A 41,963-nucleotide genomic window follows, 5' to 3' on the forward strand; every position below is an offset into this window, starting at 1 on the left:
CCTCGGCGCTGGCGGGGATCCCCACCGGACGCGGGCTGCAGGATGACTCGCCGACGGCCGAGACCGAGACCGACGACCTCCCGGGGATCTCGGGACTCGGCGGAGACAACGCGGGGCTGCCCCCGTCGGCGAACTACCGGCTCCCGGCGGTGAGCGCCCTCGCCGCCGGCACGCCGCCGAAGGAGCGGTCAGCAGCCAACGATGCCGTCGTGCGCGCGATCGAGAGCGTCATGGAGCAGTTCAAGGTCGACGCTCGCGTCACCGGGTTCTCGCGCGGCCCGACGGTGACCCAGTACGAGATCGAGGTCGGTCCCGGTGTCAAGGTCGAGCGCATCACCGCGCTCACCAACAACATCGCGTACGCGGTCGCCTCCAACGAAGTGCGCATCCTCGCGCCGATCCCCGGCAAGAGTGCGATCGGCGTCGAAATTCCCAACGCCGACCGTGAGATCGTCACCCTCGGCGACATCCTGCGATCGGATGCCGCGGCGGCCTCGACGCACCCCATGACGATCGGCGTCGGAAAAGACGTGGGTGGTGGCTTCGTCGTCGCCAACCTCGCCAAGATGCCGCACCTCCTCGTGGCCGGTTCCACCGGCTCGGGCAAGTCGAGCTTCGTGAACTCGATGATCACGAGCCTCTTGATGCGCGCGAAGCCGTCCGAGGTGCGGATGGTGCTCATCGACCCCAAGCGCGTCGAGCTGACCTCCTACGCCGGTGTTCCTCACCTCATCACGCCCATCATCACGAACCCGAAGAAGGCCGCCGAGGCGCTCCAGTGGGTCGTGAAAGAGATGGACATGCGGTACGACGACCTGGCGTCGTTCGGCTTCCGTCACATCGACGACTTCAACAAGGCCGTCGTGGCGGGCGAGATCCAGCTCCCGGCGGGAAGCGAGCGCGTCCTCAAGCCGTACCCCTACCTGCTGGTGGTCGTCGACGAGCTCGCCGACCTCATGATGGTCGCGCCGCGCGACGTCGAGGACTCGATCGTCCGCATCACGCAGCTCGCCCGCGCGAGCGGTATCCACCTCGTGCTCGCGACGCAGCGCCCTTCGGTCGACGTCGTCACGGGTCTCATCAAGGCCAACGTGCCGTCCCGCCTCGCGTTCGCCGTCACGAGCGTCACGGACTCGCGGGTCATCCTCGACCAGCCCGGCGCCGATCGCCTCATCGGTCAGGGCGACGGTCTGTTCCTGCCGATGGGTGCCTCCAAGGCCCTGCGTGTGCAGGGCGCGTGGGTCAGTGAGCAGGAGATCGAGCGCGTCGTCGCCCACGTCACGCAGCAGGCGCGTCCGGAGTACCGTTCCGACGTCCAGGCCGCGGCCGAGAAGAAAGAGATCGACGCCGACATCGGTGACGACCTCGAACTGCTGCTGGCGGCAGCCGAGCTCGTCGTCTCGACGCAGTTCGGATCGACCTCGATGCTGCAGCGCAAGCTCCGGGTCGGCTTCGCCAAGGCGGGGCGCCTCATGGACCTCCTCGAGTCGCGCGAGATCGTCGGCCCGTCCGAGGGCTCGAAAGCCCGTGACGTCCTCGTGACGAACGAACAATTGCCGAGTGTCCTGGCGCGCCTGCGCGGCGAGGAACCGCCCGTGGCGGCCGACGACGACCGCTACGGCCCCGATGCCGTGGAGTCCCAGTACGACGGCATCCCGGTGGCCGAGGACGACGAAGGCTCGGAAGACGCCTGGCAACTGACGGGACGTGACTGATGAGAGTGCATCCGCAGGTGCCCAACGCGATCACGATCGCCCGCATCCTGTGCGCCCCGGTCTTCCTGTGGATGCTCCTCGCCGACGGAGGCGCCGGGGGAGGGCTGCGGTGGGCTGCGGCCGTCGTCTTCATCGTCGCGATCGCGACCGATGGCATCGACGGGTACATCGCCCGCCGCTACGAGATCGTCAGCGACCTCGGCAAGCTCCTCGACCCGATCGCCGACAAGGCGCTCACGGGAGTGGCCTTCGTCGGGTTGTCGATCCTCGGCGAGCTGGACTGGTGGGTGACGATCCTCGTGCTGGTCCGCGAGATCGGCATCACGATCTACCGATTCCTGGTCGTGAGCGACCACGTCCTGGCGGCCGCCTGGATGGGCAAGCTGAAGACGGTGGCGCAGGCCGTGGCGCTGTCGATCGCCCTGCTGCCGTTGGCCTCGCTCTCCGAGGCCGCGGTGTGGCAGTCGACGGTGTGGTGGGCCGGGGTGGTGACCATGACGATCGCCGTGGTCCTCACCATCGCCTCGGGGATCGACTACGTCATCTCGGAGGTGCGAGGAGCCCGCGCGAAGCGGAGCGCCCGATGATCGACGGCGTCCCCGACGATCTCGACGAGACGCTCGTCCGTGATCCGCGTGAGAGCGCCGCGGTGCTCCTCGACCGGCTCGCCGAGCTCGGGTGGACGATCGCGGTCGCGGAGTCGCTCACCGGCGGCATGATCGTGTCCTCTCTCGTCGACGTTCCGGGAGCCTCGCGTGTGGTCCGGGGAGGCGTGGTGGCCTACGCCACCGACGTCAAGAACAGCGTCCTCGGCGTCGATCCCGCCCTGCTCGAGGCGCACGGTGCCGTCCACCCGCGCGTCGCCCGGCAGATGGCGCGGGGCGTTCGCGAGGTCCTGGGACGCGACGGGACGCCGGCCGACGTCGGAATCGCCACGACCGGGGTCGCCGGCCCGGATGAGCAGGACGGGCAGCCGGTCGGCACCGTGCACATCGCCGTCTCCACTCCACTCGGGACGCGCGTGGATTCCCTCGTGATCTCGGGCGACCGGGATCGCATCCGGCGTGAGGCGAGCCACATCGCCATCCGCCGTGCTCTCGCCGCCCTCTGACCATCCGTTCTCGACACGCCCGGCGGAGGGAACAAACGGCGTCACACGCCGGTTGTTTGAGAGCGATTCCCATCCAGTGCCCAGCGCGCGGCATTAGGGTGACCTGGAACGGTGTTGTACCGTTGTCCACCCGGACAGCGGGGGAATCTGCAGTGAGGAGGGGTTCACATGATCCTGGTCCGTCAAGAGATCGGCGAAGTCCTGCGTGAGCTCCGCCAGCAGAAGGGCCGCACCCTTCGTCAGGTCGCCAGCCGCGCGAGTGTCGCGCTGGGGTACCTCAGCGAGGTCGAACGCGGTCAGAAGGAGGCGTCGAGCGAGATCCTCGCGTCCGTCGCCGAGGCCCTCGATGTCCCCATCTCGACGATCATGCGCGAGGTCGGCGACCGACTGTCGGTCCTCGAAGGTTTGCAGACCTTCCCCGATGTCGTCCCCGACGATCTGGTCGCGGCGGTCGAGCCCGAGCTCTCCCTGCACTGACGTCTCTGCATGCGTCGAAGTGAGTTCGATCGTGCCGTCGCCGACGAGTTCGGACCTCGGGGCGGTTCTTTGATGACCGATCTCGTGCTGTCCGCCGTGGGCGGGCGCACGAGTGCCGATGCCCTCGCCGCGGGCGTCGATCCGCGTGAGGTGTGGCTCGCGCTCTGCGAAGAGACCGACGTTCCGCGGGATCGCCGCTACGGCGTCGGACGTCTCGACCCGCGGCAACGCTGATCCCCTCGGGCCCGCTTGCGGCGCGCCCGCGGATGCCGTGGGCTCGTGGCCCGCCCGCATTGTCCCCTGCGCGGATGACGGGCGCAGCTGGACGCCCGGGGCACGGGTGGATGCGGGACGAGTTCGGTAGTCGACTCGCCGGAACCGGCGTGTCATCGAATCTTCGTTCGATATCCGCGTAGGCTCCTGCACATCGGAGTTTCGAGCGGGTTCGTCCCCAGAAGGTCGGGTTTCCTCCGCCGATGTCGGAGGCCCTCCCTAACGTGGGCGAAGTCGAACGACACTCTGAACGCCTTGTCGGGAATCTCCACCGTCGGTGGAGAACGCGACAGCCTATAGGCGACGGAACGCGAGCAGAAAGAAGACGTCATGCCCTCACCCGCAGAACGCGAGAAGGCCCTCGAGTCGGCCCTCGCCCAGATCGACCGTCAGTTCGGAAAGGGCTCGGTCATGCGCCTGGGCAGCGACGAGCGCGCCCCGATCGAGACCATCCCGACGGGTTCCATCGCCCTCGACGCCGCTCTGGGGATCGGCGGGCTTCCCCGCGGCCGCATCATCGAGATCTACGGTCCGGAGTCGTCGGGTAAGACGACGCTCACCCTGCATGCGATCGCCAACGCGCAGCGCGCCGGGGGTATCGCCGCCTTCATCGACGCCGAGCACGCGCTCGACCCCGAGTACGCCAAGAAGCTCGGCGTCGACATCGATGCGCTTCTGGTGTCGCAGCCCGATACCGGTGAGCAGGCGCTCGAGATCGCCGACATGCTGATCCGTTCCGGCGCCATCGACCTCGTCGTCATCGACTCCGTCGCCGCCCTCGTTCCCGAGGCCGAGATCAAGGGCGAGATGGGTGACTCCCACGTCGGTCTCCAGGCCCGTCTGATGTCGCAGGCACTCCGCAAGCTCACGGGTGGGCTGAACACCACCAAGACGACGGCGATCTTCATCAACCAGTTGCGCGAGAAGATCGGTGTGTTCTTCGGGTCCCCCGAGACCACCGCCGGTGGAAAGGCGTTGAAGTTCTACGCTTCGGTCCGTCTCGACATCCGTCGAATCGAGACCCTGAAAGACGGCACCGAGGCGGTCGGTAACCGCACTCGCGTGAAGGTCGTCAAGAACAAGATGGCGCCGCCCTTCAAGCAGGCCGAGTTCGACATCATCTACGGCGTGGGTATTTCCCGCGAGGGAAGCCTCATCGACTTCGGTGTCGAGCACGGCATCGTGAAGAAGTCCGGTGCCTGGTACACCTACGACGGCGAGCAGCTGGGCCAGGGCAAAGAGAACGCCCGCGGGTTCCTCATCAAGAACCCCGACGTCGCGGCTGAGATCGAGTCGAAGATCAAGACCAAGCTCGGCATCGGTGTCGCCCCCGCGGCGGCGCCGACCACCGACGAGCTGGCCGCCCGCCGCCCCGCCTGATGATCGACGACGCAGGCCGCCCGGGCCGTGGATCCGAGACACTCTCGGGCCGCGGCGCGGGCGGCGGCGCGGTCGAGGACGCTCTCGCCCCCGTGATCCCTCTGTTCGGTGCGCGGGAACGCGAGGCGAAACCGCCGCATGACGGCGCGTCTGGCGAGACGCGACCAGGTGCGGGTCGCGCACGCGCACGGTGGACGCTTCCGGGCGACAGTACGGGCGAGATCAATGACGCGGGCGTCGCTGTCGACTCGCCGGATGAGATCCGCGACCGGGCGGAAGCGCTGCTCCTGCGGAGGCTCCGCGGACGCTCGCTTTCTCTGGTCGAGGCGGGCGCGGTCGTCCGCGAGGTCGAGGGTGCGGATGAGGCGATCGTCGACGAGGTCGTGGCGAAGTTCGTCGACCTCGGTTACCTGAACGACGAGGCCTTCGCCGAGCAACTGGCCATGACCGCCATCGAACGACGTGGCCAGGGCCGTCGGGCAGTCGTCCAGACGCTCCGCAAGCGGGGGATCCCACGCGAGGTGGCCGACGCCGCCGTCGCCGAGCTCCCCGACGACGATGCCGAGCGGGCTCTGGAGTTCGCGCGATCCAAGATCCGCGGTGTGAGCGGCAAGGACTACGACGCCAGCCTGCGGCGCCTCGCGGGCCAGCTGGCCCGTCGCGGCTACTCCTCTTCGGTATCGCTCGACGCAGCGCGTCAGGCACTGGCGGAAGCCGGTGTGCGTCGTGCGCCCTTCACTCGTCCCGCCCCCTCGGGTGTGCGCTTCACCCCCGACGACTGAGCCGTCTCCGCGCCGGCGGAGCGCACGCCGGCAATGACACGGTCGTGCCGTCCGAATCCGCACGGCCCTCCGCCGCCCGGCGTGGGGTGGACTCCGACGCGGGCTCGGGGCGTACGCCGGCACGGGCTCGGGTGCACGGACCCCGGCACCGGCGCGAGCGGCGCTTAGAATGGCACGCATCATGACGACCCCCGTATCCACGCCGACGCTGATCGCGCCGTCCGCCGCTGCTGTCGCAGCCGACGGTCGTGCCCGCACCTACGAGGTGCGCACGTTCGGCTGTCAGATGAACGTCCACGACTCCGAGCGCCTGTCGGGCTCGCTCGAAAGCGCCGGGTACGTGCGCGCCGACGCCGGCGCCGACGCCGACGTCGTCGTGATCAACACGTGTGCCGTGCGTGACAACGCCGCGGGCAAGCTGTACGGCACGCTTGGCCACTTGAAGTCGCGCAAGGACGCTCACGGCGGCATGCAGATCGCCGTCGGCGGGTGCCTCGCCCAGATGGACAAGGACGCCGTCCAGCAGAAGGCGCCGTGGGTCGATGTCGTCTTCGGAACGCACAACATGGGGTCGCTGCCCGGAATGCTGGAGCGGGCGCGCCACAACGGCGAGGCCGAGCTCGAGATCCTCGAGTCCCTCGAGATCTTCCCGTCCACCCTGCCCACCAAGCGCGACTCGGTGCACAGCGGCTGGGTGTCCATCTCGGTCGGCTGCAACAACACGTGCACCTTCTGCATCGTGCCGAGCCTGCGCGGCAAAGAGAAGGACCGTCGTCCCGGCGACATCCTGAACGAGATCCGGCTGCTCGTCGACGACGGAGCGATCGAGGTCACGCTGCTGGGCCAGAACGTCAACTCCTACGGGGTCGAGTTCGGTGACCGTCTTGCGTTCGGCAAGCTGCTGCGCGCGGCGGGCGAGATCGAGGGCCTGGAGCGGATCCGCTTCACGAGCCCTCACCCGGCGGCGTTCACCGACGACGTCATCGCCGCGATGGCCGAGACGCCGGCGGTCATGCCGCAGCTGCACATGCCTCTGCAGTCCGGTTCGGACCGCATCCTCAAGGCGATGCGCCGGTCGTACCGCAGCGAGCGTTTCCTCGGTATCCTGGACCGCGTCCGCGAGCGCATCCCGCACGCGGCGATTACAACCGACATCATCGTGGGCTTCCCGGGCGAGACGGATGCCGACTTCGACGAGACGATGCGTGTCGTCGAGGCCTCGCGCTTCGCCAGCGCGTTCACCTTCCAGTACTCGATCCGTGAGGGCACACCGGCCGCCACGATGGAGGACCAGGTGCCCAAGGCCGTCGTGCAAGAGCGCTACGAACGACTCGTGGCTCTGCAGGAGCGCATCTCGCTCGAAGAGAACCAGAAGCAGCTCGGGCGTGCGCTCGAGGTGCTGGTCTCCGCGGGCGAGGGCAAGAAGGATGCCGCGACCCGCCGCCTCACCGGTCGCGCCGAAGACAATCGTCTCGTGCACTTCGAGGTGCCCGACGGGTCCGTGCTGCCGCGCCCCGGTGACGTCGTCTCGGTCGTGGTCACCCACGCCGGACCCTTCCACCTGCTCGCGGACGCTCCCGCGGGCGAGCCGCTGCGGATCCGCCGGACACGCGCCGGCGACGCCTGGGACCGTTCGCAGGCGGAGTCGTGCGGCGTGCCCGCCTCGACCGCCGACGAGGGCACCGTTCGCGCCGTCTCGCTGGGCCTGCCGACGCTGCGCATCGGCGGGTGACCGCGGACGAGGTCGCCGCACCGCGACTGTGGGCGATCGTCGGAGCGACCGGGACGGGGAAGACCGGGCTCTCGCTCGACTTCGCCGAGGCACTCGGACGTCGCGGTCGCCCCGCCGAGATCGTCAACGCGGATGCCATGCAGCTGTACCGCGGGATGGACATCGGTACCGCCAAGCTCCCGGTCGCCGAGCGGCGTGGCATCCCGCACCACCTCTTCGACGCGCTCGAGGTGACGGACGAGGCCGCGGTCGCGTGGTACCAGGTGGCGGCGCGCGAGGCGATCTCGGCGATTCACGGGCGCGGCGCCGACGCGATCCTCGTCGGAGGCTCCGGTCTCTATGTCTCGGGCGTCCTCTGGGATTTCCGCTTTCCACCCCGCGACGCGTCCGTGCGGGCGGAACTCGAGGCGTTGCTCGACCGACTCGGTCCCGGTGCTCTGTTCGAGCGGCTCCGTGCGGCGGATCCCACCGCAGCCGAGCGCATCGACCCGCGCAACGGACGCCGCGTCGTGCGCGCCCTCGAAGTGCTCGCGCAAGGCGCGGACACGCACGGCGGTGCCCTTCCCGAGGCGCCGGCCTTCTGGCATCCGTCGACGTCGATCCTCGGCACCGCCTTCGAGCGCGACCAGCTCGTCGGTCTGCTGGACGCGCGAGTGGAGCGCATGTGGGCGGATGGGCTGCTCGACGAGGTTGCCGCGCTCCGGCGCGACGGTCTCGAGCGCGGGGCCACCGCCGCCCGGGCGATCGGGTACGCGCAGGCTCTCGCCGAGCTGCGCGGCGAGGTCACTCGCGACGAGGCGATCGCCCAGACGCAGGCGCTCACGCGTCGCTACGCCCGCCGACAGGTGTCCTGGTTCCGGCGCTATGCCGACGCGCGGTGGGTCGATGCCCGGACGGCCGACGCCGACGCCCTCGCAGCCGAGGTCGAGGGCTGACCGCACGGATCCGGGCGTGCGACCGCGAACAGGGGCTCGGTCGCGCGGCGATCGCCGAGGCCGAACGGCGACGGGCGGCCCTCGGACGCCGTTGCCTAGACTGGGCGCATGGCGACTCTCGCGTTCACCAAGGGCCACGGCACCGGCAACGACTTCGTGGTCGTGTCCGACCCGGACGGCGAGCTCGACCTCTCGGATGACCAGGTCGCGATCCTCTGCGATCGCCACTTCGGCATCGGCGCCGACGGGCTGCTGCGCGTCGTGCGCTCGGCGGCCATCGCCGAGGGGGCGGATGTCGCCGCCTCCGGCGCCGAGTGGTTCATGGACTACCGCAACGCCGACGGATCGAAGGCGGAGATGTGCGGCAACGGCACGCGCGTGTTCGCCCGCTACCTTACGGACACGGGTCTCGCCGACATCACCGGGGGGCTGCGCATCGGCACGCGTGCCGGGGTGAAGACGCTCACGCGCAGCGACCGCGGCTTCGAAGTCGACCTGGGGGAGTTCCGCATCGAGCCGGGCGACGTGCTCGTGCGGGCCAAGGGGCTCCCGGTGGCCCGCCCCGGTGTGGGCGTCGACGTCGGCAATCCTCACGTCGTCGTCGCTCTGTCGTCGGACAGCGAGCTCGACGGCCTCGAGCTCGCTTACCAGCCGGTTCTCGACCCCGCACCGGCCCGCGGCGCGAACGTCGAGTTCGTGGTGCCCGCCGATCCGCTCGTCCACGAGGGTGTCGGCGCGATCAGCATGCGGGTGTTCGAACGCGGTGTCGGCGAGACGCTCAGCTGTGGAACGGGTGTCGCCGCCGCTGCTCTCGCCGTCCGGCACTGGGCGGGTTCGGCCGCGCCGGACTCCTGGGTCGTCGACACTCGCGGTGGCACTCTGGGGGTGCGCATCGCCGACGGCCGCGTGTACCTCTCGGGCCCGGCATCCCTCGTCTTCACCGGCGAGGTCGCCCTCGCCTGAACGCCGTCGTGGCGCGCGTCGTCTGCCCGCCACGGGCCCGTTCGCGGACGAACGGGGGCGTCAGGAGATGACGGCGATGGGTTCGCTCGGCGGGGAGCCGTGACGGCGCACGCGCAGCACGCGGTAGCTGCGGGCGGTCGCCGCGCGGTGCACCGAGAACCCTGTCGGGAAGGTCGCCGAGAGCCACCGCTGCAGGGAGTCGGAGCCGAGGTTGCGCTGCACGACGAACCAGCCGTCGGAGCGGTCCTCGAGCCGGGGGATCCACTGCTCGAGCATCCCGTGCAGCTCGTTCTTGCCGACGCGGATGGGCGGGTTGGAGCGGATGGTGCGGAAGGAGATGTCCGTGGGAACATCTTCGGGCCGCACGGCGTTGATGTTGTCGAGGCCGAGCAGTTGCGCGTTCTGCCTCACGAGGTCGAGTGCGCGTTCGTTGACGTCGACGGCCCAGACGGTCGCGTGCGGAGCGTCCAGGGCGAGGCTCAGCGTGATCGGACCCCACCCGCTCCCCAGGTCGAGGAAGTTCCCGCCGGACGGCGGGGCGGGGGTGTTCGCCAGCAGCACCGATGTCCCGGCATCCAGACGGTCGGGGCTGAAGACTCCACCCGCGGTGACCACCTCGAGCTCACGCCCGGCGAGGCTCACTCGGAGGCGGCGGAACTGCTCGGGACTCGATGGCGACGCGCTGAAATAGTGCTCGCTGCCCATGCCGGAAGCGTAGCGGAACGGAGCCCCGGACGTGGGGGCGACTAAAGTGCGAGGATGCCGCGGCATCGACCGCGGACGAAAGGAACACATGACCGAACAGACCACACCCCCGAGCACCGACGAGTCGCCGGTGGATCCGGTCGACCGGGTGCTCTCGCGCGCCGAAGCGCACCGAGGGGTCCGGGTCTTCGGTGCGGCGCAGGCCCTCCAGGACGCCGCCACCGCGTACGGCGGATCGACCGACGGCGATCAGTGGGATCGCGAGGAACGCGCAGCGCTGCGCCGTGTTCCGGGGCTCTCCACCGAGCTCGAGGACGTCACCGAGGTCGAGTACCGCCAGTTGCGACTCGAGAACGTCGTGCTCGTCGGCGTGCACCCGCAGGGCGAGCAGGCGGATGCCGAGAACTCGCTGCGCGAGCTGTCTGCGCTGGCCGAGACCGCCGGCGCCGTCGTGCTCGACGGCGTGCTGCAGCGGCGTCCGCACCCGGACCCGGCGACGTACGTCGGACGGGGCAAGGCGGCGGAGCTGCGCGACATCGTCGCGGCGGTCGGCGCTGACACCGTGATCGCCGACACCGAGCTGGCCCCCAGTCAGCGGCGCGCGCTGGAGGATGTCGTGAAGGTCAAGGTCATCGATCGGACGACCGTGATCCTCGATATCTTCAGCCAGCACGCGAAGAGCCGCGAAGGCAAGGCTCAGGTCGAGCTCGCGCAGCTCGAGTACCTGCTCCCGCGTCTGCGCGGGTGGGGTGACTCGATGTCGCGCCAGGCCGGTGGACAGGTCGGCGCGGGCGGCGCGGGTATGGGGTCGCGCGGTCCGGGTGAGACCAAGATCGAGCTCGACCGCCGCCGGATCCGCACGAAGATGGCGCTGCTGCGCAAGCAGCTGCGCGACTTCGCCCCGGCCCGCGAGGCGAAGCGCGCGGAGCGCAAACGGAACACGATCCCCTCGGTCGCGATCGCGGGGTACACCAACGCCGGGAAGTCGAGTCTGCTCAACCGCCTCACCAGCGCCGGTGTGCTGGTCGAGAACGCCCTGTTCGCGACCCTGGATGCCACCGTCCGCCGCTCCGAGACGACCGACGGGCGCGTCTACACCTTCACCGACACGGTGGGCTTCGTGCGGAACCTGCCGCATCAGCTCGTCGAGGCCTTCCGCTCCACGCTGGAAGAGGTGGGCGACGCCGACGTCATCCTGCACGTCGTCGACGCGTCGCATCCCGATCCGGCGGCGCAGCTGTCGACGGTGCGCGACGTGATGGGCGACGTGCACGCCGATTTCGGCCACGAGATCGTGGTGTTCAACAAGGCCGACCTCCTCGGCCCCGATGATCGTCTGGTGCTCCGGGGCCTCGCTCCCGCGGCGCTGTTCGTGTCGTCGCGCACGGGCGAGGGCATCGACGAGCTGCGCGCCGCGATCGAGGAGGCCCTGCCGCTGCCGGCGGTCGAGGTGCAGGCGGTCGTGCCCTACGACCGCGGCGATCTGGTCTCGGCGGTGCACGAGACCGGCCTCATCCTCGCGCAGGAGCATCGTGAGCAGGGCACGTTCCTTCACGCGCACGTCGGTGCGCGACTCGCGGCCGAACTCGCGCCGTTCTCCGGCTGACACCCCCCGCGCAGAAGACCCCCGCCGACGTCTCGGCGGTGGTCGTCTGCGCGGGCGCGATGCCCCGATGAGCGCGTCAGTCGAGGGCGAGCGTCGGGATTCCGGGCGTCTCGAAACCGAACACCGCGCCGAGGAAGCCCAACTCGCGTTGCAGGGAGTCCACGACGGTCTCGGCCCGACGGAAGCCGTGGCCCTCGCCCTCGTACAGGACGTAGGCGTGCGCGACGCCGTGTTCGACGAGCGCGTCGCGGATGGCTTCGGCTTGCGAGGGGGGAACGACACGGTCTTCGGTGCCCTGCAGGATCAGCAGCGGAACCCGGAACCGCTCGGGATGCGACAGCGGTGATCGCTCGATGTAGACCGCCTCGGCCTCGGGGAGCGCTCCGATGAGGCCGTCGAGGTAGCGCGCCTCGAAGTCGTGGGTGTCTTCGGCCAGCGCGCGGGCATCCCCGACGCCATAGCGCGAGATGCCGGCCGAGAACACCTCGGTGTTCGTGACGGCGGCCAGCACCGTCCACCCGCCCGCCGACCCGCCCGCGATCGCGAGGCGCGCGGGGTCGGCGAGACCCGCGTCGGCGAGGGCGGATGCCGCGGCGGCGACGTCGTCGACATCGACGACGCCCCACTGGCCGCGCAACCGCTCGCGATACGCGCGACCGTAGCCGGTGGACCCGCCGTAGTTGACGTCGAGCACCCCGATGCCGCGGCTGGTGAAGAACGCGGTCTTCACCGACGGCGATGGGCCCACGTGCGAGGTGGGACCGCCGTGCACGAGGACGACGTAGGGAGGACGCTCGTCGGCGGGGCCGACGTGGTCGGGGCTGGTCGGGGCGTACGCGAACGCGTGCACCGGACCGTGCGGCCCCTCCGCCGTCAGAGCACGGGCGACCGGCATCCATTCGATCCCCGGGTGGTCGCCGCCGGTGACGAGCTCGGCGTCTCCCGAGTCGAGGTCGATCACCCACAGGCCGGCGAGGCCCGTCGCGTCGGAGCCGGAGACGAGGGCGCGCGATCCGCGGACGTCGTCGATCGAGGCACCCGCGCACACGGGCACGTCGAGGGGGCGCACGCCGCTCGGGGCGATCTCGACGACCTCGTCGGCGCCATCGGTGCGGACCGCCACGATGCGGCCGTCCGAAGTCGCCCCGAACCACCGCGTGCCCAGCACCCACACTCCACCCCCGGTGTCGGCGTCGGCCGGGGCCACGGCCTGCGGGTCCTCGCCGATGCGCAGCCGGAAGAGATTCCAGCGCCCGTCGGGGTCGTCGGTGTACAGCAGCTCGTCGTCGGCCATCCACACCGGCTGGAGGGGCGCGCGACGCGCACCGCCCGCGAGCTCGCGCACGGTACCCGTCGCGAGGTCGCGGACACGCACGGTCGTGGCATCCCACGGCATGTCGGGGTGATTCCACGCCGTCCAGGCCAGTCGTCGCCCGTCCGGCGAAAGCGCGGGGTGGACCAGGAAATCGCTGCCCTCGGCGAGGATCTCGGCCTCGGAGCCGTCGAGCGGGATCCGCACGATGGCGCGGGCCGGGACCCGGGCCTCGCCGTGGACCTCGCGTACCGCCAGCAGCGAGCCGTGCTGCCAGGACAGTCCGCCGTGCCGTACGCCGGCGGAGGCCGGGGTCAGGGGTCGTGGCTCGCCGCCGGGAGCGAGCGCGTAGACGCGTTGATCGGTCTTCTCGACGTAGTAGAGCTCGCCGTCGTCGGAGGCCGTCCAGGCGCCGCCGCCGTACTCGTGCACCGAGGAGCGCGCATTCGCGGGCGCCGGCAGCACGGTCTCGACCGCGCCGTCGGCGCGTCGACGGCGAACGGCGACGCGGCCGCCTTCGCTCGGAACGGATTCGCCCCACCAGATCTCGTCCCCGACGATCCGCGCCCCGTCGATGCGGGGCGACGACTGCGCGACGCGCTCGGGGGAGAGGGGAGAGGGCCAGGAACCGTAGGGGAGCGTCGAGGGCATGGCATCCACCCTACGGACGGGGGCGGACACGGTCGCGCGGCGGCACGGGCTCAGCCCCCGACGGGTTGCCGCACGATGCCGAGGCCGGCGGCCCAGTCTCGGACGATCTGCCGCTGGCTGTCGTCGCAGGTGTAGCCGTAGCCGACGCTCACCTCCCAGTACGAGAACTCGTCGATGGGGACCTCGTGCTCCAGCGACCACCCGTCGAGGAAGGTGAGCGCGTAGCAGTCCGCCATCGTCTCGACATCACCGGCGAACGCGGGGAGGGCGCTCTGGGTGGCTTCGGGGTTCGTGAACTGCAGGACGTGGGCGAACTCGTGGTACGCGATGCCGGTGCGGATCCAGTCCGTCATCGTCTCGTCCGTCCGCGTCGCGCCGTTGACGCGCACGGTGAAGGGGTCGGTGCTCGAGACGCACGCCAGGGCGTCGGCGCCGCACGGCGTGCCCCCCTCGTCGACGGCCATCGACACCCAGCCGCGACCGAGCGAGTCGAGGGTCGACTCCCAGGGCGTTCCGGACGCGTTGGCCGCGCCCTGGACACGCGCCGCGTCGGCGCGCGATGCCAGATCGGTCGCGAATGCCTCGACCTCGGCCACGTCCCTGCTCAGGGCGTCGGCGTTGCTCCGATGGATCCACGCGTGGTCTGCGAACTCCTCGACGCGAGCCCAGGGGACGAGCGTCGCGAAGGGAAGCCCGACAAGCGGCTCGACCGTCTCGTACAGGCCGGCCATGGCCGCACCGAACTGCTCCTTGCGGTCGATCAGCTCGCGTTGCTCCTCGATCTGTCGCTGCTGGTCGGTGATCTGCTGTCGCTGGTCGGTGATCTGCGAACGTGCGCCGTCGAGCTGCATCGCCAGCCACAGGATGCCGAGCCCAGCGGCGACGGCGACGAGCGCGAGCAGGCACGAGAGCACGACGATGCCCGTACGGGGCCGGCGCCCGGTCGGAGGGAGGGGCGGTGGGGACGCGGAGGCGATGTCGGGGAGGACCTCGACGGAGTGCTCGGGCGACGGCTGTCCGGTGGGGGAGGTGGAGGTCACGACGCTCGCTCTCTCGATGTGTCCTGTCATGGTAGGGGCCCCGGTGCTCCGGCTGCGGCGCCTGTGCATAACCGGCGGTGGGCGCGTGCGCGGCGACCCGTCGGCGGGGTCGACGAACGACGAAGGCCGGATGCCACTTCGCGTGGCATCCGGCCTTCCGGTATCGGTCGGCGGCGTCAGACCGTCCGCAGCACCGCGACGACGCGCCCGAGCACGACGGCCTCGTCGCCGAGAATCGGCTCGAAGGCGGAGTTGCGGGGGAGGAGCCACGTGTGGCCGTCGCGGCGGCGGAACGTCTTCACCGTGGCCTCGCCGTCGAGCATCGCGGCGACGATCTCACCGTTCTCGGCCGTGGCTTGCGTGCGGACGACGACCCAGTCGCCGTCGCAGATGGCCGCGTCGATCATGGAATCGCCCGAGACCTTGAGCATGAACAGCTCGCCCTTGCCGACGAGCTGACGGGGGAGGGGGAAGATCTCCTCGACCTGCTGATCGGCGGTGATGGGGACGCCCGCGGCGATGCGGCCGACCAGGGGGACGAGGGCGGCGTCGCCCACGGCGGGTGCGGTGTCGGCGGGGTTCTCTGCGGCGGTGCCGGGCAGGTCGATCAGCACCTCCATCGCGCGGGTCTTTCCGGGGTCGCGGCGCAGGTATCCGCTCAGCTCCAGCTGGTTGAGCTGATGCGTGACGCTCGAGAGCGACTTCAGCCCCACGGCGTCGCCGATCTCGCGCATGCTCGGCGGATACCCGTGCCGCGCGATCGAGCGCTGGATGACTTCGAGGATCGCCAGCTGCTTGTCGCTGAGGCTCTTCCGTCGCCGCGTCTGCGGTCTTTCGCGGCCGCCCGCGGTCGTCGCGTCGGTCATGTGTGCTCCCCTCGCACCGCGCTGTCGAAGCGGCGGAAATTCGAATGTCGGAGGTCCGTGGTGGGGTCTCCTCGTCGAAACCGTATCCGGTGGACGACCCGATCGATGCGGAGCGCTCCGCGTGTCGCGTTCGATCGGTCTCCGATAGCCCTGGTCTTGACAGTCCCGCAGTATCGAATATAGATTCGGAATACAGATTCGCACAGCCACCCTCCCGGCCGAGGGTGGCGTGCGAATCTCTCCCCACCGAGGAGCACATCATGAGCAGCATCGCCATCACCCCCACGACCCGCCTGCGGTTGACCGCGCGCGGACGTCGTGTGTTCGCTTTCCTCGCCGCTCTGCCGGTCGTTGTCGCGCTATCCGTCGCCGTCGTCGGCGGCGGAGCCGCGCTCGCGTCGAACGACAGCGGTGCCTCGGCGGGGGCGTTCGCTGAGATCACGGTCATGAGCGGCGAAACCCTCTGGTCGATCGCCGAAGACGTCGCTCCGGGTGCCGACCCCCGCGACGTGGTGGCAGAGATCACGCGGTTGAACGCTCTCGAAGACGCATCGGTCGCGGCCGGCCAGCGCATCGCGATCCCGGCCGCCTACGTCGCCGGGAGGTGAGCCCCGGCGTCGTCGCCGCCTACGATGGGTGAGGTGACCGTGCGCCTCGATGACCTGCCTCTTCGCGACGACTTGCGGGGCATGACCCCGTACGGAGCCCCGCAAGCCGCACTCCCTGTCGCCCTCAACGTGAACGAGAACACGCATCCCGTTCCCTCCGAGGTCGCCGACGACATTCTGGATGCCATCGCCCGCGCACTGCGCGACGTCAACCGCTATCCCGACCGTGAGTTCACCGGTCTCCGCGAGGCGTTCGCCGACTACCTGGGGCACGGGCTCGTCCGCGAGCAGATCTGGGCGGCCAACGGGTCGAACGAGGTCCTGCAGCACATCCTCCAGGCCTTCGGTGGTCCAGGGCGTCGGGCCATGGGTTTCGCTCCCACCTACTCGATGTATCCGATCCTGACGCGGGCGACCGGTGCCGAATGGATCGCGGGGGAGCGCGAGCACGACTTCACGCTCAGCCCGGCCTCCGCCGCCGAGCAGGTCGTGCGCGAGAACCCCGACGTCGTCTTCCTGTGTGCGCCGAACAACCCGACGGGCACGCCCCTCGGTCTCGACGTGATCGAGGCGGTCTACGCCGTGACCGACGGCATCGTCATCGTCGACGAGGCGTACCAGGAGTTCGCCCCGCACGACCAGCCCTCCGCGGTGACGCTCCTCCCCGGACGCCCGCGCCTGGTGGTGTCCCGCACGATGAGTAAGGCGTTCGCATTCGCCGGCGCGCGGGTGGGATATCTCGCCGCCGACCCGGCGGTCATCGACGCCTTGCGTCTGGTCCGCCTGCCGTACCACCTCAGCGCGCTGACGCAGGCGGCGGCGACGGCCGCGCTCGGGCACGCGGACACGATGCTGTCGATGGTCGACGAGATCGTCGCTCAGCGCGACCGGATCTCGGCCACGGTGGCGGCACTGGGCTACACGGCACACGAGTCGTGGACGAACTTCGTGCTCTTCGGCGCGGTCGACGACCCCGCGGCCACGTGGAAAGCGCTGTACGACCGCGGGGTGCTCATCCGCGACGTGGGCATCGCTCACCACTTGCGCGTCACGGCGGGTACCGCCGACGAGACGACCGCGTTCCTGGATGCACTGGCCTCGGTAGGATCGCGAGCATGACCGGCCCCGCCACGCCCCGCACCGCATCGATCGTCCGCGAGACGAGCGAGTCGCGCGTCGAGCTGTCCCTCGACCTCGATGGGACCGGCGCGAGCGAGATCTCCACGAGCGTGCCGTTCTTCGATCACATGCTCACGGCGTTCGCGAAGCACTCGCTGACCGACCTGCGCGTCACCTCCGTAGGCGACACGCACATCGACGCGCACCACACCGTCGAGGACACCTCGATCGTGCTCGGTCAGGCGATCCGCCAGGCGCTCGGTGACAAGTCCGGCATCGCCCGGTACGGCGATGCCCTCGTTCCGCTGGACGAAGCGCTCGCGCAGGCCGTCGTCGACATCAGCGGACGTCCGTATCTCGTGCACACCGGAGAGCCCGCGGGCTTCGAGCACCACTTGATCGGCGGGCACTTCACCGGCTCGCTCGTGCGCCACTCGTTCGAGGCCATCTCGATCCACGCGGGACTGACGGTGCACGTACGCGTCCTGGGCGGGCGCGACCCGCACCACATCGCCGAGGCCGAGTACAAGGCCCTCGCCCGTGCGTTCCGCCAGGCCAAGGCCCTGGATCCCTTCGTCGACGGCATCCCGAGCACCAAGGGCGCCCTGTGAGCAAGCCCGTCGTCGCTGTCCTCGACTACGGCTCGGGCAACGTCCACTCGGCCGTCAAGGCGCTCATCGAGGCGGGGGCCGATGCGCGCTTGACTTCCGATCGCTCCCTTCTCCTCGACGCCGACGGGCTGCTCGTCCCCGGAGTCGGGGCCTTCAGCGCCGTGATGGACGCGCTCAACGCCAGCCGCGGCGGCGAGATCATCGATCGTCGACTCGCCGGAGGTCGCCCGGTGCTCGGCATCTGCGTGGGGATGCAGGTGATGTTCGGGCGTGGCATCGAACGCGGGACCGACACGGAAGGGCTGGGCGAGTGGCCCGGCACCGTGTCCGAACTCGCGGCGCCGGTGCTTCCGCACATGGGGTGGAACACGGTTTCGGCCGGCGAGGGCTCTCGCCTGTTCGACGGCATCGGCGACGAGCGGTTCTACTTCGTCCACTCCTACGCCGCGCAAGAATGGCAGCTCGAGGTCACGCCGCCGTTCCCCGAGCCGGTGTTGACGTGGTGCACGTACGGCGCGCCGTTCCTCGCCGCGGTCGAGAACGGTCCGTTGGCGGCGACCCAGTTCCACCCCGAGAAGTCGGGGGAAGCCGGCATCCGTCTGCTGGCGAATTGGATCGACGGGCTGCGCGCGACTACTGTGTGACCTCGTGCCCGGGGCTGGCGAGAGGCGCCTGCCGGCACGAGGAGCCATGAACGATTTCGCGTCCACGCCCGAGCTTGTCCTTCTGCCCGCGGTTGATGTCGCCGACGGCAAGGCCGTCCGACTGACCCAGGGAGAGGCGGGCACCGAGACCAGCTACGGCGACCCGGTGGATGCCGCGCTGGACTTCGCGCGCCAGGGTGCGGCGTGGATCCACCTCGTCGACCTCGACGCCGCTTTCGGCCGCGGCAACAACACCGCGGTGATGCGCAAGGTCATCAAGCAGGTCAAGGGCGTGCAGGTCGAGCTCTCCGGCGGCATCCGTGACGACCGGTCCCTCGAGGCGGCTCTGGAGAGCGGCGCCAGTCGCATCAACCTGGGTACCGCCGCCCTGGAGAACCCCGAGTGGGCCGCGGACGTCATCAACCGCTACGGCGAGGCGATCGCGGTCGGGCTCGACGTGCGCGGCACGACCCTGGCCGCCCGCGGATGGACGCGCGACGGCGGCGACCTGTGGACGGTGCTCGAGCGTCTCGAGGACGCCGGCTGCAGCCGGTACGTCGTGACCGATGTCACCAAGGACGGCACGCTCCGCGGCCCCAACCTCGAGCTTCTGCGCGAGCTGACGCAGCGCACGCCGAAGCCCATCGTGGCCTCCGGCGGAGTGTCGAGCCTCGACGACATCGTGGCGCTGCGCGAGCTGGTGCCGCTCGGCGTCGAAGGGGCGATCGTGGGCAAGGCCCTCTACGCGGGCCAGTTCACCCTCGCCGAGGCGCTGGATGTCGCCGGGCACTGACGACCATCGCGCCGACTCGGCGGGCGTCCCCTGGGAGGGGCGTCGTTTCGAATCGAACCCGCACTCCGGTGACGACGGTTCTGCCGACCCCGCCCTCTTGATCGCCCTGCAGGCCGTCTCGACGGGGGAGGGCGACGCCCGTGCCGTCGTCGAGGCCTACCGCACCGCTCGCCTGCTGATCCCGCTCGTCGCCGAGAAGGGCGACCACGGCGTCGGCCCGCACGGGCTGGAGGTCGACAAGACGCAAGAGCTGTCGATCGTGACGGTGGCCGCCCCCGACGGCCGCAAGGTGTTGCCGGTGTTCAGCTCGGTCGAGGCGATGCAGCGCTGGGATGCCACGGCGCGCCCCGTCCCCGCGGACGGCCGCCGCACCGCTCTGGCGGCAGCGTCGGAAGACACGGAGCTGATCGTCATCGATCCGACTTCCGAGACCGAATTCGTGTTGCGCCGCCCCGCGGTGTGGGCGATCGCTCAGGGGGAGGCGTGGGAGCCCGCGCACGTGTCCCCGGCCGTGTTCACGGGCCTGCAGGAGAGCATCTCCGGTGAGCTGGCGGTGCTCGACCTCGCCGTGCAGCCGGGGGACCCGTTCGGGCGGTTGCGCGGCCCCGAGCTGGTCGTGCACCTGCGGCTCATGGCCGGCCTCGCGCAGGACGAGCTCGACGCGGTCCTCGCGCGCCTCGCGCGTCGGTGGGCGGCGGACGACCGGGTCGCCGTGCTCGTGGACTCCCTGACGGTGAAGCTGCACCGCCCCACCGACATCTGACCGCCTCCACGTCGTCGCGAGAACAGGCTTCGCGTCGAGAACAGTCTGTTTCGCGCGCCCGCCGAATCGCCCTGTTCCCGCGGCATCGGGAGGCCGGTACCGAGGTTCCCGCGACCTACGTGACGGGACCCGTCCACTTCTCGCCCGGACCCTTGCCGATCGGGTCGGGGATGACCGAGGCCTCGCGGAACGCGAGCTGCAGCGATCGCAGACCGTCGCGGAGCGATCGGGCGTGCATGTCGCTGATCTCGGGCGCCCCGGCGGTGATGAGGCCGGCGAGGGCGTTGATGAGCTTGCGGGCCTCGTCGAGGTCGAGCTGCTGCTGCGGGTCGTCGGCGAGTCCGACCTTGATCGCCGCGGCGCTCATGAGGTGGACGGCGGTCGTGGTGATGACCTCGACGGCGGGGACGTCGGCGATGTCGCGGGAGGCGGAGGCGGAGACGCGCTCCTGCTCCTCCCACCTCGCAAGACGCTCGGCGTCCTGGGCGGCGCGGCTGTCGTCGGGGGGAATCGTGTCCACGTGTTTCTCTCTGCTAGACTATGGCGGGCTTCGGAGTGTTCTGCTCCGTACGAAAGAGGATGACATCCCACCCGCGCTTGCCGCTCCAGGCTACCGGGTTCCCGCACTCCGCTCCGTTCCGTACAGAGCTGTCAGGGTGCAGAAGCCGGTGCTCTGAGCACCGTGCCGGGTGGCATGTTCTCCTCTTCGCCCGCGATTCCCATGGATCGCGGCGGCCGCCATCCGCATGAAAGAGGAGTTCCGCATCAGCGATCCCCGCACCAACGAGCGCATCCGAGTCCCGGAGGTCCGTCTCGTCGGACCCAACGGCGAGCAGGTCGGCATCGTCCGAATCGAAGCTGCGCTGCGCCTGGCCCAGGAAGCGGACCTCGACCTGGTCGAGGTTGCGCCGAGCTCGAAGCCGCCCGTGGTCAAGATCATGGATTACGGCAAGTTCAAGTACGAGGCCGCTCAGAAGGCCAAGGAAACGCGTCGTAACCAGGCCAACACGGTCCTGAAAGAGGTCCGGTTCCGCCTGAAGATCGAGGCCCACGACTACATCACCAAGCTCAAGCGCGCTGAGGGATTCCTCCAGGCGGGCGACAAGGTGAAGGCCATGATCCTCTTCCGCGGTCGCGAGCAGTCGCGTCCCGAGCAGGGTGTGCGTCTGCTCCGCAAGTTCGCGGAGGACGTCGCCGAGTTCGGCACCGTCGAGTCGAACCCCACGATCGACGGCCGCAACATGGTGATGGTGGTCGCTCCTCACAAGAACAAGTCCGAGGTCAAGACCGAGCAGAACGCGCAGCGCGCGGCGAACCGTGAGGCGGCGCGCAGCGCGGCCCGCGGCGACTCGGCCCCCGACGACCACGCTGCTCCGGCGTCCGCCGAGTAAGCCCCCCGTCTCCCGCAGTGCCGGGATACCCAACGAAGGAAGACAGATGCCGAAGCAGAAGACCCACTCGGGCGCCAAGAAGCGTTTCAAGTTGACCGGTAGCGGCAAGCTCATGAAGCAGCAGGCCGGCATGCGGCACAACCTCGAGGGCAAGGCCTCCAAGCGCACCCGTCGCCTGAACCAGGAGCAGGTCCTGGCCAAGGGCGACTCCAAGGTCGCCAAGAAGCTCCTCGGCCTCTGAGCGCCGACGCACGTTAGGAAAGAACAGAAATGGCTAGAGTCAAGCGGGCTGTCAACGCCCACAAGAAGCGTCGCGTCATCCTCGAGCGCGCGTCCGGTTACCGCGGTCAGCGTTCGCGCCTGTACCGCAAGGCCAAGGAGCAGGTCACTCACTCCCTGGTCTACGCATACCGTGACCGTCGCAAGCGCAAGGGCGACTTCCGTCGTCTGTGGATCCAGCGCATCAACGCCGCGAGCCGCCAGAACGGTCTCACGTACAACCGCTTCATCCAGGGCCTCGGCCTCGCGGGTGTTCAGGTCGACCGCCGCATGCTCGCCGAGCTCGCGGTCAACGAGCCGGCCGTGTTCGCCTCGCTCGTCGCGACGGCCAAGGCCGCGCTGCCCAGCGACGTCAACGCCGCCAAGACCGCGTAATCACCGGTTCCACGAACGGGCGTCCTCCTCGGAGGGCGCCCGTTCGGCGTTTCCCCGCCGTTCTCCGGGATGCATGCCGGTCGCGTCATACACTGGGTGCGTGCTGGAGAACCCTCGTTCGCCGCGGGTGCGCGCCGTGGCCAAGTTGAGCAAGCGCGCGGCCCGGCAGGAGACCGGTCTGTTCCTCCTCGAGGGGCCTCAGGCCGCGCGTGAAGCCCTCGCCTGGGCGCCCGAGACGGTGCTCGAGCTCTACGGCACTCCGACGGCACTCGAGAAGCACACCGACGTCCGCGACGCCGCCGTCGACGCCGACGTCGATGTGCAGTACACGACCGAAGCGGTCCTGGATGCCATGGCCGACACCGTCACGCCGCAGGGCATCGTCGCGGTGGCCCGGCAGTCGCCGACGGCTCTCAAGGACATCCTCGCCACGCAGCCGCGCCTGCTCGCGATCTGCGAGGAAGTGCGTGATCCGGGCAACCTCGGCACGATCATCCGCGCCGCCGATGCGGCGGGCGCGGACGCCGTGATCCTGACGGGTCGCACGGTCGACCTGTACAACCCGAAGGTCGTGCGGTCGACCACGGGGTCGCTGTTCCATCTCCCGGTCGCAGTGGATCTGGAGCTGAGCGACGTCGTCGAGCGCGTGCACGAGGTGGGGTTGCGGGTGGTTGCCGCCGATATCGGGGGTGAGGATTTCCTCACGTCCCGCCGCCTGCTGGCCGAGCCGACGGCGTGGTTGTTCGGGAACGAAGCCCGGGGCCTGGACGATTCCGCGCTCGGGTACGCGGATCTCTCGTTACGGCTTCCCATCTACGGACGAGCGGAGTCGCTGAACCTCGCCACCGCCGCGAGCGTCTGCCTGTACGAGACCGCCTTCGCCCAACGCGCGGGCTGAGTCACCCGCTGTTACAGAACGGTTAAGGCGTCCGCAAGAAGGTGGTCGCATTCCCGGCCGTCTCATAGGGTGGGGAAATGGCATCCGTTCCCCCGGCGGGCTCCGAGCCCCTCGTCGTCCTCTCCGGCGTCCAGAAGCACTATGGACAGTTCCAGGCTCTGAAGGACATCGATCTGACCGTCGACCGCGGCGAAGTCGTCGTCGTCATCGGCCCCTCCGGCTCGGGCAAGTCGACCCTCTGCCGCACCATCAACCGCCTCGAAACGATCACGAGCGGATCGATCACGATCGACGGTGTGGCGCTGCCCGAAGAAGGCAAGGGATTGGCGAAGCTGCGTGCCGATGTGGGCATGGTCTTCCAATCGTTCAACCTCTTCGCCCACTTGACGATCCTCGAGAACGTCACCCTCGGGCCGATCAAGGTCCGCAAGATGAAGAAGGCGGATGCCGAGAAAGAAGCGCGCGCTCTCCTGGACCGCGTGGGCGTGGGCCACCAGTCCGACAAGCTGCCCGCGCAGCTCTCCGGCGGCCAGCAGCAGCGCGTCGCGATCGCCCGCGCCCTCGCGATGAAGCCGAAGGTCATGCTCTTCGACGAGCCGACCTCGGCCCTCGACCCCGAGATGATCAACGAGGTCCTCGACGTGATGGTCGGGCTCGCGAAGGACGGGATGACGATGATCGTCGTCACGCACGAGATGGGCTTCGCCCGCAAGGCCGCCAACCGTGTGGTGTTCATGGCCGACGGGCAGATCGTCGAGCAGGCCACGCCCGAGCAGTTCTTCACGCACCCCGAATCCGATCGTGCGAAGGACTTCCTCTCGAAGCTCATCACGCACTGACTCCGGGGCGGAACGACGACGTTCCGCCTCCCGCACCGCCTCCGGCCGACCCGACGTGCCACCCCCTCGTATCCCCTCCGCACAGCACACGTAACCAAGGAGACATCACATGCGTAAGACACGTTTTCTCGCCGGCGCGAGTATCGTCGCCGCCGGCCTGCTGGCCCTGACGGCCTGCAACAGCGGGACCCCGGGTGCGGCGCCCGGAGCCGACGGCAGCGGCGATTCGACCCAGCTCTGGGACGTGGCCTCCGACGTCTCGCTCGACGGCAGCCCCACCTACGAGCGCATGGCCGCGGCCGACAAGGTCGTCGTCGGTGTCAAGGAGGACCAGCCCGGTCTCGGCTTCAAAGACCCCGTGAGCAACGAGCGCGGCGGCTTCGACGTCGAGATCGCCCAGTGGATCGCCGCGTCGCTCGGGTTCGACGCCGACAAGATCGAGTACAAGACGATCCCGTCGGCCAACCGCGAGCAGGAGCTCGTCAACGGCAACATCGACTACTACGTCGGTACGTACTCCATCACCGACAAGCGCAAGCAGCAGATCGACTTCGCCGGTCCGTACCTGATCACCGGCCAGGGTCTGCTGGTCGCGGCGGACAACGACTCGATCAACGGTCCCGATGACCTCGCCGGCAAGATCGTCTGCTCCGTGACGGGCTCGACGCCTCTGCAGCGCATCCGTGACGAGTACGCGCCCGGCGACACCGTCGAGTACGACACCTACACCCAGTGCCTCGAGCAGCTGCGGGCCGGCTCCGTGGACGCCGTGACCACCGACCAGGCGATCCTCGCCGGTTACGTGGCGCAGGAGCCCGACGCGTTCAAGATCGCGGGCGACACCTTCAGCGAAGAGCGCTACGGCGTCGGTCTGCCCAAGGGCGACACCGTCCTGAAGGGCCACATCAACACCCTCTTCAACGACGGTGGCGAGATCTGGACCGCGCTGTTCGACAAGAATCTGGCACCGGCCGGCATCACGGGCCAGCAGCCCACCGCCGACGAGTGATCCGTTCGGGGGCGGCGCGCCGCGCCGCCCCCGAACCCCCGACCAAGACAAGGACCACGCATGGGTGTCATCACCGGCAACCTCGACATCTGGGGCCAAGCGCTCGTCGGCACGCTCGTGCTGTTCTTCGCGGGCGGCGCGCTCGCGCTCGTACTGGGCATCATCGTCGGCGCGATGCGCGTCTCACCCGTGCCGATCGCTCGTGGCGTCGGCACGTTCTATGTCAGTGCCATTCGGAACACGCCCCTCACGCTCGTGTTCTTCGCTTTCGTGTTCGCCCTGCCACCGCTCCTCGGCTTGCGATTGACCGGCGAGGTCTCGCTGACGCTCGGCATCTGCGCGCTCGGCATCTACACCGCCACGTACGTCGCCGAAGCGATCCGCTCCGGCGTCAACACGGTCCCGGTGGGTCAGGCCGAAGCCGCCCGTGCCCTCGGGCTCGGCTTCGGCCAGGTGATGGGCCTGGTCGTGCTGCCGCAGGCGTTCCGCTCGGTCATCCCCCCGATGATGAGCGTGTTCATCGCCCTGCTGAAGAACACCACTGTCGCCGCGGGCTTCTCCATCGTGAACCTCGGCTCGGTGCGCAACTACCTCAGTGAGCGGGGCGAGAACGCCTTCGTCGTCATCCTGTGGATCATGGTGGCCTTCGTCGCCCTGGTGCTGCTGCTCTCGTGGCTCCAGCGAACTCTCGAGAACCGGTGGAGGATCGCCCGATGAGCAGTGTCCTGTACGACGTCCCGGGCCCCAAAGCGATCGCCCGCAACCGGATCCTCGGAGTGGTGACGATCCTGGTTGTGCTCGCCATCGTCGGATTCTTCGTGTGGCGGTTGGCCGCGACGGGTCAGTTCACGGCGCAGAAGTGGTCGGCCTTCACCTACAGCAACGTGTGGATGCAGGTCCTGCAGTCCACGGTGGCCACGCTCGCCGCGTTCGCCGCGGCCGCCGTCGGCGCGCTCGCCCTCGGTTTCGTCCTGGCGATCGGTCGCCTGTCCGACCACGCCTGGGTGCGCTGGCCGTTCACCGCGGTCATCGAGGTGTTCCGCGCCATCCCGGTGCTGATCTTCATGTTCTTGCTGTACTACGGCTTCCCGGTCATCGGCATCCGTATGGAGCCCTATTGGGCCGTCGTCATCGCGCTGGTCTGCTACAACGGCTCGGTGCTCGCGGAGGTCATCCGCGCCGGCGTCGAATCGTTGCCGCGGGGTCAGAGTGAGGCCGGATACGCGATCGGTCTGCGCAAGGCGGGCGTCATGCGCTTGGTGCTGCTTCCGCAGGCGATCCGCGCCATGATGCCGGTGATCATCGCGCAGCTCGTGGTGACGCTGAAGGACACCGCTCTCGGCTTCATCATCACCTACCCCGAACTGCTGTTCTACGCGAAGTACATCGGTGCGCAACCGAGCGTCGGTTCGCCGATCATCCCGGCCACGATCATCGTCGGCGCGATCTACATCTCGCTGTGCCTCCTGCTGTCGTACGTCGCCACCCTCGTCGAGAAACGACTGCGCCGCTCGCCGCGCTCCGCGCAGGTCGCGGCCGCCGTGCCGCAGCAGGCCGGTACAGATACCGAGCTCATCGTCGCTCAGCGCGGGCTCGGTAAGAACGACGCGTCGGGTCTGTGACCGCAGGCGGGCGGGGGAGTGTCCCCGCCCGTCGGTAGACTCTCATCTCGTGTCCGACGCACCCGAGATCACCCCCGAGGCCGTCGCCTCCGCCGTCGATGCCGCTCTCGCGGCGATCGCCGGTGCCGCGACGACCGCAGACCTGAAGGCCGCTCGCTCCGCTCACGCGGGAGAGCAGTCCTCACTCGCCCGCCTGAACGCCCAGCTGCGCAACGTCGCCCCCGAGAACAAGGCCGAGTTCGGCAAGCTCGTCGGCCAGGCGCGCGGTCGTGTGAACCAGGCCTTCGCCGCCCGCGAAGGCGAGCTCGCCGAGGCCGAGACCGTTGCGCGGCTCGAAGCGGAGCGGGTGGACGTCACGGCCCTGCCGCAGCGCGCCCGCGTGGGAGCGCGGCATCCGATCTCGCTCCTGCAGGAGCAGGTGTCCGACATCTTCGTCGGCATGGGGTGGGAGATCGCCGAGGGCCCCGAGCTCGAGCACGAGTGGTTCAACTTCGACGCGCTCAATTTCGACGTCGATCACCCGGCGCGGCAGATGCAGGACACGTTCTTCGTCGACCCGGTCGCCCGCCACCTCGTGATGCGCACGCACACGAGCCCCGTCCAGGTGCGGTCGATGCTCGAGCGCGACCTGCCGATCTATGTGCTGTGCCCCGGTCGGGTGTACCGGACCGATGAGTTCGACGCGACGCACCTTCCCGTCTTCACGCAGTTCGAGGGTCTGGTCATCGACAAGGGCATCACGATGGCCCACCTCAAGGGCACGCTCGACCACGCCGCCCGGGTCCTGTTCGGCCCCGAGGCCAAGACGCGGTTCCGCGCCAACTTCTTCCCGTTCACCGAGCCGAGCGCCGAGCTCGACCTGTGGCATCCCACCTTCAAGGGCGGGGCGCGCTGGATCGAGTGGGGCGGCTGCGGGATGGTGAACCCCAATGTCCTGCGTGCCGCGGGCATCGATCCCGAGGAGTACTCGGGCTTCGCCTTCGGCATGGGCATCGAGCGCACGCTCATGTTCCGCAGCGACGTGCAAGACATGCGCGACATGGCCGAGGGCGATGTCCGCTTCAGCGAGCAGTTCGGAATGGTGGTCTGATGCGCGTCCCGCTCTCCTGGTTGCGCGAGTACGTCGACGTGCCCGCGGATGCCACGGCCGACGACGTCCTCGCGGCGCTGGTGTCCGTCGGATTCGAAGAAGAAGACGTGCATCGCTTCGAGCTCGAAGGCCCCATCGTCGTCGGTGAGGTGAAGGAGTTCACTCCTGAGCCGCAGTCCAACGGCAAGACGATCCGCTGGTGCCAGGTCGACGTCGGCGAAGAGCACGGCGGCGTCCGTGGCATCGTGTGCGGCGCCGGCAACTTCTTCGAGGGCGACAAGGTCGTGGTGACCCTGCCCGGCTCCGTTCTGCCCGGGCCGTTCCCGATCGCGGCGCGCAAGACCTACGGTCATGTCTCGGACGGCATGATCGCCTCGGCGAAAGAGCTGGGACTCGGCAGCGAGCACTCCGGCATCCTGCGCCTGGTCGACCTCGGCATCGACGCTCCCGTGGGCTCCGACGCGATCGCCCTGCTCGGCCTGGACGACATCGCCGTCGAGATCAACGTCACCCCCGACCGCGGGTACGCGCTGTCTCTGCGCGGTGTCGCCCGCGAGTACTCGCACGCCACCGGCGCGGTCTTCCGCGACCCGGGCGCCGGTCACGACGCCGCGCGCGACCGCACGCCGCAGGGCTTCCCGATCACGGTCGACGACGTCGCGCCCATCCGTGGCCGCGTCGGCGCGAGCCAGTTCGTCGCGCGCATCGTCCGCGACGTGGACCCCTCGCGTCCCACGCCGCCGTGGATGATCACGCGCCTGTCGCTCGCCGGCATCCGGTCGCTCGGTGTCCTGATCGACATCACGAACTACGTCATGCTTGAGCTCGGCCAGCCGATCCACGGCTACGACCTCGACCGTCTGCAGGGGGGGATCACCGTCCGTCGTGCGACGGCGGGCGAGAAGCTCGAGACGCTGGACGGCCAGGTGCGCACGCTGCACGACGAGGATCTGCTCATCACCGACGAGTCCGGCCCCATCGGTCTGGCGGGCGTCATGGGCGGTGGCCCGACCGAGATGAGCGATGCGACGCGCAACGTCCTGATCGAGGCGGCCACCTTCGACCAGGTCTCGATCGCCCGTACGGCGCGCCGGCACAAGCTGCCCTCCGAGGCCTCGCGGCGCTTCGAGCGCGGCGTCGACCCGCTCGTCGCCTTCGTCGCGGCCGAGCGCGTGGCGTCGCTGATGGTCGAGCTGGCCGGTGGCTCTCTCGACACCGAGGTCGGCGGATCGCTCGCCGAGACCTTCACGCGGGACGCGATCGTCCTGCCGTCGGGGTTCGTTTCTGGGCTGATCGGCGTCGAGTACACCGACGACGAGGTCGAGCGTGCGCTGCGCCTGATCGGGTGCACCGTCGAGCGCCGTGAGACCGGCTGGTCGGTCGTCCCGCCGTCATGGCGTCCCGACCTCACCGACAAGTGGACGCTGGCCGAAGAGGTCGCGCGAATCGAGGGGTACGACCGGATCCCGTCCGTGCTGCCCACTCCGCCGTCGGGGCGCGGTCTGACCTCCGCTCAGCAGGGCCGTCGCCGCGTGAGCAACACGCTGGCCGCGGCGGGCTTCGTCGAGACGCCCTCGTTCCCGTTCACGACCGCCGAGCAGAACGACCTGCACGGCTCGCCCTCGGGCGAGACGTTGCCGAGCGTTAAGCTCGCCAACCCGCTCGACGGTCTGGCGCCCTTCCTGCGGCGCTCGCTCGTCCCGGGCCTGCTGCAGGTCGCGCACCGCAACCTCTCGCGGGGGATCGTCGACCTCGCGCTGTTCGAGGCGGGCACGGTATTCCTTCCCAAGCCCGGTGTGCAGTACGGCACCGCGTCGGTCCCGCCGCTGGCGGTGCGTCCCGACGCGGCGACGCTGACGGCGCTGGATGCCTCGATCCCGCCGCAGCGTCGGCACGTCGCCGTGCTGCTGACGGGGAACCTCGTTCCCAAGCAGCCGGGGCAGGCCGCGGTCGCGGCCGACCTCGCCGATGCGGTCGACGCCGTGCGGATCCTCGCGGGTGCCGCGGGAGTCGACGTCGAGCTGGTTCAGGCCCAGCGGGCGGCGCTGCACCCCGGTCGTACGGCGCGTGTCCGGGTGGCGGGTGCCGACGTGGGCTACGTGGGCGAGCTGTTGCCGACCGTCGCAGCGGCCGCCGACCTGCCGGGACGTGTCCTCGTGGCGGAGCTCGACCTGGACGCGCTCCTCGAGAGCGCGCAGAACCGCGTGGTCGTGGCATCCCTGTCGGGGTTCCCGGCGGCGACGCAGGACGTCTCGGTGGTCGTGCCGGTCGGCACCCCGGCCGGAGACGTCCGCGCGGCGCTGCTCGAGGGTGGGGCTCCGCTCATCGAGGGGGCCCGTCTCGTGGACGACTACCGCGGCACCGGGGTGGCCGAGGGGACGAAGAGTCTGACCTTCGCGCTGCGGTTCCGCGCCGCGGACCGCACGCTCACCGCGGCGGAGGCGTCGGATGCCAAGCTCGCGGGTGTCGCGGTGGCGGCCGAGCGCTTCGGGGCCGTCTTGCGCGATGGCGAGCAGTCGGCGGGCGCGGAGGTCCCGGGTCGCTGACATGTCACCCGGACATGTGCCTGCCCTCATCGCCGGCGAGGGGGCAGTCGGAAGTGGCCGACGATGAGGGCAGGTGCGATCAGCATACCCCGTACTTGTCCCCCAAATGGGGGACAAGCTGAGAAATGTCGAGGGATGCCCTCGCATCGGTCGAGACGGGCGCCCTCCCGCGGCGGATTTGCTCCCGTCGGCGCAGGCCGGATACTCTCGCGGAATGTCGTCGATCGTCGTCTGCAACGAGGAGCTCTCCGTGAGCACCGTTGTGGTGCGTCGACGTCGGGTCGCACGCCGAGTTTCGGCGACCTCGTAACCCGCCGTCGGTCGGGCATACGGGCGTCGCCGCCCCGGTTCACGCTGAATGCAGCACCAGCCCCGACTCCTAAGGTGGATCCATGACCCTCTCGGTCGCCGTCTCCGGCGCCTCCGGCTACGCGGGCGGCGAGATCCTCCGCTTGCTCGCCGATCATCCCGACGTCGACATCCGCACGGTCACCGCGCACTCGAGTGCCGGGCAGCCCCTCCTCGCGCACCAGCCGCACCTGCGCTCCCTCGCGCATCTCGAGTTGCAGCCCACGACGCCCGAGGTGCTGGCCGGTCACGATGTCGTCTTCCTGGCCCTACCGCACGGGCAGTCCGCGCAGTACACCGACGCCCTGGTCGACACCCCGCTCGTCATCGACGCCGGCGCCGACCATCGGCTCGTCTCGCCCGAGGACTGGGCCGCCTTCTACGGCGGTGTCCACCCCGAGCCCTGGGCATACGGCGTTCCCGAACTCCTCGTGGGCGGCGGCAAGCAGCGCGAGCTCCTGCGCGGGGCCTCGCGGATCGCCGCACCCGGATGCAACGCCTCGACCGTGTCGCTCTCGCTCGCTCCCGGCGTTGCTGCGGGTGTCATCGACCCGAGCGACATCGTTTCGGTGCTCGCGGTGGGCCCGAGCGGGGCCGGAAAAGCCGCGAAGACGAACCTCCTCGCGAGTGAAATCCTCGGCACCGCCAATCCCTATGCCGTCGGCGGCACGCACCGGCACATCCCCGAGATCCGCCAGGCGCTGCGCGCCGCAGGGGCGCCGGTCGACGGCATCCGGATCTCGTTCACCCCCGTGCTCGTCCCGATGGCGCGCGGGATCCTCGCGACTTCCTCCGCGCGGATCCGCGAGGGCGTGACGGATGCCGAGATCCGCGACGCATGGGAGAGCGCCTACGCCGACGAGCCCTTCGTCGAGCTGCTTCCCGCGGGGACGTTCCCGCGGACGGCCGACGTGCTCGGCGCGAACGTGGCATCCCTCGGTCTCGCGATCGACCGCGCGGCGAACCGCGTCGTGATCGTCGCGGCCGTCGACAATCTGGTGAAGGGCACCGCGGGCGCCGCGGTGCAGTCCATGAACATCGCGCTGGGTCTCCCCGAGACCACGGCGCTTCCGACGAACGGAGTCGCCCCGTGAGCGTGACCGCCCCCGCAGGATTCGAGGCGGCCGGTGTCGCCGTCGGCCTGAAATCGACCGGCGCGCGCGATGTCGCGGTGGTCGTCAACCGCGGTCCGCACAAGGTGGGTGCCGCCGTCTTCACCTCCAACCGCGCCAAGGCCAACCCCATCCTGTGGTCGGAGCAGGTCGTGCGCGACGGTGTCGTCGAGGCCGTGGTGCTCAACTCCGGTGGCGCGAACTGCTTCACCGGATCGTTCGGCTTCCAGACCACCCACCAGACGGCCGAGCGCGCCGCCGAGCTCCTCGGCGTCGGGGCCGGCGACGTCGTCGTGTGCTCGACGGGACTGATCGGCACCGGCGACGAGGTCTTCCGGGCCAAGGTGCTCGACGGGGTCGAGAAGGGCGTCGCCGCCCTCTCGGCGGACGGGGGCGAGGACGCGTCGCTGGCGATCATGACCACCGATTCCCGTCCCAAGCGCGCCGTTCACCACGGTGAGGGCTGGACCATCGGCGGCATGGCGAAGGGCGCGGGCATGCTCGCTCCCGGGCTGGCCACGATGCTCGTCGTCGTCACCACCGACGCCGTGCTCGACGCCGCCCAGGCCGATGCGGCCCTGCGCGCGGCGACCCGGGTGAGCTTCGATCGCCTCGATTCGGACGGCTGCATGTCGACGAACGACCAGGTGACCCTCCTGTCCAGCGGCGCCAGCGGCATCCGGGCGGATGCCGACGAGTTCGCCGCCGCGCTGACCGCGGTGTGCGATGACCTCGCCGCCCAGTTGCAGGGCGACGCCGAGGGCGCCAGCCACGACATCACGATCCGTGTCGTCGGCGCAGCCTCGGAGGATGACGCCGTCGAGGTCGGTCGCTCGGTCGCCCGCAACAACCTCTTCAAGGCCGCGATCTTCGGACAGGATCCCAACTGGGGACGCGTCCTGGCCGCGATCGGCACGACGTCCGCCGACTTCGACCCGTACGACGTCGACGTCTGGATGAACGGTGTGCGCGTGTGCACCGCGGGCGGACCCGATCGCCCGCGCGAAGAGGTCGACCTGACCCCGCGCGCGACCGACCTCGTCATCGACCTGCGGGTCGGCGAGGCCGCGGCCACGATCCGCACCAACGACCTCACGCACGACTACGTCCACGAGAACAGCGCCTACTCCTCATGAGCGACATCGATATCCAGGACACCGATCCGGCCGAAGCCAGCGAGCGGGCGGTGACTCTCGTCGAGTCGCTGCCGTGGGTGCGCAAGTACCGCGACCAGGTGGTGGTGGTGAAGTACGGCGGCAACGCGATGGTGAGCGACGAGCTGCAGGACGCCTTCGCCGCCGACATCGCCTACCTTCGCTACGTGGGGGTCAAGCCCGTCGTCGTGCACGGCGGAGGACCGCAGATCTCGTCGATGCTCGACCGGCTCGACATCCCGAGCGAATTCCGCGGCGGCTACCGCGTCACCTCGACCGAGGCGATCGGCGTGGTCCGGATGGTGCTGACCGGGCAGATCAACCCGCAGCTGGTGGCCAAGGTCAACGCGCACGGACCGCTCGCGACGGGGCTCAGCGGCGAGGATGCGGGGCTGTTCGGCGGTCGCCGTCGCGGCGTCGTCGTCAACGGGGTCGAGCACGATCTCGGCCGGGTCGGCGATGTCGTCACGGTCGACCCGCAGCCGGTGCTCGATCACCTCGCCGCGGGCCGAGTGCCGATCGTGTCGAGCATCGCGCCCGACCTCGACCATCCGGGTGCGTCGCTGAACGTCAACGCGGATGCCGCGGCGGCCGCGCTCGCGGTGGCGCTGAAGGCCGCGAAGCTCGTCGTCCTCACCGACGTCCCGGGTCTGTACGCCGACTGGCCCAACCGCGACTCCCTCGTGTCGCACTTGACCTCGACCGAGTTGCGCGCGATGGTGCCGCGACTGGAGTCGGGCATGATCCCGAAGATGCAGGCGTGCCTCGACGCCGTCGACGGGGGAGTGCCCACGGCCGCGATCATCGACGGCCGCGTGCCGCACTCGGTGCTCGTCGAACTTTTCACCAGTAAGGGAATCGGAACGGAGGTGGTCGCGTGAACGCGGACACGACACAGGAATCGACGTCGCTGCGCGGCCCTTCGTGGCAGGAGGATGCCGGACGCGACCTCGTGCGCAGCTTCGGCGACCGCATGGCGCTTTTCGTGCGCGGTGAGGGGGCGTACATCTGGGACGGCGAGGGCAAGAAGTACCTCGACTTCCTGGCGGGGATCGCCGTCGATGCGCTGGGTCACGCCCACCCGGCCTTCGTCGAGGCGGTCTCCACGCAGGCCGCCACCCTCACGCACGTCTCGAACTACTTCGCCACGCCGCCGCAGCTGGCGCTCGCGGCCCGGCTGAAGCGGCTCGCCGGCACCGGCGAGACCGGCAGGGTCTACTTCGCCAACTCCGGCGCCGAAGCCAACGAGGCGGCGTTCAAGCTCGCCCGCCTGCACGGCCGGGGCACCGAGCGCACGCGCATCCTGACCCTGAAGGGCGGGTTCCACGGACGCACGATGGGCGCGCTCGCGCTCACGGGCAAGCCGGCTCTGCAGGCCGACTTCCTCCCGATGGTGCCGGGGGTCGAGCACATCGACGCCACTGTCGACGCGCTCGAAGCCGCCTTTGACGATCGCGTTGCGGCGTTCATCGTCGAGCCCATCCAGGGTGAAGCGGGCGTCGTGGAGCTTCCCGAGGGCTATCTCGAAGCCGCGCGCGAGATCACCGCGCGCCACGGGGCCCTGCTCATCGTCGACGAGATCCAGACCGGTGCCGGACGCACCGGCGAGTGGTTCGCGTTCCAGCACGCGGGCATCGTCCCGGATGCCATCACCGTGGCCAAGGGCATCGGCGGCGGGTTCCCGATCGGCGCCCTCATCACCTTCGGTGCCGCGAGCGAGCTGTTCTTCCCCGGCACGCACGGTTCGACCTTCGGCGGCAACGCGCTGGGCACGGCCGTCGCCGGTGCCGTGCTCCAGGAGATCGAGTCCGCCGGCCTGGTGGCCAACGCCGCCGCCCGCGAGACGCAGCTGCGCGCGGGGATCGTCGCTCTCGGCTCGCCGCTGGTCGCTGGTGTGCGCGGACGTGGACTGCTCCTGGGCGTCGAGCTCTCGAGCCCCGTCGCGAAGGCAGTCGTCGCTGCCGCGCAGGAGCACGGTCTGATCGTCAACGCCGCGAACGACGACACGATCCGTCTCGCACCGCCGCTGATCATCGGGGATGCCGAGATCGCGGAGTTCCTGTCCCTGTTCGGCGCGGCGCTGGCCACCGTCTCGGACGCCCTCATCCTCGAAGGAGCCCCCGCGTGACCCGCCACCTGCTGCGCGACGACGACCTGAGCCCGGCCGAGCAGGCCGAGATCCTCGACCTTGCGATCGAGCTGAAGAAGGACCGTTGGGCCCAGAAGCCGCTCGAAGGTCCTCAGACGGTGGCCGTCATCTTCGACAAGTCCTCGACGCGGACGCGCGTGTCCTTCGCTGTCGGCATCGCCGATCTCGGCGGTTCCCCGCTGATCATCTCCACCGCGAACAGCCAGCTCGGCGGCAAGGAGACCCCCTCCGATACCGCGCGCGTGCTCGAGCGGCAGGTCGCCGCGATCGTGTGGCGCACGTACGCGCAGGCCGGGCTCGAAGAGATGGCCCGGGGGACGCGCGTCCCCGTCGTCAACGCGCTGAGCGACGACTTCCACCCGTGCCAGCTGCTGGCCGACCTGCTCACGATCCGTGAGCACAAGGGTGAGCTGGCCGGTCTGACGCTGTCCTTCTTCGGCGACGGTCAGAGCAACATGGCGCACTCGTACGTCCTGGCCGGTGTCACGGCCGGGATGCACGTGCGCGTCGCGTCCCCCGCGGAGTACGCGCCCCGCGCCGACGTGATCGCCGACGCCGAGCGCATCGCCGCGGCGACGGGAGGGTCGGTGACGTTGACCTCCGACCCCGAGGGCGCGGCATCCGGGGCCGACGTCGTCGTCACCGACACCTGGGTGTCGATGGGCAAGGAAGAGGAGAAGATCGCCCGCATCCGCGATCTCGGTGGGTTCAAAGTCACCCCCGATCTCATGGCGCGCGCCGACGGCGAGGCGATCTTCATCCACTGCCTGCCCGCCGACCGCGGGTACGAAGTGGATGCCGAGGTCATCGACGGTCCGCAGAGCGTCGTCTGGGACGAGGCCGAGAACCGACTGCACGCCCAGAAGGCGTTGCTGGTGTGGCTGCTGCGTCAGGACCGATGACGCGGGCGAGCCGGGCCTGGCGCCGTTTCGACGGCCCGGCCCGGCTCGTCGGCATCGATCTCGCGCGCGGACTGGCGGTGGTCGGGATGCTCGCCGCGCATCTCGTGACGATCGATCCGTTCGATGCGGACGACCCCTCGACCTGGCTCGATGTGGTCAACGGCCGTTCGTCGATCCTCTTCGCCACTCTCGCCGGTGTCTCTATCGCGCTGGTCACCGGGGGCACGCGCCCCCTCGTGGGGCCCGCCCGTACCCGCGCCGCCGGGCGGCTGGCCCTGCGCGGTGCCCTGCTCTGGGTGATCGGCATCCTGCTGGTGCTCACCGGGGTCCCCGTCTACGTGATCCTCCCGGCGTACGCGCTGCTCTTCGCACTGTCGCTGCCGTTCCTCGGAATGCGGCCGCGCGGTCTGTTTCTGGCCGCGGCCCTCGTCGCGGCCGTCGCCCCGTGGGTCTTCCCCGTTCTCGACGCCGCGCCGCTGTGGAACGGACGCGGGGGAGAGGAGCTGCAGGCGCTGGTCGGTTGGGCGTATCCGTTCCCCGTCTGGATCGCGTTCCTCCTGGCGGGCATGGGTCTCGGGCGCCTCGACCTGCGCCGGCTGCCCGTGCAAGCCGCGATCACGGTGATCGGAGCGGCGCTGTCCGCCCTCGGGTATGGCGTCGCGATCGTGACCGGGCCGGCCGTGTCGGCGGCCGGGCCGTACGTCGCCGCGGTGTGGAGCGCCGAGGCGCACTCGTCGGGGGTGTGGGAGGTCGTCGGCTCCGGTGGCTTCGCGATCGCCGTGATCGGGATGTGCCTGTTAGCGTGCCGGACGCCGCTGCGGTGGCTGGCGATCCCGATCCGGGCCGTCGGGTCCCTTCCGCTGACGGCCTACGTGGTGCAGCTGGTCGTATGGGCGGTGTTCGCCGCCGCGGTGCTCGGCGACACGTCCGACCTCTTCGGCGTGCGCGAGGCCGGACTGTTCCCGCCCCTGACCCTGGGGCTCGTGGCCGCGTGCACGGCGTGGGCTCTCCTGATCGGCCGCGGACCGCTCGAGGCGCTGATCGACGGCATCGTGCGTCGTGTGGTGGGTGGGCCCGCCCGACCGGATGCCGCGTCCCCGGCGCCCGTGCCCTGACCCGGCCGGGTGGTGTCCGCTGCTCTCGCTAGGCTGGGACGCATGAGCAGCGAGACCGGTCAGGCCACGAACGAGGGCGCCCTGTGGGGTGCCCGTTTCTCGGGCGGGCCCTCTCCCGAGCTGGCGGCGCTGAGCCGCTCCACGCACTTCGATTGGGACCTCGCGTTGTACGACATCGCCGGTTCGCACGCGCACGCCGCCGCGCTCGAAGCCGCGGGCTATCTCTCCGCCGATGAGGCTCGCGACATGCACGCCGGTCTCGACGACCTCGCCGATCGGGTGCGGGCGGGCACTCTCGTCGCCGCTCCGAGCGACGAAGACGTGCACGGCGCCCTCGAGCGGGTGCTCATCGAGACGGTAGGCCCGGCCCTGGGCGGCAAGCTCCGTGCCGGACGCAGCCGCAACGACCAGATCGCGACGCTCGTCCGCCTCTACCTGCTCGACCACTCCCGCACCATCACGCGCGAGCTGCTCCGGCTCGTCGACGCGCTCGTCTCGCAAGCAGCCGCGCACGAGTCGGCCATCATGCCCGGTCGCACGCACCTGCAGCACGCGCAGCCCGTGCTCCTCGCCCACCACCTGCAGGCGTACGGCTGGGCGTTCGTCCGCGGGATCGAGCGCCTGCGCGACTGGTCGGTGCGGGCCTCGGTCTCGCCCTACGGCGGTGGTGCGCTCGCCGGGGCGACCCTGGGTCTCGACCCGCAGCTGGTCGCCGACCGCCTCGGCCTCGCGCGCCCGGCCGAGAACTCCCTCGACGGAACGGCGTCGCGCGACGTGGTCGCCGAGTTCGCGTTCGTCACCGCCATGATCGGCGTCGATCTCTCTCGTCTGGCAGAGGACGTCATCCTGTGGAACACGCGGGAGTTCGGCTTCGTCACCCTCGACGACGCCTATTCGACGGGGTCGAGCATCATGCCCCAGAAGAAGAACCCCGACATCGCCGAGCTCGCCCGCGGCAAGGCGGGACGACTGATCGGAAACCTCTCCGGTCTGCTCGCGACGCTCAAGGGTCTGCCGCTGGCCTACAACCGCGACCTCCAAGAAGACAAAGAGCCGGTCTTCGACTCGGTCCGCACCCTCGAGCTCGTCCTGCCCGCGTTCTCGGGGATGATCTCCACCCTCCGTTTCCACACCGACCGGATGGCCGAACTCGCGCCGCAGGGATTCTCCCTCGCGACCGACGTCGCCGAATGGCTGGTGCGGCAGGGCGTCGCCTTCCGCGATGCGCACGAGATCTCCGGCGCGCTGGTGCGTGCGTGCGAAGACCGGGGCATCGGTCTGGAAGACGCCGACGACGCCCTCCTGGCATCCGTCTCTCCGTCGTTGACGCCCGAGGTACGGGGCGTGCTGTCGATCGAGGGATCGGTGGCGAGTCGGACCGGCGCCGGCGGTACCGCGCCGGAAAGGGTGAACGAGCAGCGCGCCGAACTGGTGTCGCGCGCCCAGGCCGCCGCACACTCACTCGGTATCTGAATCAGTCATTCGCTTATCAAGCATGATCAATAAGCTATAAGCTGATCACATGATCGCCGCCGTCATCGCCGACATCGTCCGCTCCCGCGAGCTGGGCGATCGAGCCGAGGCGCAGCGTGCGATTGCGGCGGCCGTCGCGCGCGCCGACGCCGACATCCCGCTCGCGCTCGCCCCGCTCACGGCGGTGGTGGGCGACGAACTGCAGGGCGAGTACGCCACGATCGGCGCGGCCGTGGCGTCGCTGCTTCTGGTGCGGTTGAACCTGCCCGATGGCGTGGACTGCCGTTTCGGGGTGGGGTTCGGCGAGGTGCGTCCGGTCGAGCTGGACGGACGCACGATCCCCGAGGGGCCCGCGTGGTGGGCGGCCCGGGCGGCGATCGAGCGGGTCGAGACGATGCAGCAGCGCCGCGCGCCCCTCGCGCGCACGTGGGTCGAGGCCTCCGAATCCGCGGATGCCGCCGTGCGGCACGAGGTGGCGCTGGCGAATGCCTACGTGCTCTCACGCGATCACCTGGTGTCGTCGATGAGCGAACGCACGCGCCGTCTCACGTACGGCCGATGCCTGGGGCGGTCGCAACGCGATCTCGCCGCCGACGAGGGCATCACGCAGTCCGCGGTGTCGCAGGCTCTCGCCTCCGCCGGGTCGGCCGCTGTCGTCGAGGGCTTCCTGGCGCTGAGCTCCGGGGGCGCGTCGTGATCGCCGCGGGCCTGCTCCTGGTCGCGGTCGGCGGCGTCGACCTGGTGCGCCGCCTCGTCCCCGGTCGCCGCATCGCGGCGTTCGTAATCGCGGCCGCGGTGCTGGTGGCGCTGTCGGCCGGGGCGGATGCCATCGTCGCCGGCCTCCTCGCCGTCGCCGTCGCGGCGATCTGGACCTGGGTCGTGCCGGAATCGGGCCCGGCGCGGGCGGGACTCTGGCCCGTGGGGCTGCTGGGCGTGGCCGCCGCCGCCTGTGTGGTCGTGGCACCCGCGCGTCCGAGCCCCGGACTGCTCGGGGCGGTGTGGGTCACGTACGGTCCGCGCGAGGGCATCTCCGTCGACGTCCTGTTCCTGGTCGCCGGCTGTCTGCTGTTCCTCCTCGAGTCCGGCAACGCCGTCGTCCGCATCGCACTGCGCGCCGAGATGGGGGAGCGCGTGGCCCCCTCCACCGGCGACGCCCCCGGAACCCTGCGCGGCGGGCGTCTGATCGGCCCGCTCGAGCGCATCCTGGTCTTCGCGCTGACCCTCGCGAGCGCCTACACCCTCTTGGCGGCGGTCCTTGCGGCCAAGGGCATCGTGCGTTTCCCCGAGATCTCGCGCGACGGCGAGGGCGGCGATCGCGCGGAGTACTTCCTCATCGGGAGCCTCGTCAGCTGGGTCACGGCGCTCGCCGCGGCGTTCCTCGTGTGGTGGGGTGTCGGGGGCGTCTGACCGGCGCCCGACAACCGAGGCGCCCGGTCGCCGCTGATAGCCTGGGACAGTGTCCGCGCCCTTCGACGATGCTTCCGTTCGCGCTCTCGAGCCTGCCAACGACCCTGCCTTCGATTCGGTGTGGGACGAGCTGGTCTGGCGCGGACTGATCCACGTCTCGACCGATCAGGACGACCTGCGTGATCTCCTCGCCGGCCCCCCGATCGTCTTCTACTGCGGTTTCGATCCGACGGCGCCGAGCCTTCATCTGGGTAACCTCGTCCAGCTGCTTACAATGCGTCGGCTGCAGCTCGCCGGTCACCGGCCGCTCGGTCTGGTCGGAGGGTCGACGGGTCTGATCGGCGATCCTCGCCCCACGGCCGAGCGCACTCTCAACACGCGGGAGACGGTCGCCGAGTGGGTCGACCGCCTGCGTCTGCAGGTCGAGCGTTTCCTCAGCTTCGAGGGCGACAGTGCCGCGCGGATGGTCAACAACCTCGATTGGACGGCGCCCCTCAGCGCGATCGACTTCCTGCGCGAGATCGGTAAGCACTACCGGGTCGGCACGATGCTCAAGAAGGATGCGGTCAGCGCGCGGCTGAACTCCGAGGCCGGCATCAGCTACACCGAGTTCAGCTACCAGATCCTGCAGGGGATGGACTACCTCGAGCTCTACCGCGCGTACGGCTGCGTCCTTCAGACCGGGGGCAGCGACCAGTGGGGCAACCTCACCAGCGGCACCGATCTGATCCGTCGCGTCGAAGGGGTCTCCGCCCACGCCATCGGAACGCCGCTGATCACCAACAGTGACGGCACGAAATTCGGCAAGAGCGAGGGCAACGCGATCTGGCTGGATGCCGAGATGTGCAGCCCCTGGACGATGTACCAGTTCTGGCTCAACACCGATGACCGCGACGTCGTCGAACGCTTGAAGGTGTTCACCTTCCTCACCCGCGCCGAGATCGAGGAGTACGCCCGTCTCGTCGCCGAAGAGCCCTTCCGCCGTGCGGCGCAGAAGCGACTGGCGCGCGAGGTGATCACGACGGTGCACGGCCCCGAGGCGGCCGAAGCGGTCATCGCGGCCACCGAGGCTCTTTTCGGTCAGGGTGATCTCCGCGCATTGGATGCCGCGGTGCTCCGTACCGCTCTCGAGGAACTCCCGCACGCGTCGCTCGCCGCGGGCTCGACGGTCGTGGATGCGCTGACGGCGACAGGGCTCGTGAGCAGCTTGAGCGAGGCGCGGCGAGCCATCGCGCAGGGCGGCGTCTCCCTGGACGGCGAGAAGGTCGGCTCCGACGATGTCATGGTCACCGGGTCTCTACCCGGGGGAGTGTCGGTCGTGCGTCGTGGCAAGAAGACCCTCGCCGGAGTGTTCGTCGGCTGACATGCCCTTCACGCCGAGCCACGCCGTCGTCGCACTCCCGTTCGTGCGCACGCGACTGGTGCCGGCGGCGATCGCCGTGGGGGCGATGACACCCGACCTGCCGTTGTTCCTTCGAGGCATGGTGCCGGATTACGCGATGACGCACGATCCGCTGTGGGTGCCCGTGACGGTGCTCGTCGCTTTCGTGCTTCTGGTGGTCTGGCGGTGCGTCCTGCGCCCCGCGGTGCGCGAACTCACGCCGAAGCCGGTCGCCGAGCGGTTGCCGGCGGAGTGGGATGCCGGTGCCCGATCGGCGTTCCGCGAGACCGTCGGCGGGGGAGTCGCGGCCGTACTCTGGCTCGTCGCCTCTCTCGCACTCGGAGTCCTGACCCACATCGCGTGGGATGTCCTCACGCACGAGGGACGGGCGGGAGTGCAACTGTTTCCCGTCCTCGATGAGCAGTGGGGGCCGCTGCCCGGGGTGAAGTGGCTCCAGCACGCATCGAGCCTGTTCGGTCTCGTCGTCCTCGCCGTCTTCGCGGCGATCTGGCTCGCGCGTCGTGCTCCGCAGCCGGTGAACCGAGTGATCCCGGATGCCGCCCGCCTGGCGTGGTGGCTCTCACTCCCGCTCGCCCTCATGGTGTCGAGCGCCATCGCCATCGTCCTCGCGGGGGGATTCGGTCCGGACTTCACGCCGACCCATCTCATCTACGGCGTCCTCACCAAGGTCGCCACCGCGTGGGCCGTCGTGACCGTTGCACTCGCCCTCGCGGTGCAAGCCCGTCGTCGTGCGTGACTTCCGCGTGTTTCCGGGGTTGTGGGGGTG

At 70.0% G+C, this 41,963-nt stretch carries 43 protein-coding genes; 38 read left to right on the plus strand and 5 right to left on the minus strand.

Annotated elements, in window-relative coordinates; all coding sequences use genetic code 11:
* The 10 genes from FE256_RS07620 to dapF form a co-directional block, all read left to right on the plus strand.
* A partial coding sequence (locus tag FE256_RS07620) for a DNA translocase FtsK (protein WP_252370939.1) occupies positions 1-1,715 on the plus strand: 1,715 nt, incomplete at its 5' end.
* Positions 1,715-2,302 (plus strand): CDP-diacylglycerol--glycerol-3-phosphate 3-phosphatidyltransferase, encoded by a 588-nt coding sequence (gene pgsA / locus FE256_RS07625; protein ID WP_138174356.1) that lies wholly within the window; start codon positions 1,715-1,717, stop codon positions 2,300-2,302. The genes FE256_RS07620 and pgsA, both read left to right, overlap by 1 nt.
* Entirely contained in the window at positions 2,299-2,826 is a 528-nt protein-coding gene (locus FE256_RS07630; protein WP_138174358.1) for a CinA family protein, read from the plus strand. Before pgsA ends, FE256_RS07630 begins: the two co-directional genes overlap by 4 nt.
* Before the next feature lie 168 nt (positions 2,827-2,994).
* Positions 2,995-3,303 carry a helix-turn-helix domain-containing protein gene (locus FE256_RS07635; RefSeq protein ID WP_138174360.1) on the plus strand — a complete coding sequence of 103 codons (309 nt, stop codon included), beginning with the start codon at positions 2,995-2,997 and terminating at the stop codon, positions 3,301-3,303.
* 9 nt (positions 3,304-3,312) lie between these two features.
* Positions 3,313-3,537, plus strand: a complete 225-nt coding sequence (locus FE256_RS07640) for a DUF3046 domain-containing protein (protein WP_138174362.1) — start codon at positions 3,313-3,315, stop codon at positions 3,535-3,537.
* A gap of 369 nt (positions 3,538-3,906) precedes the next feature.
* Positions 3,907-4,956 carry a recombinase RecA gene (gene recA, locus FE256_RS07645; RefSeq protein WP_138174364.1) on the plus strand — a complete coding sequence of 350 codons (1,050 nt, stop codon included), beginning with the start codon at positions 3,907-3,909 and terminating at the stop codon, positions 4,954-4,956.
* Positions 4,956-5,738 (plus strand): regulatory protein RecX, encoded by a 783-nt coding sequence (locus FE256_RS07650; RefSeq protein WP_138174366.1) that lies wholly within the window; start codon positions 4,956-4,958, stop codon positions 5,736-5,738. Before recA ends, FE256_RS07650 begins: the two co-directional genes overlap by 1 nt.
* A 181-nt stretch (positions 5,739-5,919) precedes the next feature.
* Entirely contained in the window at positions 5,920-7,470 is a 1,551-nt protein-coding gene (gene miaB / locus FE256_RS07655) for a tRNA (N6-isopentenyl adenosine(37)-C2)-methylthiotransferase MiaB (protein WP_138174368.1), read from the plus strand.
* Positions 7,467-8,405 carry a tRNA (adenosine(37)-N6)-dimethylallyltransferase MiaA gene (miaA, locus tag FE256_RS07660; RefSeq protein WP_138174370.1) on the plus strand — a complete coding sequence of 313 codons (939 nt, stop codon included), beginning with the start codon at positions 7,467-7,469 and terminating at the stop codon, positions 8,403-8,405. Before miaB ends, miaA begins: the two co-directional genes overlap by 4 nt.
* A gap of 108 nt (positions 8,406-8,513) precedes the next feature.
* Entirely contained in the window at positions 8,514-9,368 is an 855-nt protein-coding gene (gene dapF / locus FE256_RS07665) for a diaminopimelate epimerase (RefSeq protein WP_138174372.1), read from the plus strand.
* A 60-nt stretch (positions 9,369-9,428) separates the two neighbouring features.
* On the opposite strand, the gene FE256_RS07670 is transcribed toward dapF, so the two are convergent.
* Entirely contained in the window at positions 9,429-10,073 is a 645-nt protein-coding gene (locus tag FE256_RS07670; protein ID WP_138174374.1) for a class I SAM-dependent methyltransferase, read from the minus strand.
* 88 nt (positions 10,074-10,161) lie between these two features.
* On the opposite strand from FE256_RS07670, the gene hflX reads away from it, so the two are divergent.
* Positions 10,162-11,679 (plus strand): GTPase HflX, encoded by a 1,518-nt coding sequence (gene hflX / locus FE256_RS07675; RefSeq protein ID WP_138174376.1) that lies wholly within the window; start codon positions 10,162-10,164, stop codon positions 11,677-11,679.
* 76 nt (positions 11,680-11,755) lie between these two features.
* On the opposite strand, the gene FE256_RS07680 is transcribed toward hflX, so the two are convergent.
* The 3 genes from FE256_RS07680 to lexA all read right to left on the minus strand — a co-directional run bounded on the left by FE256_RS07680 (position 11,756) and on the right by lexA (position 15,548).
* Positions 11,756-13,642 (minus strand): S9 family peptidase, encoded by a 1,887-nt coding sequence (locus tag FE256_RS07680; protein WP_138174378.1) that lies wholly within the window; start codon positions 13,640-13,642, stop codon positions 11,756-11,758.
* A 50-nt stretch (positions 13,643-13,692) separates the two neighbouring features.
* Complete coding sequence (locus FE256_RS07685; RefSeq protein WP_138174380.1) at positions 13,693-14,682, minus strand: PilN family protein; 990 nt, start codon at positions 14,680-14,682, stop codon at positions 13,693-13,695.
* A 176-nt stretch (positions 14,683-14,858) separates the two neighbouring features.
* Positions 14,859-15,548: a transcriptional repressor LexA gene (lexA, locus tag FE256_RS07690; protein ID WP_138174382.1), complete on the minus strand. Its 690-nt coding sequence runs from the start codon at positions 15,546-15,548 to the stop codon at positions 14,859-14,861.
* A 260-nt stretch (positions 15,549-15,808) separates the two neighbouring features.
* On the opposite strand from lexA, the gene FE256_RS07695 reads away from it, so the two are divergent.
* From FE256_RS07695 to FE256_RS07720, 6 genes are read left to right on the plus strand one after another with little or no spacing between them, the layout of a single operon-like run.
* Positions 15,809-16,156 carry a LysM peptidoglycan-binding domain-containing protein gene (locus tag FE256_RS07695; RefSeq protein ID WP_138174384.1) on the plus strand — a complete coding sequence of 116 codons (348 nt, stop codon included), beginning with the start codon at positions 15,809-15,811 and terminating at the stop codon, positions 16,154-16,156.
* A gap of 24 nt (positions 16,157-16,180) precedes the next feature.
* The gene (locus FE256_RS07700) at positions 16,181-17,275 is read left to right on the plus strand and encodes a histidinol-phosphate transaminase (RefSeq protein ID WP_138174386.1); all 1,095 of its coding nucleotides are present in this window, start codon (positions 16,181-16,183) and stop codon (positions 17,273-17,275) included.
* Entirely contained in the window at positions 17,272-17,886 is a 615-nt protein-coding gene (hisB, locus tag FE256_RS07705; protein ID WP_138174388.1) for an imidazoleglycerol-phosphate dehydratase HisB, read from the plus strand. Before FE256_RS07700 ends, hisB begins: the two co-directional genes overlap by 4 nt.
* On the plus strand, positions 17,883-18,530 hold the full coding sequence (gene hisH / locus FE256_RS07710) for an imidazole glycerol phosphate synthase subunit HisH (RefSeq protein ID WP_138174390.1): 648 nt from the start codon (positions 17,883-17,885) through the stop codon (positions 18,528-18,530). Before hisB ends, hisH begins: the two co-directional genes overlap by 4 nt.
* A 46-nt stretch (positions 18,531-18,576) precedes the next feature.
* Entirely contained in the window at positions 18,577-19,323 is a 747-nt protein-coding gene (gene priA / locus FE256_RS07715) for a bifunctional 1-(5-phosphoribosyl)-5-((5-phosphoribosylamino)methylideneamino)imidazole-4-carboxamide isomerase/phosphoribosylanthranilate isomerase PriA (RefSeq protein WP_138174392.1), read from the plus strand.
* Positions 19,307-20,086 carry an SseB family protein gene (locus tag FE256_RS07720; RefSeq protein ID WP_138174394.1) on the plus strand — a complete coding sequence of 260 codons (780 nt, stop codon included), beginning with the start codon at positions 19,307-19,309 and terminating at the stop codon, positions 20,084-20,086. The genes priA and FE256_RS07720 overlap by 17 nt, the downstream gene beginning before the upstream one ends.
* 115 nt (positions 20,087-20,201) lie before the next feature.
* On the opposite strand, the gene FE256_RS07725 is transcribed toward FE256_RS07720, so the two are convergent.
* Positions 20,202-20,606, minus strand: a complete 405-nt coding sequence (locus FE256_RS07725) for a DUF1844 domain-containing protein (RefSeq protein ID WP_374208160.1) — start codon at positions 20,604-20,606, stop codon at positions 20,202-20,204.
* 226 nt (positions 20,607-20,832) lie between these two features.
* Here FE256_RS07725 and infC point away from each other — a divergent pair, with 226 nt between their 5' ends.
* From infC to FE256_RS07830, 21 genes are all read left to right on the plus strand, one after another.
* Positions 20,833-21,477: a translation initiation factor IF-3 gene (gene infC / locus FE256_RS07730; protein ID WP_138174432.1), complete on the plus strand. Its 645-nt coding sequence runs from the start codon at positions 20,833-20,835 to the stop codon at positions 21,475-21,477.
* Between the two features lie 46 nt (positions 21,478-21,523).
* A complete protein-coding gene (gene rpmI, locus FE256_RS07735) occupies positions 21,524-21,718 on the plus strand; it encodes a 50S ribosomal protein L35 (RefSeq protein WP_013583375.1) in 195 nt (64 codons plus the stop codon).
* Positions 21,719-21,747: 29 nt separating this feature from the next.
* On the plus strand, positions 21,748-22,131 hold the full coding sequence (gene rplT, locus FE256_RS07740) for a 50S ribosomal protein L20 (protein WP_063257942.1): 384 nt from the start codon (positions 21,748-21,750) through the stop codon (positions 22,129-22,131).
* 100 nt (positions 22,132-22,231) lie between these two features.
* Positions 22,232-23,029, plus strand: a complete 798-nt coding sequence (locus FE256_RS07745) for a TrmH family RNA methyltransferase (RefSeq protein ID WP_138174396.1) — start codon at positions 22,232-22,234, stop codon at positions 23,027-23,029.
* 77 nt (positions 23,030-23,106) lie between these two features.
* Positions 23,107-23,868: an amino acid ABC transporter ATP-binding protein gene (locus FE256_RS07750; protein ID WP_138174398.1), complete on the plus strand. Its 762-nt coding sequence runs from the start codon at positions 23,107-23,109 to the stop codon at positions 23,866-23,868.
* 109 nt (positions 23,869-23,977) lie between these two features.
* Complete coding sequence (locus FE256_RS07755) at positions 23,978-24,877, plus strand: glutamate ABC transporter substrate-binding protein (protein ID WP_138174400.1); 900 nt, start codon at positions 23,978-23,980, stop codon at positions 24,875-24,877.
* Between the two features lie 60 nt (positions 24,878-24,937).
* On the plus strand, positions 24,938-25,594 hold the full coding sequence (locus tag FE256_RS07760) for an amino acid ABC transporter permease (RefSeq protein ID WP_138174402.1): 657 nt from the start codon (positions 24,938-24,940) through the stop codon (positions 25,592-25,594).
* The gene (locus FE256_RS07765) at positions 25,591-26,499 is read left to right on the plus strand and encodes an amino acid ABC transporter permease (RefSeq protein WP_138174404.1); all 909 of its coding nucleotides are present in this window, start codon (positions 25,591-25,593) and stop codon (positions 26,497-26,499) included. Before FE256_RS07760 ends, FE256_RS07765 begins: the two co-directional genes overlap by 4 nt.
* Before the next feature lie 49 nt (positions 26,500-26,548).
* Positions 26,549-27,589, plus strand: coding sequence for a phenylalanine--tRNA ligase subunit alpha (pheS, locus tag FE256_RS07770; protein ID WP_138174406.1), 1,041 nt, complete (start codon positions 26,549-26,551; stop codon positions 27,587-27,589).
* Complete coding sequence (pheT, locus tag FE256_RS07775) at positions 27,589-30,135, plus strand: phenylalanine--tRNA ligase subunit beta (protein WP_138174408.1); 2,547 nt, start codon at positions 27,589-27,591, stop codon at positions 30,133-30,135. Before pheS ends, pheT begins: the two co-directional genes overlap by 1 nt.
* Before the next feature lie 392 nt (positions 30,136-30,527).
* Entirely contained in the window at positions 30,528-31,577 is a 1,050-nt protein-coding gene (gene argC, locus FE256_RS07780) for an N-acetyl-gamma-glutamyl-phosphate reductase (RefSeq protein ID WP_138174410.1), read from the plus strand.
* Positions 31,574-32,731: a bifunctional glutamate N-acetyltransferase/amino-acid acetyltransferase ArgJ gene (gene argJ / locus FE256_RS07785; RefSeq protein ID WP_138174412.1), complete on the plus strand. Its 1,158-nt coding sequence runs from the start codon at positions 31,574-31,576 to the stop codon at positions 32,729-32,731. Before argC ends, argJ begins: the two co-directional genes overlap by 4 nt.
* Positions 32,728-33,630 (plus strand): acetylglutamate kinase, encoded by a 903-nt coding sequence (gene argB, locus FE256_RS07790; RefSeq protein WP_138174414.1) that lies wholly within the window; start codon positions 32,728-32,730, stop codon positions 33,628-33,630. The genes argJ and argB overlap by 4 nt, the downstream gene beginning before the upstream one ends.
* Entirely contained in the window at positions 33,627-34,877 is a 1,251-nt protein-coding gene (locus FE256_RS07795; RefSeq protein ID WP_289508580.1) for an acetylornithine transaminase, read from the plus strand. Before argB ends, FE256_RS07795 begins: the two co-directional genes overlap by 4 nt.
* Entirely contained in the window at positions 34,874-35,800 is a 927-nt protein-coding gene (argF, locus tag FE256_RS07800; RefSeq protein ID WP_138174416.1) for an ornithine carbamoyltransferase, read from the plus strand. The genes FE256_RS07795 and argF overlap by 4 nt, the downstream gene beginning before the upstream one ends.
* Entirely contained in the window at positions 35,797-36,915 is a 1,119-nt protein-coding gene (locus tag FE256_RS07805) for a heparan-alpha-glucosaminide N-acetyltransferase domain-containing protein (protein ID WP_138174418.1), read from the plus strand. Before argF ends, FE256_RS07805 begins: the two co-directional genes overlap by 4 nt.
* A 42-nt stretch (positions 36,916-36,957) precedes the next feature.
* Positions 36,958-38,388, plus strand: a complete 1,431-nt coding sequence (argH, locus tag FE256_RS07810; RefSeq protein WP_138174420.1) for an argininosuccinate lyase — start codon at positions 36,958-36,960, stop codon at positions 38,386-38,388.
* A gap of 49 nt (positions 38,389-38,437) precedes the next feature.
* Positions 38,438-39,085: a SatD family protein gene (locus FE256_RS07815; RefSeq protein ID WP_138174422.1), complete on the plus strand. Its 648-nt coding sequence runs from the start codon at positions 38,438-38,440 to the stop codon at positions 39,083-39,085.
* On the plus strand, positions 39,082-39,795 hold the full coding sequence (locus tag FE256_RS07820; protein ID WP_138174424.1) for a hypothetical protein: 714 nt from the start codon (positions 39,082-39,084) through the stop codon (positions 39,793-39,795). Before FE256_RS07815 ends, FE256_RS07820 begins: the two co-directional genes overlap by 4 nt.
* A 49-nt stretch (positions 39,796-39,844) precedes the next feature.
* The gene (gene tyrS / locus FE256_RS07825) at positions 39,845-41,158 is read left to right on the plus strand and encodes a tyrosine--tRNA ligase (RefSeq protein WP_138174426.1); all 1,314 of its coding nucleotides are present in this window, start codon (positions 39,845-39,847) and stop codon (positions 41,156-41,158) included.
* Position 41,159: 1 nt separating this feature from the next.
* Positions 41,160-41,933, plus strand: a complete 774-nt coding sequence (locus FE256_RS07830) for a DUF4184 family protein (RefSeq protein WP_138174428.1) — start codon at positions 41,160-41,162, stop codon at positions 41,931-41,933.
* Positions 41,934-41,963 lie beyond the last annotated feature (30 nt).

It is taken from the genome of Microbacterium sp. 5K110 (genome assembly GCF_005774735.1).
In the GTDB taxonomy this organism is placed as follows: domain Bacteria; phylum Actinomycetota; class Actinomycetes; order Actinomycetales; family Microbacteriaceae; genus Microbacterium.

Coding starts and splice junctions, on each gene's coding strand:
- FE256_RS07720 (WP_138174394.1), top strand. CDS start 19,307: ATGTCGCCGGGCACTGACGACCATCGCGCCGACTCGGCGGGCGTCCCC.
- rplT (WP_063257942.1), top strand. CDS start 21,748: ATGGCTAGAGTCAAGCGGGCTGTCAACGCCCACAAGAAGCGTCGCGTC.
- FE256_RS07765 (WP_138174404.1), top strand. CDS start 25,591: ATGAGCAGTGTCCTGTACGACGTCCCGGGCCCCAAAGCGATCGCCCGC.
- FE256_RS07695 (WP_138174384.1), top strand. CDS start 15,809: ATGAGCAGCATCGCCATCACCCCCACGACCCGCCTGCGGTTGACCGCG.
- FE256_RS07680 (WP_138174378.1), bottom strand. CDS start 13,642: ATGCCCTCGACGCTCCCCTACGGTTCCTGGCCCTCTCCCCTCTCCCCC.
- hflX (WP_138174376.1), top strand. CDS start 10,162: ATGACCGAACAGACCACACCCCCGAGCACCGACGAGTCGCCGGTGGAT.
- argH (WP_138174420.1), top strand. CDS start 36,958: ATGAGCAGCGAGACCGGTCAGGCCACGAACGAGGGCGCCCTGTGGGGT.
- argB (WP_138174414.1), top strand. CDS start 32,728: ATGAGCGACATCGATATCCAGGACACCGATCCGGCCGAAGCCAGCGAG.
- FE256_RS07830 (WP_138174428.1), top strand. CDS start 41,160: ATGCCCTTCACGCCGAGCCACGCCGTCGTCGCACTCCCGTTCGTGCGC.
- FE256_RS07750 (WP_138174398.1), top strand. CDS start 23,107: ATGGCATCCGTTCCCCCGGCGGGCTCCGAGCCCCTCGTCGTCCTCTCC.
- FE256_RS07700 (WP_138174386.1), top strand. CDS start 16,181: ATGGGTGAGGTGACCGTGCGCCTCGATGACCTGCCTCTTCGCGACGAC.
- rpmI (WP_013583375.1), top strand. CDS start 21,524: ATGCCGAAGCAGAAGACCCACTCGGGCGCCAAGAAGCGTTTCAAGTTG.
- dapF (WP_138174372.1), top strand. CDS start 8,514: ATGGCGACTCTCGCGTTCACCAAGGGCCACGGCACCGGCAACGACTTC.
- FE256_RS07760 (WP_138174402.1), top strand. CDS start 24,938: ATGGGTGTCATCACCGGCAACCTCGACATCTGGGGCCAAGCGCTCGTC.
- priA (WP_138174392.1), top strand. CDS start 18,577: ATGAACGATTTCGCGTCCACGCCCGAGCTTGTCCTTCTGCCCGCGGTT.
- FE256_RS07755 (WP_138174400.1), top strand. CDS start 23,978: ATGCGTAAGACACGTTTTCTCGCCGGCGCGAGTATCGTCGCCGCCGGC.
- FE256_RS07635 (WP_138174360.1), top strand. CDS start 2,995: ATGATCCTGGTCCGTCAAGAGATCGGCGAAGTCCTGCGTGAGCTCCGC.
- pgsA (WP_138174356.1), top strand. CDS start 1,715: ATGAGAGTGCATCCGCAGGTGCCCAACGCGATCACGATCGCCCGCATC.
- hisB (WP_138174388.1), top strand. CDS start 17,272: ATGACCGGCCCCGCCACGCCCCGCACCGCATCGATCGTCCGCGAGACG.
- FE256_RS07815 (WP_138174422.1), top strand. CDS start 38,438: ATGATCGCCGCCGTCATCGCCGACATCGTCCGCTCCCGCGAGCTGGGC.
- miaB (WP_138174368.1), top strand. CDS start 5,920: ATGACGACCCCCGTATCCACGCCGACGCTGATCGCGCCGTCCGCCGCT.
- FE256_RS07650 (WP_138174366.1), top strand. CDS start 4,956: ATGATCGACGACGCAGGCCGCCCGGGCCGTGGATCCGAGACACTCTCG.
- FE256_RS07630 (WP_138174358.1), top strand. CDS start 2,299: ATGATCGACGGCGTCCCCGACGATCTCGACGAGACGCTCGTCCGTGAT.
- FE256_RS07805 (WP_138174418.1), top strand. CDS start 35,797: ATGACGCGGGCGAGCCGGGCCTGGCGCCGTTTCGACGGCCCGGCCCGG.
- FE256_RS07640 (WP_138174362.1), top strand. CDS start 3,313: ATGCGTCGAAGTGAGTTCGATCGTGCCGTCGCCGACGAGTTCGGACCT.
- pheT (WP_138174408.1), top strand. CDS start 27,589: ATGCGCGTCCCGCTCTCCTGGTTGCGCGAGTACGTCGACGTGCCCGCG.
- FE256_RS07670 (WP_138174374.1), bottom strand. CDS start 10,073: ATGGGCAGCGAGCACTATTTCAGCGCGTCGCCATCGAGTCCCGAGCAG.
- argC (WP_138174410.1), top strand. CDS start 30,528: ATGACCCTCTCGGTCGCCGTCTCCGGCGCCTCCGGCTACGCGGGCGGC.
- lexA (WP_138174382.1), bottom strand. CDS start 15,548: ATGACCGACGCGACGACCGCGGGCGGCCGCGAAAGACCGCAGACGCGG.
- recA (WP_138174364.1), top strand. CDS start 3,907: ATGCCCTCACCCGCAGAACGCGAGAAGGCCCTCGAGTCGGCCCTCGCC.
- infC (WP_138174432.1), top strand. CDS start 20,833: ATGAAAGAGGAGTTCCGCATCAGCGATCCCCGCACCAACGAGCGCATC.